This window comes from Burkholderia sp. AU38729, assembly GCF_020419725.1.
GTDB lineage: Bacteria > Pseudomonadota > Gammaproteobacteria > Burkholderiales > Burkholderiaceae > Burkholderia.
The window spans coordinates 456,459-501,640 of the sequence record NZ_JAIZQO010000006.1; the positions used below are offsets into that span (position 1 = coordinate 456,459).

Below are 45,182 nucleotides of genomic sequence, written 5' to 3' on the forward strand. Positions count from 1 at the left end.
TCGACGGCGCGGGTACGAACGGCGGCTCCAGCATCCGCGCCGGCAGCAGCCGGCCAGCGTTGACGATCCGCTCGTTGTGCGAACTGCTCCACAACGCATAGTTCCAGTCGACGATATGGCCACTCGCGTCGAGCGATGCGCTGACCTCCGTCACCATCGCCGGCGTGAAGTGATCCCACGTGTGTTCCTGTTCGCGCATCCATTGCACGCGAATCGGCTTGCTCGGCATCGCGGCGGCGATCAGCGCCGCGTGCGCGGCGGCGTCGTCGGCCCCGTTGTGTCCGTAGCAGCCCGATCCTTCGGTGTGAATGCAGCGCACGCTCGCCTTCGGCATCGACAGCATCTCGGCCAGCGCGTCACGAAGCGGGTAGACGCCTTGCGAATGGGTCCACACCGTCATCGTCCCGTTATCGAGGTGCGCGACCGCACACGACGGCCCGATCGAGCCGTGCAGCAGGTAGTTCTTCAGGAACGTCGCGTTCAGCGTTTTCACGGCCGGCGCGGTGGCCGTGTGCGTGTTGGCGATCTCGATGCGCTGCGTCGAGATCCGCTTCAGGTCGGCGTGCACGGTGGCGCGATCGGGCAGCGTGCGGCCAGGCGACCAGCGGCACGCGGCGGCCAGCGCGCGTTGCGCGACCACCGCCTGCCATTCGCCGTGCGCAACCACCGCGAGCATGCTGCCGTTGCGCACGATCCGCACGACGCCCGGCAGCTTCAGGATCGCCGCTTCGTCGAACGACAGCAGCTTCGCTTCGTACACCGGCGGCATCACGACACGGGCATGCAGCATGCCGGGCAACTGCATGTCCTGCACGTAGCTGACGCCGCCCGTCACCTTGTTCGGGATGTCGACGCGCGGCAGCGACGTGCCGATCACCGTGAACGTCGCCGGGCTCTTCAGCGGCGAAGTGGGCGCGGCGTTGCGATGCAGGTCGACGGTGCGGATCGCGTCGCCGTAGGTCATCGTGCGGCCGTCGGGCGCCTGGATGACTGCGTCGGCGGTCGTCAGCGTGCGCGCGTCGACGCCGAAGCGCTTCGCCGCGCCTTCCACCAGCAGCGCACGCACTTGCGCGGCCGCGTTCAGCAGCGCGGAACCGCTGTCGGCCATCGTGTGGCTGCCGGCAGTCAACCCTTCGTCGGGCGAGGCGCCGGTGTCGGCCGTCAGGAACGTGATCAGCGACGGCTTCATGTCGAGCTCCTCGGCAGCCACCTGCAGCAGCGCGGTGCGCACGCCGGTGCCGAGCTCGACCTTGCCGGTGAATACGGTGACCTTGCCGTCCGGCGCGATCTTGATCCACGCGTCGAGCAGCGGATTGGTCTTCAGGCTGCCGGCGAGTACCTGCGTGGCTTTCGCCACGTGCACGGCGGCGCCTTCGTCGGCGATCACCAACTGCGCGGCCGCACGCGACGCGGGCGCGAGACTGAACGCGACGAACAGCGCGCCGGAGACGATGAAATGCCGGCGGCCTTCGTCGATGTCGTCGTGAGCATTCATTAGAGTCCCTTGCTGATCGTAACGGGGGCGGAGGCGGGTTCCGGGGGCGGCAGCCCGGCGACCGAGCGCACGGCCGCGAGGATCCGCATATGCGTGCCGCAGCGGCACAGGTTCGGCTCCATGTGCGTACGCAGTTCCTGTTCGGTCGGCTTCGGGTTGCGCTCGAGCAGGGCCTGCGCGCGCATGATCATCCCCGCGATGCAGTAGCCGCACTGCGCGGCCTGATGCTCGACGAACGCGCGCTGCAGCGGGCCCGGATGCTCGGCGGTGCCGAGGCTCTCGATGGTGCGCACGCTGCGCGCGCCGACCGCGGCCACCGGCATCAGGCACGAGAACGTCGGCTTGCCGTCGACGATCACCGTGCAGGCGCCGCATTGGCCGAGGCCGCAGCCGAACTTCGCGCCATGCAGGTGCAGGTCGTTGCGCAGCGCATACAGCAGCGGCGTGGACGGATCGATGTCCAGCGTGTGCCGCACGCCGTTGACGGTGAGGGTAATCATCGGGCGGTGTCCTCTTTTCTGAGCGTCGCGGCCATCGCGTCGACGCCGGACCATGCGGGGCGATCGGTGTAGGTCGCGCGCACGTACGCGGCGAGATCGGCGATCTGCGCGTCGTCGTACTGGTCGATGAACGACGGCATGTAGTTCAATGTGTCCTCGCCGTGCCAGCCGATGCCGTTGAACATCATCTGGATCGCATTGCGCGGCGTATCGGCGTTCACGGCCGTGCTGAACGCGAGCGTCGGCCGCTCACCGATCGACTGCATCGGCGCGGCCGGCCCGTGGCACTGCGCGCACGATGCCTGGAACAGCACCGCGCCGCGCTGCGCGGCGGGTGTCGTCGCGGCACGTTCGGCCGGTGCGGCGGCCGTGGTTGCATGCCCGTTCGCCGGCTTCTGGATCGACAGGAGGTACGCGGCGATCGCTTCGACGTCTTCCACCGGCACCGTCGCGAGATCGCGCGTGACCGGCAACATCGGCCCGGCCGCCGCGCCGTGCTCGCTCGCGCGGCCGGTGCGCAGGTACGTGACGAGCTGCGCCTGCGTCCACGGCCGCACGGCCTGGCCGAGCGTATTGAGCGGCGGCGCTTCCCAGCCGTCGACGATGCCGCCGTCGAACGCACGGCCGCTTTGCTCGCCGCCGATCGCGTTCAGCGGCGAATGGCACGACGCGCAATGGCCGAGCCCGTCGACGAGCATCCTGCCGCGGTTCCATTGCGCGGACTGCGCAGGGTCGGGTCGATACGCGCCTTCGCGCAGGAACAGCACGTTCCAGAATGCGACCAGCGGCCGGAAGTTCAGCGGAAATATCAGGTCGTTGGCGGGCGCCGTCGCATGTACCGGCTCACGCGTCATCAGGTACGCATACGCGGCGGCGATGTCGTCGTCCGACATCTTCGTGAAATGGATGTACGGAAACGCCGGGTACAGCGGCTGGCCGTTGCGCCCGATGCCGGTGCGCAGCGCACGGGCGAACGCGTCGCGCGACCAGCGGCCGATGCCGGTTTCCGGATCCGGCGTGATGTTGGTCGCATAGATCGTGCCGAACGGCGTCGCGAGCGGCAGGCCGCCGGCGAACGGCTTGCCGTCCTTCGCGGTATGGCACACGACGCAGTCGCCCAGCGCGACGACGCGCGCGCCGGCGCGCACCAGCTGCGGATCGAACGAAGCGGGGGCGGGCGGATCGATCGGCGCGATCGACGGCCGCACCATGATGCCGATCGCGACGGCGCAGGCCGCGATCGCGATGCCGGCCGCGCCGATCCAGAGTCGTTTGTGCTTCATGCGCGCTCCAGGCGAAGTGGTGCGGCGCGACGCACGTGCGGCACGTGGTGCGTCGGCCGGTGCGGCCGCGAGCGCATTGCCGCGCGGCGGTGATGGGCAACAGGGGCCACGTTGTCACTCCGGAGGTCGAAAAGGTGCGCAGGCTCGCCTGCGCGGTCGCTCATGCAGTCAGTCTACTGAGGCGCCCGCTTCATTTCCTGAAGGGGGGCTGAAACGTTCTGAACGCGCCGGCACGCCATGCTTCGCGCCACCCGGTTCGACCCGAGCGCTCCGGCGGTGTCCAGCCGCCGCCCAACGCGCGCACGAGACTCACCGTCGCGACGGCTAGCGCCTGCCGGCTGTGAATCGACTGGCGCCGCGCATTCAATGCATCGCGATCCGCATCGATGACTTCGAGATAGCTGACGTAGCCATGCGCATAGCGGCTCAGTGACAGCCGTGCGGCGGCGTCCGTCGCGCGTACCGCGTTGTCGTAGCGCGCGATCCGCGCCTTCTGCGCGGCGATATCGTTGAGCGCGTCCTGTACGTCGCGCAGCGCGCCGATCGCGGTGGCGCGATAGTTCGCGTCGGCTGCGTCCATGCCGGCACGCGCGGCGGCCACCGTGGCGTCGCGCTTGCCGCCGTCGAACAGTGTCAGCGCGACGTTCGCGCCGAGACTCCACAGCGAGCTGTTGCGGTCGAGAAACGTGCGTAGATCGCGGGTGGCGAAGCCACCGTCGGCGGTCAGCGTCAGTGTCGGCAGCCACGCGGTGCGCGCGATGCCCAGTGCGAGCGACGCCGCATCGGCGCGCCGTGCCGCCGCGAATACGTCCGGGCGTTGGGCGAGCAGCGCGGACGGCAGCCCGGCCGGCACGTCGGGCACTTGCACGGGCACGGGGCGCGCGTCGACGTCGAACGCGGTCGGCGACACGCCGGTCAGCACCGCGATGGCGTCGACGAGGTTCTCGCGCAGCCGGCGGCTCTCCGCGAGATCGGCGTGCGCGGTATCGAGATCGGCCGACGCGCGCAGCCCGTCGAGATCGCTCGCCGCGCCGGCCCGCACGCGGGCGGCGATCACGTCGAGCGCGGTGCGCCGCAGCCCGATCGCACGCGTGAGCGTCTCGAGATCGTCGTCGACGTAACGCAGCGTCAGGTAGTCGCCGGCCACTTCGGTCGCCACCCGCAGACGCACCGCATCGCGGTCGGCCGCCGCCTGCAGCACGTTCTGTTCGCCGATGTCGGCATCGCCGCGCAAGCGGCCCCATAGATCGACTTCGTAGCTCGCGGCGATGGGAACCGACCAGTTGTGCATCGTGCGCTTCGGCAGCGCGTTGTCGACCGTACCGGATACGCGCGTGCGGCTGAACGACGGATCGACGCGCACGGTCGGCGCGAGTGCGGCATCGCGCACGCCGAGCAGCGCCTGCGCCTGGTCGACGCGTGCGGCCGCCGCGCGGATATCGAGGTTGTGCGCGAGCGCGGCGTCGACGAGGGTGCCGAGTTGCGGATCGCCGAACCACGCGGGCCACGCGGCGAGCGACGGCGTGCGCGTAGCGGGCGACGTATCGGTCGACGTATTGGTCGACGGATCGGCATGGCGGAACCCGTCGTGTCCGACCGGCACGGGCGCGAGCGGCTGCGGCGCGATCGAGCACGCGGCGAGCAGGCTGGCGGCGAGTACGGCGGCGGCGCGCTTCATCGCGATTCGCCGCCGGGTTGCAGCGTGACGACGACCGACAGCCCGGGCCGGATGCGCGGCTCCGTCGCGGCCGGGCCGTCGAGCAGGATCTTCACGGGCACGCGCTGCGTGACCTTCGTGAAATTGCCGGTCGCATTGTCGGGCGGCAGCAATGCGAACTGGGCGCCCGTCGCGGGCGACAGGCTGTCGATGCGGCCGGTGAACGCACGCTGCGGCAGCGCATCGAAGTGCAATTGCACGGCATCGCCGGCGCGCACGCGCCGAAGCTGCGTCTCGCGGAAATTCGCGACGATCCAGGGGTGCGGCTCGACCAGCGTGAGCAGCGCCTGGCCGGGCGCGACGTGCTCGCCGGTCTCGACGGTCTTCTTGCCGACGTAGCCGTCCGACGGCGCGACGACCGCCGTGTAGCCGAGCTGCAGCAGCGCGTCGCGCAATTCGGCATCGTTCTGGCTCGCCGCGGCATCGGCTGCCTCGGCGGCGGCGACGGCGCTGCGCCGTTGCGCATCGGCCGCCGCGACGCGCGCGCGGGCCGACTTGCGCGCGGCATCGGCCGCATCGAACTCCTGCTTAGACAGGCCGCGCGGCGTCTCGCGGGTGAGTTCGCGTGCACGCGCGTAATCGAGTTCGGCCTTTTCCGCATCGGCGTGTGCGGACACGAGCGCCGCGTCCGCCTGTTCGATCAGCGCGTGTGCGCGGCTCGCATCGGCATGTGCCTGGGCGACGCGTGCGCGCTGCGCGGCGACCCGCACGTCGAAATCGCGCCGGTCGATCTGCACGAGCGCGTCGCCCGCGTGCACGAACTGGTTGTCGTCGACGAGCACGCGTTCGACGGTGCCGGCGACGCGCGGCGAGATCACGTGCAGGTGGCCGGTCACGTATGCGTCGTCGGTGCCGCGATCGCGCGCGTCGAACTCGTACACGAGCAATGCGACGAGCAGCAGCGCGAGCGTCGCGATCGCCGCGATGGCGGGCCGGCGCGAGCGAACGGGCGCGGCGGGCGGCGGCGCCGAAGCGGCCGGCGTATCGGCGGAAGACGAGGTCATGGTCGGCAAACTCCATCGTACGGACACGGTTCGACGCATCGCGTTATGCTTGCGCCAGCTTGACAGCGGGGAGCCGCCTGACGATGAACACCACGTTTGCGACCGGTCGTGCCGCGCCGGCGGCGGCCTCCGACATACCGACATACCGACGTTCCGCTCGATCGCCGCGATCGCGGCCGTATTGCTCGGCGCGGTCATCGCGACGCTGACCTCGCGCATCACGTCGCTCGGGCTCGCCGACGTGCGCGGCGCGCTCGGCGTCGGCTTCGACGAAGGCGCGTGGATCAACACCGCGTTTACCGCGTCGCAGATGTTCGTCGGGCCGCTGGCGATCGCCGCGGCATTCATGTTCGGCACGCGCCGCGTGCTGGTCGCGGGCGCGGTCGTGTTTCTCGGCGCCGAAACCGTGCTGCCGCTCTGCACGCAGTTCGGCGCGTTCGTCGTGTTCCAGGCGATCGCGGGGCTCGCGTCCGGCGTGTTCGTCCCGCTGACGGTCGGCTTCGTCGTCCGGACGCTGCCGCCGCGCCTCATTGCGTTCGGCATCGCCGCGTATGCGATGAATCTCGAGATGTCGCTGAACCTGTCGGCGACGCTCGAGGGCTGGTACAGCGAACACCTGAGCTGGCGCTGGCTGTTCTGGCAGAACGCGGTGCTGACGGTGCCGTTCATCGCGTGCCTGCTGCTGTCGCTGGCGGACGAGCCGGTCAAGCGCTTCGCGTCCGGCCTCGATGCGCGGGGGATGCTGCTCGGCGCCGGCGGCTTCGCGTGCCTGTGCGTCGCGCTCGACCAGGGCGAACGGCTGTTCTGGCTGCAGTCGCCGCTGATCGTCGTGCTGCTCGCGCTCGGCACCCTGATGGTCGCCGCGTTCCTGATTCATGAGCTCGCGTCGCCGCGCGCGGGCCTCGATCTCGGCTATCTCGCGCGGCCGAACATCGCGCTGCTGATCGTGCTCGTCGGCCTCGTGCGCTTCACCGTGCTCAATACGAGCTTCATCCCGTCGCTGTTCCTCGCCAGCACCTACGGGCTGCGGCCGTTGCAGATCGGCGATACGCTGCGCTGGATCGCGATCCCGCAGTTGCTGTTCGCGCCGTGCGTCGCGCTGCTGCTGCGGCGCGTCGATCCGCGCCGGTCGATCGTGGCCGGCTTCGTGACGGTGGCGATCGCCTTCTCGCTCGGCGCGCGCCTCACGTCCGCGTGGGCCGAACCCGACTTCATTCCGTCGCAACTGCTGCAGGCGCTCGGGCAGACGATGGCGCTGACGTCGGTGATCTTCTTCTTCGGCAAGCACGTGACGGCCGAACATGCGTTGACGTTCGGCGCGGTCGTGCAGACGACGCGCCTGCTGAGCGGGCAGCTCGGCACGACGTCGATCGCGGTGATTCAGCGGATCAGGGAGGGTACCCATTCGAATCTCGTCGGTCTGCATGTGTCGCTGTCGGATCCCGAGACGCTCGAGCGGCTGCGCGCCGGTGCAACCTCGCTGGTGACGCACGGCGCCACGGTCGCGACCGGCAACCAGGCCACGTACGCGCTCGTCGATCGGGCGGTGCGCGTGCAGGCGACCACGCTCGCGCTGGCCGACAATTTCCGCGTGGCGATGGTGTGCGCGCTCGCCGGTGCGCTGATCGGCCTCATGTTGAGGCCGGTGCGGGCGCAGTGAGCGCGGCGCGGATGAATTGTTCTGAAAATTCCTGAACGGCACGTCTGCCGAAGCGGCATGCGCGCCGCGACGGCAGACGATGCGCTTACGCCTGCAGGAACGCGAGCAACTCGGCGTTGATGCGATCGGCGTTCACGACGCACATGCCGTGCGAGCCGCCTTCGATCACCTTCAACTGCGCGTGCTTGACGATCTTCGACGACAGCCGGGCCGAATCGTCGATCGGCACGATCTGGTCGTCATCGCCGTGCAGCACGAGCGTCGGCACGTCGATCTTCTTGAGATCGTCCGTGTAGTCGACTTCGGAAAACTCCTTCACGCACAGATACTGGCCGTGAATGCCGCCCATCATGCCCTGCGACCAGAACGCGTCGATCGTGCCCTGCGACGGCTTGGCGTTCGGGCGGTTGAACCCGAAGAACGGCACCGCGAGATCCTTGTAGAACTGCGAACGGTTCTCGGCGACGTTCTTGCGGATGCCGTCGAATACGTCCATCGGCAGGCCGCCGGGATTGGTCGGCGACTTCACCATCTGCGGCGGCACCGCGCCGATCAGCACGGCCTTCGACACGCGCTTCGTGCCGTGGCGGCCGATGTAGCGCGCCACTTCGCCGCCGCCCGTCGAGTGGCCGACGAGCGTGGCTTCGCGCACGTCCAGTGCGTCGAGCAGGGCGGCCAGATCGTCCGCGTACGTGTTCATGTCGTTGCCGCGCGACGGCTGGCTCGACCGGCCGTGGCCACGGCGGTCGTGCGCGATCACGCGATAGCCGTGCTGCACGAGGAACAGCATCTGCGCGTCCCACGCGTCCGCACACAGCGGCCAGCCGTGCGAGAACACGACCGGGCGGCCGGTGCCCCAGTCCTTGAAGTAGATCTGCGTGCCGTCCTGGGTGGTGATCGTGTTCATCGAATGGGCTCCTGGGTGGGCTGAAGCGGCGCTGCGGGCGGGGGTGCCGGCCGCGGCCGCGATCGCGGGCAGCGCGGCGGCCGCGACGGCCGTCGCGCCGGCAAGCAGCATGTCGCGGCGGCGCGCCGACGAAACGGCGTCGGTCTGTTCGGGGTGCATCTGGACTCCTGAAATATGCGGCGCAACGATGCCGCGCGGGATGGTGGATCGGTGACGACCGGCCGCGGCCATCCCGCCGGCAGCCGGTCCGCTTGCGTCGTCGCACGTCGGTTCGTGCCGCGTGGACGAACGAAAGCCGTCGGGAGCGTATCGCGGCGCGCCGCGCGCCGTACTGAAATCAGGCTGAATTTTCTTGAACGCGCCGCGTCGCGGACGGAAATTCGCCGGGCTGCAGAAAAATTAAGCGCGCGACCGGGACTCTTCAGCGCGCGGCGACTATCGTCGACATCGGATCATCCGCGCACCGTTCGCGCCGCGCGCACGGATCCGACCGCCCGCACCGCCCGTCACTCGCCTGGATATGCCGCCATGGATGCCTTCAATCGCTGGGAGCACATGATCACGTCGCTCGGGCCGCCTTCCCTGGCGGGCGTCCGATCGATGCCGATGCCGCGCGCGCGACAGGCGGACGGCCCGCGCCGCGGCCATCGCGGCGACGCGCCGACGCCGTCGAGCGGCGACATACGCCGCCGCAGCGCGATCGTCACCGCCGAGCGGCAGACCGATTCGTCGATGCTGGTGTCGTGGAGCGACCCGACGCACTGCCGCTACGACGAGCAGCGCTGGATCAGCGCGAAGGCGCGCGGGCTCGGGCGGTGCGCGCTCACCGGCGGGCCGATCCGGGTCGGCGATGCCATCTACAAGCCCCAGTGGCGCGGCGCGAAACGGCCGGCGAACTGCCGCGAGATGATTCTGGCGTCGGCGCTCGACGCGTTCGCCGCGCGACAGTCCCGGCCATGACGCCGGCAGCGCAGCGCTGCGCCGGTAGCGACCGGCGCGATACATCGTGAAGCCGCCAGCCGCGGAACGGGAGTGACCGCGACACGCTCGCCGATACCGCGACGAAGGGCCGCTGTTTGCACCGGCCCGATCGCACGGCTGCTCGAAGCGGGACTCGTTCCGCTATCGGTGCGGAGCGATGCTCGACCGGCGCAACATGCGGAGCCCGCGCTGATTCGATCGACCGGCCGAATCAAAAGAAAAATACGCCGAATTTTTCAGAACCGGCAATCATATCGTCTGATATATGGAAATCACATTTACAAACGAATCGGCCATTCGCACATGAATCGTGCGCTGCCGTGCCGAGCCTGCCGCATTGCAGTGCAGATGGCCACGCGCGTGCCGCACATCGTCACGGCGTTTTTCGTCATTTCAAAAAATTCGATCGCTTCATTCTGATAATTTGAATCATTCTGCTACGTAAATACCGTAGCATTGACGCGAAACCGGCGCGCGGTTTAAACCGTGCGCCGTTGAATGTCACCATCAAGAAATTGCGATGATCCGAATTGGAACACTTCACGTTTTTCTCGACAGACGTGAAATTCGTTCGAACGGCAAGCTGTTGCGCATCGGTAGCCGCGCATTCGAGATTCTCGAGCTGTTGATTCGGGCGAACGGCGCACTGGTATCGAAAGACGAAATCATGCAGCGCGTGTGGCCGCACACCGTGGTGGAAGAAAACAACCTGCAGGTGCACATCGCGTCGCTGCGCAAGGCGTTGGCCGACGACCGGAACCTGATCGTGACGGTGCCGGGCCGCGGCTACCGGCTCGTCATCGAGCAACATGACGACGGCGGCGCGCCCGTGCGCCCCGCGATGTCGCGGCCGTCCGCCGCGCCCGGCGCGCTGTTCGGCCGCGAACGCATGGTCGGCGAGGTGCTGGCCGCGTTGCAGGACGCCCGCATCGTGACGCTGGTCGGCGCGGGCGGCATCGGCAAGACGCGCATCGCGATCGAAGCGGCCGCGCGCGCGGACGCGCGTTTTCCCGAGGGCACCGTGTTCGTGTCGCTCGCGACGGTCGCGTGCCCGCGCTTCGTGCCGGATGCGCTCGCGGGCGCGTTCGGCATCGCGCAGCCGACCGGCGCGCTGACCCTCGAAGCGGTGCTCGCCGCGGTCGCACGCCGCCGGATGCTGCTAGTGCTCGACAATTGCGAACACCTGCTCGATGCCGCGGCGCGGATCGCGAGCGCGCTGACCGATGCGGACGACGGGCTGTGCGTGCTCGCGACGAGCCGGGAATCGCTGCGCATCCACGGCGAGCGCGTGTGCCCGGTGTTGCCGCTCGACGTGCCGGACGAAGGCGCGGCCGAACACGATGCGATGCGCGCGAGCGCCGTGCAGTTGTTCGCGGCGCGCGCCCGCGCGGCCGATCCGCGTTTTCCGCTCGATGCGCGCAGCCTGTCGCTGATGGCGTCGGTCTGCCGCCGGCTCGACGGTCTGCCGCTCGCGATCGAACTGGCCGCGGCGCGTGCCGCCGTGCTCGGCATCGACGTGCTGGCCGCCCATCTCGACGATCATTTCCGGCTGCTGACGGGCGGTTTCCGCACCGCGCTCCCGCGCCATCAGACATTGCAGGCGATGTACGACTGGAGCGACCGGCTGCTGGGCGATGCCGAGCGCCTGCTGTTGCGATGGCTCGGCGTGTTCCGCGACGGTTTCTCGATCGAGGCCGTGCGCGCGGTGGTCGGCACGAACGGGCTGGCCGGTGCCGACCTGCTCGATACGATCGCGGGCCTCGTGTCGAAATCGCTGCTGATCCTCGAGACCGCCCACGGCGCGCCGCGCTACCGGTTGCTGACGACCACGCGCGCGTACGCGCAGCAGCAGCTCGACGCGCACGGCGACGGCGCGGCGGCCGCGCGTGCGCACGCTGGCTATTTCCTCGAGTTGTTCCGGCAAGCGGCGCATGGCGGTGGCGCGCGGGGCGGCGATCAAGGCGGCTCCACGCGGCTCGAGGCGGTGCGGCGTGAGCTCGGCAACCTGCGTGCCGCGCTCGACTGGGCATTCTCGGCGAACGGCGATGCGGCGCTCGGCGTCGCGCTCGCGGCGGTCGCGGTGCCTTGCCTGTTCGACCTGTCGCTCGTCGACGAATGCCGCGAACGGGCGCGCGTGGCGCTCGATGCGATGCGCGACGCCGACACCACGGCAGAGGCCGCCGATGCGCGCGTGCGCTTGCTCGCCGCGTATGCGGCCGCGCTTGCGCATACCGCCGGATCGACGCAGGCGGTGCACGACGCGTGGTCGGAAGTGCACGCGCTCGGCTTCGATGCGGCCGAGGCGGAGCTGCCGGCGCGCGACGGCTGACGGCGGACGGGCGGGGTGCCTGCCGCGCTTCAGAACGTTTCAGCGCGGCTCAAGGACACGGGCACGCGGCATGCGTAGAGTGCGAGCGTAAGGCGCGGCCATCCCGGCACGCTTGCGTGGCGATCCCGTGCGCGCGCCGAGATATCGCGACGCCATCCGCCAAGCGGGCGTCGCGACACGTGCGGCGCCCCCTGCGCCGCCGCGTGCCCGCCCAACCGGACGAACCGCCGCATGAAACTTCCCGAATCCGACCTTTCCCGCCACGCGGCCGACCTCGGCCTGCTGTTCCTGCGCGTCACCGCCAGCGTGCTGCTGCTCGTGGTTCACGGCTTGCCCAAAGTGCTTCACTACACGTCGGAAGCCGCCGCCATCGAGGATCCGTTTCATCTCGGCCGCACGCTGTCGATCCTGTTCGCGATCTTCGCGGAAGTCGTGTGCCCGGTCTTCATGATCGTCGGCGTATGGCCGCGGCTGGCCGCGTTGCCGGTGATGATCATCACGCTCGTCGCGCTGGTGTTCGTCCATCCCGACTGGTCGCTGCGCGATGCGCAGTTCGCGTGGATGCTGCTGATCCTGTTCGGCACGATCGCGATCGCGGGGGCCGGCCGCTATGCGTTGCCGGGCGTGGTGCGCCGGCGCGCGTAGCGCGGCCGCGGGCGCGCCCGCGCCCAGCATCTCGTCGCAGCGGCGACGGACCGACCGTCACGCTGCCGTCGCCATCGTTCCGTTCCGTTTCGTTTCGTTTCGTTTCGTTTCGATATGCTGAATCTTTCCGACACGGCGCTCTACGGTGCGCCGATCGTGCTGGCCGATCTCGTCGCGTGGCGCCTGTTCGGGCGCGGCCGCGGCGCGACGCGGGCGGTGTGGCGCTGCGCGGCCTTCGCCGCACTGACTGCCGTGCTGTTCGCGCACGGCGTGAGCCCGCTCGCCGTTCCCGCGTCGGCCACCGGCCTCGACCGCATCGCGCTCCAGGCCATCTGCATCGCGTGGTGGCTGCAATGCGCGATCGTCTTCAGCCTGCTGCTCGATCATCTGCTGTTGCCGCCCGCGTGGCGCAGCCAGCGGCTCTTTCACGACATCGCCGCGGGCGTCGTGTTCGGCGCGGCCGTGGTCGCCGCGCTGGGCTACGTGCTCGGCCTGCCGTTGAGCGGCGTCGTCGCGACGTCCGGCGCGGTGGCGGTGATCCTCGGTCTCGCGCTGCAGAACACGCTGAACGACGTATTCTCCGGGCTCGTGCTGAACACCACGCAGCCGTTTCGTCTGAACGACACCGTGTCGATCGGCGAAATCGAAGGGCGGATCGTCGAGAGCAACTGGCGGGCGACGAAGCTGATCGACAGCCTCGGCAACCTGGTCGTCGTGCCGAACAGCGCCGCGGCCCGCGCCACCATCGTGAACCTCAGCGAACCGTCCGGCCTGCACGGCGTGACGCTCACGCTCGACGTCGATCCCGCGGTGCGGCCGGCGGTCGTGGTCGGCGCGCTCGAGCGCGCGGCGGCCAGTTCGCTCGACGTGCTCGCGCGCCCCGCGCCGGTTGCCGTCGTGAAGGCGTTCGGCACCAACGCGATCCGCTACGAGCTGCTCGGCTACGTCGACGCGCTGCAGAAGACGACGGCCGTGCGCAACGCGCTGTACGATCTCGCGCACCGGCATCTGGCCGCGGCAGGCACCGCATGGCGGCCGCTCGCGAGCGCCGCGCCGGCAGCGGCGCAGGACGGGCGCGACGGGCACGATCGGCGTGACGTATCGCGCCGGTTGCTGCTGTTGCGTGCGGTGGACCTGTTCGCGCGCGTCGACGGCGACGATCTCGCCGCGCTGGCCGATGCGCTGGTCTCGCGTTCGTTCGGCCAGGGCGACGTGATCTATGCGTCGAATTCGGATACGCGCGTGCTGACGATCGTCGAATCCGGCGTCGCGGCCGTATTCGTGCCGGGCCCGGCGGGCGACGTCGAGGTGCGGCGCATGGCGCCTGGAGACGCGATCGGACAATCGGTCGTGCTGGCCGGCACGCGCCTGCATGCGACCGTGCATGCGGTGACCGCGATGACCGTCCTGCAACTGCGCAGCGACGACCTGTCGGCGCTGATCCGCAGGAAGCCGGAGCTCGGCAGGCTGATGTGCGAATCGGTGACCGAGCACATCGCGGCCGAGGAAAGGATGATGATCCCGCCGGTCGAGAAGGCGCACGCGTCATTCAGCCTGATCGCGTGGCTCGAGAAGGAAATGAAGCGCGTGCACGACTCGATCGTCTGACGCGGGGGGGTGACCTTCGCTGGCGCCGAACGCGATCAGGCGAGCTGCAAGAGGCGATCGACGAGGTCGGGGCGATCGAGTTGCTCGACCCACCACAGGAGTGCACGGCCGGCCTCGTCGCTGCGCCACGCGAGATAGCAATGCGTGGTGTCGCGCATGCCGGTCACGCGGCGGGCGACGAGCTTGCCGTCGGCGATCGCACGGGCGGCGATGCATTCCGGCAGCGTGCCCACCGCCAGCCCTTCGCATTGCGCATCGAGCTTGGCCGCGAGCGTCGGCACCGCGAGCGTCGGCTGGCCCGCGTCGATCGCAACCGATTGCGGCGGCAACTCGCGCGACGTATCGCTGATCACCGCGCCGCGATACTGGACGACCGTTGCCATCGACAGCGGCTCGGGAAGCGCGGCGAGCGGGTGGGTCGGCGCAATGGCGAACACGTGTTTCAGCGCGCCGATCGGGCGCGCGATGATGTTCGGCAGTTCTGGCGGCGCGCCGGCGGCGCCGACGACGAGATCCGCGCGGCGCGAGATCAGCGCGTCCCAGGCACCGCCGAGCACTTCGGTCGACAGCCGCAGCCGCGTGTCCATCTCGAGCGCATAGAACCGGTGCACGAACGGCCACATCGCATCGAACGGCAGGATCTCGTCGACACAGATGCGGACCTCGGTTTCCCAGCCTTCCTGCGCGCGCTGCGCCTTCATCTCCAGCTGTTCGGCCGCATGCAGGAGCCGCCGGCCTTCCTCGACGACGATGCGGCCCGCGTGCGTGAGCTTCGCGCGTCGCCCGCTGCGGTCGAACAGCATGACGCCGAGATCGCTCTCGAGTTTTTGTACCAGGTAGGTCAGGGCGGACGGCACGCGATGCAGCAGTTCCGCGGCTTCGGCGAACGTGCCGGTACGGTCGATCGCATCCAGTGCTTCGAGCGCTTCGAATGACAGCTTCATCGCGAGTTCCGGGTGGAGGAGGCTGGCGCATCATACCAGCGCGTGCCGCGCGGAGGGCCGCGCGCGTCATGGTGGTTTGCTAGACTGATGCTCCTCGTCATTCACCTGCTTGTCTCCACTCATGACTGCGCGTCAGCCGGACAACGCTTCTTCCGATTTCATCCCGGCCGACGTCCGGCAGACCGTCGTCGCGCAGGCGCTCCCGAAGGGACAGGTCAGCATCGTCCGGCTGAAGTCGCCGCGCCGCAACAGCGGGCTCACCGCGCCCTATCAACTGGAGAATTCGGATCTCATCGTGTTGCAGTTGCGCCCGTTCGGCGAGCAAGATCTGTGGCTCGACGGCCGCCGCGCGCCGTTCGTGCCGTACGGCGCGGGCACGGTCACGGTTTACGATCTCGATCGCGAGTGGGTAGCCGATCTGAAGGGCGCGTTCGACTGCCTGCATTTCCACATGCCGCGCCCGCTGCTCGAGGAAACGGTGGACGACCTCGGCGGCCGGCAGCGGCCGCGGCTTTACCTGCCGCCTCATCTGAGCGCGCACGACCCGATCATCCACTCGCTCGGCCAGTCGCTGCTGCCCGCGCTCGCGCGGCCGGGCGAGGCGTCGCAGATCTTCATCGATCACGTCGGGCTCGCGTTTCAGGCGCACGTGGCCCACCGTTATGGCGGCGTCAGCGAGCGACGGGAAAAGACGTACGGGAAACTCACGCCGTCGCAGGCGCGCCGTGCGAAGGAATTGCTGCTCGAGCATCTCGACGGCAACCTCGGGCTGGCCGACGTGGCGAGTGCATGCGGCCTGTCTCGCAGCTATTTCGTGAAAGCGTTTCATCAGACGACCGGGCTGCCGCCGCATCGCTGGCTCATCGTGCAGCGTGTCGAACGGGCGAAGGAGTGGATGCGCAATCCGAGCCTGCCGTTGAGCATGATCGCCGACGCGTGCGGTTTTGCCGATCAGAGCCACTTCTCGCGGACCTTCACGCGCCTGACCGGCGTCAGCCCTCGCCGCTGGCGAGCGGACCATACCTGAGCGTCGTGATGCGGGGCCGGGCAGGTTTCCGTGATGGCGGGTGGGCAGTTGCCCGGGGAAATTGAACCCGCCAGGCGCGCGCCCATTCGAATGCGCAGCAGACGCTGAGCGCAGCGTGCTTATGCGTAGAAGCCGATCAGCATGTCGAGATTGCGTTGCGCGTGCTGCTCGAGCGGCGCGAATTCCGCCGATCGAAACAACGGGGCCTGCGCGCGCAGATGTTCGAGCGCCTGCCTGCGGCCGGCGCGGAAGGCTGCCGACGGCGCATCGGGATCCTGCGCCCACTCGCGCGCGATCGCGCGGTCGTATTCACGGAGCCGGTCGGGTGCGGCCGCGAGGATCGCGAGATCGGCGTCGAGAAAAATTTGCGCGGCGCGCTGCAATTCCGGATCGACGGCGAACCTGTCAGGCAGCCGGTGCGACTTCGTCGCCAGCACCAGGTCGCGGGCCACGGACACGTGCGATGCATGCGCATGCAACCACGCTGCGTCGCAATGCGCGTGCGTGACCTGCGCGAGCCATTGCGCGCTGAGCGCTTCGTTGTCCGCATACGCCGGCAGTGTCGTCGCGTAGACGATGTCGTGTGCCCACACGGCCAGCTCGATGGCCGGCCACAGCGGGTCCGCGCGATACGGCGCGAGGTGCGCGAACAGTTCCGCCAGATGGGCGAGCGTGTGGTAGAAGCGCTGCGGCTCGCCGTACGCGCGTTCGACGAGCGGCCATACGGCCGTCGTGCCGAAGCAGGCGTCGCAGGCCGCGCGCAGCGTGCGCGCGATATCGGGATCGAGGGCGTTCATGGTGGCGATCGGCTCGGGCAGGCGGTGCGCGGAGCATAGCAAACGTGGCCGCGAGCAGGCATGCCGCTTGCGCACGCGCACGCATTGCACCGTATCGGAGGTTGCCATGAAACGCATCTGGCCGCGCTGCCCGCTGCTCGCGATCTGGGCGGTCGGGGCGCTCGCGCTGTCCGCAGACCTCGCATCGGCGGCGCCCGACGTCTCGATCAGCCGCGCGGATGAAGGAACGACCGCGGCCGGGCAGCCGGTGAGCGAGTACACGCTGGCGAACCAGCGCGGCGTGACGCTGAAAGTCATCACGTACGGCGCTATCGTGACCTCGCTCGACGTGCCGGACCGCGCCGGCCACGTCGCCGACATCGTGCTCGGCTTCGATTCGCTGCACGACTACGAAGCGCACAACGGCAACCTCCATTTCGGCGCACTGATCGGCCGGTATGCGAACCGCATTGCCGGCGGGCGGTTCCCGCTCGATGGCCGGACGTGGGCGCTGCCGGTCAACGACGGGCCGAACACGCTGCATGGCGGCCCCGGCAGTTTCGACGCGAAGGTATGGACGGTCACCGGTACGCACAGCGACGCGAGCGGTTCGAGCGTCATGCTGCGCTACGTGAGCCCCGACGGCGAGAACGGCTTTCCCGGCACATTGACGACCGACGTGACCTACACGCTGACACGTGACAACCAGATCCGGATCGACTATCGCGCGACGACCGACAAGGACACGGTCGTCAACCTCACTAACCACAGCTACTTCAATCTGGCCGGGCACGCCGGCGGCAGCGTCGAGCGGCAACTGATCGAGATCGCCGCCTCGCGCTTCACGCCGACCGACGAGACGTCGATTCCGACCGGGCAACTGGCGAGCGTCGCGGGTACGCCGATGGATCTGCGCCAGTTGACGCCGATCGGTGCGCATTTGCGCGACGCCTATCCGCAGCTCGTCATGGCGCATGGGTACGACCAGAACTGGGTGCTCGACCAGGGCGGCCAGCCGGCGCCGGCGTTTGCCGCGCGCGCCTATGATCCGGCGTCGGGGCGTTTTCTCGAGCTGTACACGACGCAGCCGGGGCTGCAGTTCTATACGGCCAACGGATTGAACGGCAGCGTCGCGGGCAAGGGCGGGACGGTCTATCGGCAAACCGATGCGTTCGCGCTGGAGGCCGAGCATTTTCCCGATTCGCCGAATCATCCGGCATTCCCGACGACGGTACTCAAGCCCGGCGAGACGCTGCACGAAGCGACGGTGTGGCGGGTGGGGGCGCGATGAGCCGGGGCGCGGCCCGGATCGTCTCCGCTACAGGTTGACCACGCCGCGCCCGAGTTCGATCACGCGGCCGCCCACGCCGATCTCGCCGCTCGCACTGACGGACAACCGCAACCGGCAAGGCCGGCCGATAGCGTCCCCCTGTTCGACCTGAAACACGGCCGGCAGGTCACGCTGCATCGCAAGCAGCCACCCGCCCAGGTTTGCGCAGGCCGACCCGGTGCCCGGGTCTTCCGAGACGCTGCCTTGCTTCACGAAGAAGTAGCGCGACACCACCGTCCCCGGGCGCTCGGCATCGAACGCGAAGACGTAGGCGGTCTTGCGGCCGAGGCTGCTGGTCGGCCAGATATCGAGGCAGGCGCTGTCGGGCCGCGCGCGGCGCACGGCGGCGGGATCCTTGAGCGCGACCAGCAACTGGTCGGCGCCGGTGTCGACCCAGATCGGCGGCGCGAGCAGATCGTCTTCCGCGAGCCCCAGCAAGGTCGCCGTCCGGGCGTCGGACAATTCGCACGGCGCCGTCTTCGGCATGCCTGCGTGCGGCGCGGTGAACGTCCACACGTCGTCATGCGCGCTCACGTCGACCACGCCTGCCTTGAACTCGAGCGCGAGCGCGTGGCCCGCACCCTGCAGGTCGCGCACGACATGCGCGGTGCCGAGCGTCGGATGGCCGGCAAAGGCCATCTCATGGCCCGGCGTGAAAATGCGAACCCGCGCATGGGCGCGCTCGGACGGCAGCACGAAGGTCGTTTCGGACAGGTTGAACTGCACCGCGAGCGCCCGCATGGTCGCGTCGTCCATGCCGCGCGCATCGTCGAATACGCAAAGCGGGTTGCCGCCGAAAGTCGATTCGGCGAATACGTTCAGCAGGCGGAAGGCGTAGGAAGGCATTTGAATCTCGTGTGGGTTCGGCAGTCGACGGACCGAGGGGGCACGTTTGTCGCCGGCTTGCGGCAGAGCGGCGGCGGCATGCCGTCGTGATGCAATGCGTCATTGTGCCCGCAAGATGCGATGAAGGGGCGGCATACGGGCTGTCCGCAATTCATGCATGATCGGGGTTCTCCGGTTGGCCGACGGAGATTCGATTTGATCGTTCAACTATCCGCAACGTGCAGGTTCAAGCGTGGAAGGGGAAGACATGGGATCTGACGAAAGCGCTTCGAATACTGGTGGCGCTCAGGTGAATACCGGCTCGCCCCAACCGTTCCTGGACGCGATCGTCCGTGGCGTCGAAGGCCACGGCATCCCTGCCGACACCGATTGGCCGACCGCGAAGCAACTCCTCGCGGACAACGAGGGGCAGTGGAAATTCTCGGCGGTGCTGGTCGCGATCGTCGCGCGGCGCGAGCCGACCATCCTGCTGACCCGACGCGCGTCGGACCTCAGCGAATACTCGTCGCATGTGAGTTTTCCGGGCGGACGCCCGGCCGAGTCCGACCGCGATATCGGCGCGACCGCTTTGCGCGAGGCATTCGAGGAAATCCGCCTCGCGCCTGATGTGGTCCGCGTGGCCGGCAGCTTGCCGATCCACAAAACCAGAAAACGCAATCACGCGATCTTTCCCGTGGTCGGCATCGTGCCGGACACGGCGATATGGGAGGCGGCGCCCGCGGAAGTCGCGGAGATCTTCGAGTTTCCGTTCGCCGTGCTGCTGAATCCGGAGCTGCTGCGGCAATACACGGACGGCGAGCGCACGGGCGCATGGTACTGGGCGGAGCAGACGCAGGACATCTGGGGCGTGACGGCGCTCATCCTGAGGTCGCTCGCCGGTCTGGTGCGCGATGCCATGCGATGACGGCATGCGTTGACGGTCGCATGCCGACGCACGTCAATGCGACGACACGAACACAGCATCCTCGAAGGCTTCCGGAATCGCGAAGCTGTCGCGCATGCGCTGCGTTTCCTTCGCCGGCGTCAGGCCGAACAGGCGCTTGAATTCGCGGCTGAACTGCGACGGGCTCGCATAGCCGACCGCGTAGCCGGCCGCCTCCGCCGTCAGGTCCTCGCGCACCATCAGCAGGCGCGCCTGATGCAGCCGCGTCGACTTCAGGTACTGCATCGGCGACACCTGCGTGATCGCCTTGAAGTGGCTGTGAAAGCTCGGCACGCTCATGCCGGCTGCGTCGGCCAGTTGCGGCACGTCGAGCGGTTGCGCGTAATCGGCATGGATCACGCGCAGTGACCGGCCGATCCGGCCGAACTGCCCGCGCATCGCCAGCGCGCTGCGCAACGCGCTGCCCTGCGCGCCGGTGAGCACGCGGAAATACAGCTCCCGCAGCAGGGCCGGGCCGAGCACCGCGGCGTCGAGCGGCCGGTGCATCGCCTCGACGAAACGCAGCACCGACGCATGCATCGTCGCGTCCATCGGCGTCGACATCATGCTCCTGGGCGCCTGCACGGGCTCCGCCGTCCCTTCGCGGTCGATCTGCGCCGCGAGTTCGGCGGCCAATGTGAAATCGAGGTGCAGGTACAGCGCGAGCAGCGGGCGCTCGGGCGTGGCGTCGGTTTCCATGCTGAACGGCACGGGGACGGACACCGCCAGGTAGTGATGTTCGTCGTACAGATAGCGCTCGCCGCCGAAGTAGCCGCGCTTGCAGCCCTGGCACACGATCACGATGCCCGGGTCGTACAGCACCGGCGTGCGCGTCAGCGCGCGGTTCGAACGCAGGATGCGCACGCTCGGCAGCGCCGTCAGGTTGTAGCCTTCGTCGGGTGCCAGCGTGCGCAGCAGCGCCACCAGGCGCTTCCGGTCGCGCGGCGGCAGCGTCGGGGATCGGGCGGGGATGGGATCGGCGCTCATAGTTTTGTGCAAGAAAATCAACGGAATCGGGCTTATTCGACGGGGTTCGTCAGACTAGTATGCACGCTCCAATCGACATTCGGGAGAAGCTCACATGGCATCCGGCAAGCTCATGCTCATTACCGGCGTCAGCAGCGGCTTTGGCCGCGCGCTCGCGCAGGAGGCCCTCGCGGCGGGTTACACGGTGGTCGGCACCGTGCGAAGCGCGCAGGCGGCGCAGGATTTCGACGCACTGTCCGCGCAGGCGTTCGCGCGGGTGCTCGACGTGACCGACTTCGACCGCATCGACGGCGTCGTGGCGGAAATCGAGGCGAACGTCGGGCCCGTCGACGTCCTGGTGAACAACGCCGGCTACGGGCACGAAGGGATCATGGAAGAGGCGCCGCTCGCGGAGATGCGCCGGCAGTTCGACGTGAACGTGTTCGGCGCGGTCGCGATGATGAAGGCGGTCATCCCTTACATGCGCGAACGGCGGCGTGGCCATATCCTGAACATCACGTCGATGGGCGGCCACATCACGATGCCGGGCATCGCTTACTACTGCGGCAGCAAGTTCGCGCTGGAGGGCGTGACCGAAACCGTCGGCAAGGAGCTGGCGCCGTTCGGCATCGCTGTGACGGCCGTGGCGCCGGGGTCGTTCCGCACCGACTGGGCCGGCCGCTCGATGGCGCGCACGCCGCGCTCGATCGCGGATTACGACGCGCTGTTCGATCCGATCCGCCAGGCGCGCGAAGAGAAGAGCGGCAAGCAGCTGGGCGATCCCGCGAAGGCCGCGCGGGCGATGCTCGCGGCGATCGCGGCGGACCATCCGCCCGCGCACCTGCTGCTCGGCAGCGATGCGCTGCGGCTGGTACGCGGCAAGCTGGCGGCGCTGGACGCGGAAATCCGCGCGTGGGAGGCCGTGACGGTGTCGACGGATGGTTGAAGTGCGGCGCTGGACGATCGTTCGCCCGTAGCGGGATCGACCACGTCGTCGACATCGTCGACGGTCATTCGCAACTTGGCATCCTCGTTTAACAAACCTGTCCGATAATGGCTGCCGGCCAGTGCGCCGTTCATCCACCTCACAGGAGTCATCGCGATGCCATACGTCACCACGAAGGATCACGTCGAGATCTTTTACAAGGACTGGGGCCCGAAGGACGCGCAGCCCATCGTCTTCCATCATGGCTGGCCGTTGTCCGCGGACGACTGGGATGCGCAGCTGCTCTTCTTCGTCCAGAAGGGCTATCGCGTGGTGGCGCACGACCGGCGCGGCCACGGCCGGTCGGCGCAGGTGTCGGACGGGCACGACATGGATCATTACGCGGCGGACGCTTTCGCGGTCGTCGAGGCGCTCGACCTGCGCAATGCGGTGCACATCGGCCACTCGACCGGCGGCGGCGAAGTGGCGCGCTACGTCGCGAAGCACGGCGAGCCGGCCGGCCGCGTCGCGAAGGCGGTGCTGGTCAGCGCGGTGCCGCCGCTGATGGTGAAAACCGCATCGAACCCGGAAGGCTTGCCGATCGAGGTGTTCGACGGCTTCCGCAAGGCGCTCGCCGACAATCGCGCGCAGTTCTTCCTCGATGTGCCGAGCGGTCCGTTCTACGGGTTCAACCGCGAAGGTGCAACCGTGCATCAGGGTGTGATCCGCAACTGGTGGCGACAGGGGATGGAAGGCAGCGCGAAGGCGCATTACGAAGGCATCAAGGCGTTTTCGGAAACCGACCAGACGGAAGACCTGAAGTCGATCTCCGTCCCGACGCTCGTGCTGCATGGCGAAGACGACCAGATCGTGCCGATCGCGGATGCCGCGCTGAAGTCGATCAAGCTGCTGAAGAACGGCACGCTGAAGACGTACCCGGGCTACTCGCACGGGATGCTGACGATCAACGCGGACGTCCTCAACGCCGACCTGCTGGCTTTCGTGCAGGCGTAACAGTGTTGGCGCGGGCCCGCTTCGGCGGGCTGCGCCGCCATTGCGGGCCGGCGGCGCGCGGTCGCGCTGCCGGCCACGCGGCCGGATCACCGGCCGCTGTGGTTTAGCCCGGGCCGTTGAAGCGGATGCCCGGAAACGTCAGACGCGGGAGCCGGCTTTCCAGAAACGCGAGCAGTTCGCGCACCGGCGCGGCCTTGGCTGAATCGTCCGGCCACACGAGGTAGTACGCGTCCCCCGTATTGACGGCGGTCTTGAACGGCAGCACGAGCTGCTTCTCGTCGATGGCCGTCGCGCACAGCGCGAGATCGCCGATCGAAATGCCGTGGCCGGCAATCGCCGCCGCGATCCCCTGTTCGAGCATGTCGAACACCTGCCCGCGCGTGATGTCCACCTCGAGATCATGGCCGCTGCCCTTGAGCCAACGGCGCCAGTCGCGCCGGTCGGGCGACGGGTGGATCAGCTCGCACGCCGCCGGATTCGTGCGTGCGACCGTCGCGGTCGCCCGCGAGCACACCGGAATCAACCATTCGTCGAACAGCTTCACGCACTGCGTGGCCTCGCCGAACTTGCCCGCGCCGAGCAGGATCGCGCAATCGTAGGATTCGCTGAAGAAATCGACGGTATCGACGTCCATCCACACGCTCGCGATCTGCACCTCGAACGCGGGCCGCGTGGCGCGAAATGCGGCCAGGGCGTCGAGCAGCCAGCGCATCGTGAGCGTGGACGGCGCCTTGAGCCGCAGCACGTCGCGTTGCGACTGGAACAGCACGCACGCTTCCTCGATCTGCCGGAAGCCGCGCCGCAGGCCCGACGCGAAGATGTGCGCTTCCGCCGTCACGGTCATTCTGGGGCCGTGCCGGACGAACAGCTTCCGGCCGAAGTACGCCTCGAGCGTCCGCACGTGCTTGCTCACCGCGCTTTGGGTGAGGCTCAGTTCTTCTGCGGCCAGCGTAAACGAGCCGGTACGCGCGGCGCTTTCGAACGCGCGCAGCGCGTAGACAGGCGGGAGCGGTTTGGCCTTCACGGGTTTTGAACAGGAATAAAACTCATGTCATCCGGCAGGATTTTCCGTTTTTCAACGGCAGGCCGGGTACGCAATACTTCAGAAAACCGTGCAATCCGGTGCGCTGAAGCACGATGATGCCACCGTGGCGGGCACGCGCGTCAATTCACCCCACAACTTTTTGTCATGACACTTCATTACCCGCTGCTGTTCGCCTATCTCGCCGCGATCGTGCTGCTCATCGCGACGCCCGGCCCGGTCGTCATGCTCGTGGTCGGCACCGTCGCGCGGCGCGGCTTCCGCCAGGGGATGCTGACCGCGGTGGGCGCCAATGCCGCGAGTCTCGTGATGATCGCGGGGGCGATGCTGATGGTGTTCGGCGTCGTGCTCGTCAGCGAGCGCCTGTTGACCGGGTTGCATGTGGCCGGTTGCGTGTTCATCGCGGTGCTGGCCGTCCGGACGCTGCTCGGCGAATGGCGTGCCGGCCGCACGCGTAACGGCAACGACGCGCGGGAAGGAGAAACGGCATCGCAGGCGCGCGGCTTGCCGGGCGTCGTGCGCGGCTTTCTCGTCGGCATCGCGAATCCGAAGGACCTGCTGTTCTTCGTCGCGTTCTTTCCGCAGTTCGTCGGCATCACGCCGGATTCGCGCGTGAGCCTGGCCATCCTGGCCGCACTGTGGATCGCGGTCGATTTCACGATCCTGACCAGCTACATGGCCGCGATCAACCATCCGCTGATTCATCGCAAGCAGCGCTGGATCACGGCGTCGTCGGCGGGCGCGCTACTCGTGATTGCGCTCGCCGGGCTCGGCAGCACGATCGCGGGTGCCGCGTAAGCGGTCCCGATTGACCGCGCGAGTCATATCAGCCGTTGCGCAGGAACACGACGTAGCCGCGGAACCACGGATTCGTCGCGAGGTACGGCGGCGCGTCCCATTCGCCGCCCTGGATGATGCCGATGCGAAACGGCAACTGCAGCCGCGCGACGCGCGGCAGGTAGTCCGCATAGTCGGGGATCGTGCGGCGGCCCTGGTAGGTCTGCACGACCACTTCGTCGACGATCCCCCTGAGCTGGTTGACCTGGTCGGTGTCGATGCGGCTGCTCCAGTCGAGCAGCCCGGTGATGCTGAGCCGATAGTCGGCGGGCAGCGTGTCGCGCAGCGACTGCAGGAATGCGAGGTAATCCTGCAGGTGGCGCGTGCGCGCATCGAAGTCGATCTGGATGCCGGTGATCGTGCGGCCCGACGCGCGCCAGCGCGTGAGCTGCGCGAGCATGATCTGCGTGACGCGCGGCGTCCAGCGCAGCGTATGCGCGCGATAGACGAGCCACACGCGCGCCTGCGGCGCGGGTGGCAGCGCGACGCCCTGCGCGATCACGCGGACCTGCGACTCGTCCCGCGGCGACGCCTCGATCTGCCCTTGCAGCACGTAGACGGTGCGCGCGCCGTGCACGACCGCCTGCGGCTTCACGCCTGCCCACAGCCAGAACGCGTCGTACCGCGCGGCATCGACGGTGCCGGCCAGTGCGACGTGTCCGGCCAGCAGCAGTGCGAGGCACGCCAGGCATGCGATGCGCGTCACGCGGCGCTTACCAGTAGTAGCGAAGCTTCTGCGCCCACGGGCTGCCCGCGTAGCTCGCCTTCAGCGTATCGAACCAGCGCTTGCGCACGTTCTTCGGCACGTCCTTGCCGCCGCATTCGTTGGAGCCGCCCGGTGCATAGCACTTGATCGCGCGGTAGTACGCGTAGGCGCGGTCGTTCGGGTTCGCCTGCGCATCGGCCATCACCGTCAGGTAGCTCGACATCCGCTCGTACGGTTTGCCGTCGAACTGCGACGGCCCCGCGCCGAGCGTCGGCGGAATGCGCGCGGCGGCCGTCGTCGATGCGTTGCGGATCCACAGCGGCACCGGATCGCTTTCGAGGCCGGGTGCGGGCGGGTGCAGGCGCACGAAATCGGCGAGGCAGTTCAGCCCTTTCGCATCGGTGGGATTCTGCTGGAGCGCCGTGGCGATGTCGTGGGCGGACGGGCACGTATATCCGTCATCGTTCCTCGCGCCGGCCGCGATGAACGGCTTCAGCGGATCGGCCGGCTTACCGGACACCAGAGCGGCGTCGGCGATGAACTCGGCGTAATGCGAGCGGGTGAGTTCCTTGTACAGCAGCGTGGTCAGCGCGGTGTCGCGCAGCGCGCCGCCGGTCGCCTGGTTTTGCGCCTGGGCGCGCAGCAGGTCCGCATTGGCCGAGCGTTGCAGCAGCACGGCGCGGATCGCGGCGTTCTGCACGGGCGAATCGTCGGCGAACGCGTCGTTGACGAGCCCGGCCTGCTCCAGGTTGATCGCGAGCGCGAGTTCCAGCGCTTCGCGCTGGAAGCGGAATGTCGCGAGCGGGATCAGGTCGCGCCACAGCTGGCGTGCCTTGTCGGACTGTCCGCTATCCTCCAGCGCGAACCCGCGCAGCGCCTGCTGGCTCAGGCCGAAGTAGTCGAGCGGCTCCGCGGGCGTCTGCGGCAGTAACGCGAGCGCGGCGTCCGGCTTGTGCCCGATCTGGACGTACCAGGTCGCGAGCAGGTAGTCGTAGAGCGCGGGCGCGTTCGCGAAGCGCGGCTTCTGCGCCTGCAGGTCGTCCAGCGTCAGCGGCTTGCGGTTCGAATCGCTGCTGTCCGACGTGCGCATGCGCAGCAGGTCGACGGTCGCGAGCACGGTCGGCGACTGGATCTGGCTCGCGTCGAATTCCGACCCGAACAGCAGCTTGCTGTCGAGTTCGTTCGCCAGCTGGATCAGCGGCACGTTCGACGTCGCCGGCGACCAGCGCGCGAGCGCGTGGCCGTACAGGTCGGCCTGCTGCGTCACGTTGCCGCCGAGCCATGCGACCCGCCGCAACAGCCCGTTTGCGGAGGTCGCATAGCGCCCCTGCGGGTACACCTTCAAGTAAGTGCGAAACACCGTGTTCGCGGCGTCGAGCGACACCTTCGTCACGCGGCCGCGCGTCGGCGTGGGGCTGTCGTGGTCGAACACGTTGGCCTGCGCGGCGTTCAGCTGCGCGCGCCCGGCCATGTAGAGCCCGGTTTCCTTCAGCCACGGGTTCGCGCTGTGCGAAGCGCTCGCGAAGGCCCGGGTCGCGGTGAGGAAGTCGGCGCGGTAGAACGCGTTCGTGCCGTCGAGGTACGCGGCGAACTGCTGGCCGAGTGGCGACTTGGCCGGCGGTTTGGTCCAGGCGGCACTCGCGCCGGCGGCGGCGCAGGTCTTCTGCGCGATGTCGGCACGCGCCGCGCGCAGCCGTGAGGCTTCGTCGGCGGGGAGACCGGCACCGCCCAGTGCGTCGTTGAATGCGTCGGCGCCCGAAGTCATGCTGCGGCAGATGCTGCCTTCGCCGTCGGCGTACTGGTTCGACGGCGCTTCGGCATCCGTTGCGCTGCCGGTCTTGTCGGGCTCCTTCTGCCCGATATAGATCCATCCGGAGAAGTCCATCTGGAACGGCACGATGATCTGGTGGACCCGGTCTTTCGCCGGGATGGTCTTCGGATCCGGAAACGCCTGCGCGACCTTGGCGCTGTCGACCATCATCAGCATCGCGTTGATGCGCGTGTCGTTGGCGGGGCTCAGCATCGGCACGTTGGCGCAGGAGTAGGTGGTCTGCCGGAGCGTGGTCGGCGCATAGCAGCCGTCGTCGCCGCTGGCATGGGCCGCCGGAATCCAGAACAGGCCGACCGCCAGCGCGGCGAACAGGTGGCGGTGCAGCAATGGGGTGTTGGGCATTTTTTTCTTGTGCCGGGTAGGGGGCCGCAGCGGCCGGGTCTCTCAGGTGAGGCGTTTCGCCCCGGCGCGTATCGTACCGCACCGATCGCTTCGGCCGCGAGTGCGCGCAGGCCGGCCGATCGCCGCATCGAATGCGGGCCGGCGAAATGGAAGTCCACTTACTGTAGACGCAACGCCACCTTGAATCCGGATCGTCTGAATTAAGATGCAGCCGGCGGTGATGGACATCCGACGATAGACGACTTGTCGTCGTCGCTGCCCGACGGGGGGCTGCCGGAAGCGGCGTTCGCATCGATCCGCACGACGGAGTCGATCATGATTGAGGGGGAGCGGACGCCGGTTTCCATGCCTGTTCAATAGTATTGCTTATCAATAGGCCGATCGATGTGAGGCATCGTGAGGCGAACGGCAGACGAGAGTGCGCCGGCACACGAAAAGAAGAGGATTCCGATGAAACCCATTACATGGATGGTCATGGCAGTCGCGCTCGCGCTGTCCGCCTGCGGCGGCGACGACGTCGCCACGAACGGCGGCGCGTCGTCGTCGCCGAACACGCCCGGTTTGCCTTCCGGCCCGACGTCGCCCGGTGGCGGCTCGAACGGCGGCTCGAACGGTGGGCCGACGGGCGGCGGCGGGACGACGCAACCGCAGGCCGGCTGGTCGAAGGCTGCCGCCGTGGACGGCAAGGGGCCGGAGGGCCAGCCCAGCGTGACCATCGACGCGAGCGGCAACGCGCTCGCCACCTGGATGACCAATGGCCCGGCCGGCACGAACGGCAACGAAATGTGGGGCGCGCGCCGTGTGGCGGGCTCGGGCTGGGGCAGCGCGACGCGGCTCGACACGGGCGACGGTTCGCATGCGATGAACACGCTGACCGGCGTGCAGCCGAAACTGGTCGGCAACGCGAGCGGGCAGGCGGTCGCGTTCTGGACCGAATGGACGCCGGGCGCCAACACGTACGCGTTGTGGGCGCGCCCGTACAGCCCGGGTAGCGGCTGGGGCACGCCGGTCACGCTGGCGCCGGACATGGCCGGGTCGTCCTATTCGGCCGGCATGGACAGCCAGGGCAACGCGCTCGTCACGTGGACGCAGTCGATCAGCCTGCTCGATACGCGCATCGCGTGGACCCGCTATACGCAGGCCGGGCAGTGGTCACCGACGGCGCTGGTCCAGATGCCGGTGCAGAGCGGCCCGGACGCCGTGACCGGCGACACCGACAACGTGAGGCCGATGCTGTCGGTGCTGTCATCCGGCCGGGCGGTGCTCGCGTGGCGGCAGACCAACCATACGAAGTCGGCGCTGTGGACGGCCACGTACGACGCGACCAACGGCTGGACCAACGTCAACCCGGTCGTCTCGAACTCGAGCCTGTTCACGACGATCATCTCGCCGGTCGCCGGCATGGACGCGAAGGGCAACATCACGCTGGTTTGGGGGCAACTCGACGTGACGGGCGGCAAGCTCTACAACGCCACGATGTCGCAGCGCTATGTGTCCGGAACCGGATGGCAGCCGGCCCAGCCGGTCGCCCCGGCGATCGTGGTGCCCACGGGCTTCATCGCGACGCCGATGCTGACCGTCAACGAAAACGGCGTGGCCGCCGCGATGTGGGCGGAAGGCGGCGCGGTGCTGCAGGCGAGCGTGTCGGATGCCAGCGGAAACTGGGGGCCGCTGCAGAAGCTGACGGAACACCTGAACGGGGCGGCGCTTCAGTACCCGCCGCTGGTGATCGACCCGGCCGGCAACGTGACGGTCGCCTGGGAGGACACGGGCACGCCGAACGCGTCGGTCCTCCTCGTGGGCGGCTACCGCAACGGCGCATGGAGCACGTCGACCGCGGATCCGCAGGATGGAACGTGGCCGGCGCTGGCCGTCAACGCGGCGGGGGCGATGGCGCTCGTCTGGCAGGGGTTCGCCGCGAACATCGGCAGCCAGATCCAGTCCAGTTTTTATACCCCGGGCTCGTAATCGTGTCGCGTCGGGCATTCGAAGGAGAAGCCATGAAGCAAGTCTTGCAATGCACCGTTGTTACCTTGCGGACCGCGCTGGGCGCGGCGGCCGCCGGCCTCGTGTTGTCCGCGTGCGGTTCGACGCAGATGAACATGGTCGACGTGCAGACGTCGACCGCGAAGACGCTCGGCCTCGCGTCGTCGGACGAGATCACGATTGCCAACGTGCAGTACGGGAAGAAGGACGGGCTGGGTGGCCAGAAGGTGGGTTACGACGCGACGACCGGCAAGGGGCGGCGTTTCGGCTGTACGGTGTTCATGATTCCGGGGCTCACGCCGATCGATCGGCCGACGTACAACAACTGGGAATGCCATCCGCAACGCTGATGGCCGCGAGATCGACGGCGCCCGTCGCAGGGCGCCGGTCGGCCGCTTCTGTGGACGACATGCCGCGCCGGCCTTGCGCCGACGCAATTTGGTCCGATAATCGACGAACCGATCTATCCTCTCGTGTCGGCTCGATAAAAAAACTGTCATGGATCAAGCGGCATTCGTCCCTGTTTTCAAGTTTCGCACGATCGACTACCCCGAACAGGACCGGTTCCACGTCTGGGTCAAGGACATGCTGTGCGACTACCGTCTCGATGACGACGGCGGCCACGGCGTGTTCGACGCGGAAGCGAGCGGCGCGGCGCTCGGCCCGCTGATCCTGTCGGGCCGGCAATGGCGGTCGCGCGCACCGGCCTATCGGGTCAATCGCACGACGCGGCGAATCCGGCTCGACGGCCAGGACTCGATCCGCTTCACGCTGCTGCTCGGCGGGCGGCTGGCCAGCCACACCGGCGGGCCCGAACTGGTCAAGCGCGCCGGCGACGTGTTCGTCTACGACGTCGCGCAGGTCAACGACTGCCGGGTCGAGGCCGGCGACGTGATCAGCCTGGTCGTGCCGAGGTACCTGCTGCCGAGCCATGCCGCACAGGCGCACGGCCAGACGCTGACGAGCGGCGTGGGGCGGCTGCTCGGCGACCACATGCTGTCGCTGTTCCGCAACCTGCCGACTCTGCGCACGCACGAGATCCCGAGCATCGTGCAATCGACGTTGCTGCTGCTGGCCGCGGCCATTTCACCCACCACGCAGGCGCTGAACGACGCACGCGGCCCGATCGACGGGGCGCTGGCCGAGCGGGTCCGGCGCTACATCGACGTGCATCTGCTGGAGCCCGACCTCGATCCCGACCGGATCTGCCGTGACATCGGCGTGTCGAGAGCGCGGCTCTACCAGCTGTTCAAGGAAGACGGCGGCGTGATGCGGCAGATCACGCGCCGGCGGCTGCGCCATGCATACCACGTGCTGGGCGACCCGCAGCGCCGGCATCGGCGCATCGCGGAAATCGCGTGGGCGCACGGCTTTCCCGACGAGAAGTATTTCCACCGGCTGTTCAAGGCGGAGTTCGGCCACACGCCGAAGGAAACGCTCGAATGCGCGACCGCGCCGGTGCTGCTGCCATGCGATGCGGCCGAGGATCGATGGGCGGACGGCGGCCGCCTGACAGGATGGACGTTGCCGTTCGGCGTGCTCACCAACTGAGCGGGCGGGGCACGCCGGCCGCCGCACGGCGGTTCGTGTCGTGCGTCACGCGTACGCGCTGCTCGCCACACCGCCTTCATCGACATCGTCGATCGCGGCCCGCAAGTCGTCGATCGCCACCATCAGCTCGCGCACCTGCCGCAACGACGGGTACTGGTGCAGCACCGCGTGCCATTGCGGCAGCGTCAGCAGCGCGTGCCAGACCACACCGAGGCCGCCCGGATCGGCATCCGGCCGCTGCGCGAGCGCGCTCGCGTATTCGAGGCTGGCCTGCGCGGACAGCAACTGCATCCGGCTGGCGGCGGCCAGCAGGCGCGGCGTCGTGTCGGCGGATGCATCGCAGCAATAGAGCACTTCGCGCGGCAGCGTCGCTTCGTCGGTCGTCAGCGCGCGCAGCGACGCGCCGTGCACGCGCACCGTGCCCTGGTGCGTCTCGAACGCATAGAGCGTGTCCGGGTCGGCCTGCGCGAGCAGGTTCAGGCCGCGCAGCAGCCGCGGCAGATCGGTCGTCGCGGCATCCGCGGATGCTTTCGCTTCGACGAGGAAGCGCACGTTCCAGGCGGGCGCCGGGTCATCGCCGCGCGGGCGTTCGAGCAGGATCGCGTCCCATTCGGTTTTCGCGCGATCGTGGCGGCCCGGAATCGATGACGGCACGCGCATCGACGTCACCACCCGGTACGTGCGGCGTGCGTCGACGGCGTCGAGCCGGCGCGCCAGCGCGTCGAGCGCCTGCGCGGCCAGCGCTTCGACGGCCGCGCCGCGCTGCTGCGACGCGACGCCTTGCGCGACGGCGACGGTGCTGCCTTCGAGCGGGCCCTGGCGTACCCAGAGCGCCCGGTAGCGACGCACGTGCTCGTCCGATGCCAGTGCGTCGACGCGCAGCAGGCGTTCGAGCGCGGCGCTGTCTTTCAGCTTGACGATGTCCTGCTCGAACGCGGCGTCGGTCGCCATGTCGGGCAGCGCGAGCAGGTGCAGCAGCGTGTCGTGCAGGTCGGCCCACGACGCGGCGGTGGCGGCCGCATGCAGCCGCGCGAGCCCGTCGCGTTGCCAGGGGCGGGCGCTGCGCTCGAGCTTGGCCGGGTGCGCGATCGCGTTGACGGCCGAGTGCAGCGCGCGACGGTCCTGCTCGGCGTGCGCGGACAACGACGCGTATTCGCGCACGCTCGGCGCATCGTGCCGCAGCACCGCGGCCTGAAAGGCGGGATCGCCGGCGTGCGTGTCCATTGCATCGCGGATCATCCGCGCGAGGGCGTCGATGAAGCGCTGCCGCAGTGCCGCGTCGGGCGTCTGTCCGTCGCTTTGCATCCGGCGCGCTGCCTCGATCACGATTGCGAGCGTGGCGGCCGGGTTCGCGGCATCGGCCGGCGACAGCGTGCTGTCGAGCGGCGGCAGCCGGTAGCGGCGTGCGACGATGCGCAGGGTTTCGTCGAGCAGGGCGGGAAGCGGTGTCAGCGACATGGTCGGTATCGGCTTGAAGGCGATGCGCGTGCCCGGGGTTGGGGGAGTGAAGTGGTGGACGCGATGATGTGCAACGTTATCACGCCGGGTCGGTCGGCACGACGGCGCAGGCGTCCCTGCGCGTCAGCGATCAGCGCAACCGCTCCCGCCCACCCCACGCATCACGCCGTCAACGTCACCGACAGGCTGCCGAGTTCGCCGAAGCGCACCGTCAGCGCATCGCCGAGCGGCACGTCGATCGCGCCGGCGTACGAACCGGTCGTCACGATCTGTCCGGCGCGCACGGCGTCGCCGCGCGACGCGAGGAAATTGACGAGCCACACCAGCGGCTTCAGCGGATCGCCGTCCGGATGGCGGCCGTCGATCGCGCGGTTCAGTGCGCCTTCGAACGACAGCGCGAGCGTCTCGAGCGGCACGTTCAGCCCGTCGGGCACGACCGGGCCGACGCACAGCCCCTGGTTGAATTGCCCGTCGGCCAGCAGCTCGAACTTCGACGCGCGCGTGGGCTCCGCATAGCGGCAACCGAGCACTTCGAGCACGATGCGCACTTCGCGGATCGCGTCGCGCACGTGCTGTTCGTCGTAAGGCTGTTCGCGCGCAGGCAGGTCGCGATCGAGCACGAATGCGATTTCCGGTTCGATCCGCACGATCGGGCCGCCGACGACGCGGTACGGCGCATCGGCCTCGCGGATCGTCGATGCGAAGATCGGCGCGAGGATCACGCGGTCGGGCGGCGGCAGCGCGCATTTCCAGCCGCCGACGGGTTCGCCGAGCAGGTCGGCCACGCGCTGCTGGATCGCGAGGGCGGTCTCGACGTTCTCGGGGCGTAGCGCATCGGGCAGCAGCGGGCCGGGCGAGCCGGCATGGCGGGCGGCGACGAGATGCTGGGCGGCGCCGTCCACGCGTTCGGTAGTCGTTGTCATGTCGGTTGAGCGAGTTGAAAGTGGGCCGGCAAATAAGGGCCGGACGAAAGTCGCACATTCGATGATAGCGCTTTCGGCACGATGACCGCTCGATCGCACCGCTTCGGCTGTTGTGTCAGCCGGGTTCGCGACCTGGCCGCAAGCGAGCGGTATCGGCATCACGTCGCGACGCTTTGCCGCACAGCCGGCCGCCGGTGGACCTTGATCGCCATCAACATTCGAACCCGCCATCCGCCGATGATGGTGACAAGGCCGCGCGATCGGAAGCGTGGCCACTCACCCCAGCGAGGTTCGCATGTACGAGAAGATCATGGTGGCCGTCGACGGCAGCGCTTCGTCGAAGCAGGCGCTTGCCGAGGCAGTGAAGGTCGCGCTGGCAGGCGACGCACACGTCAGCGTCGTGTATGTGGTGGACAAGTCGGTGCTGTTCACTTACGCGGGCCGTTTCGATCCGCACGCACTGGTCGAGGAGATCCGCGACGACGGGCGCAAGGTGCTGCGCGAAGCCGAGCAGATCATCGCGCTGGCCGGCGCGAAGGGCGAGGCCGAACTCGTCGAGACCGAAAGCATCGGCGAGGACATCGCGGAGCGCCTGCAGCGCTACGTGAAGGAAGGCGGTTTCGATCTCGCGGTGGTCGGCACGCATGGGCGGCGCGGAATCCGGCGCGTGCTGCTCGGCAGCGTCGCGGAGCGCTTCGTGCGCGGCTCGAAGTGCCCGGTGCTGCTGATTCGCGGCGACGATCACGACGTAGCGGCCGCCGCCGCGGCTGCCTGACGCGGCGCGCGATGATCCGCCGCCAGTCCCGCATCGTCGTCGCGGCGATCGCCGTGTTCGTGTCGCTCGCGGGGATGATGGCCGTCGTGTCGGGGCTGCTGTTCGACAACGCGATGGCGCTGCGCGGCGGCGCGATCGCGCTGGTGGTCGGCGTGGCCGGCTTCGTCGTGATGCTCAATCCGGGCGCGAAGGGCGAGGAGTGACGGAAGCGCGCGTGGCCGGCCTCGTCCGGTGAAGGTGCCGGACACGGCCGGCCGCCGCGCTCCACGCGCCCCGCGACAGCCGCTGCAGCGCCAGGCATCCGCTTGCGTGTCCGCTCGCGTCGCCGGCTATTCGCTTGCCGTACCCGGCGCCTTCGCGCCATCCTGCCCGAGCGGGATCGCCAGCCGTTTCAACGTCTCCGCCAGATCGGCGTTCTCCGGCTGAACCTGCCGCGCCTGCGCGAACGCCTCGCGCGCTTCATCCCGGCGCGCCAGCTTCCACAGCACTTCACCCTTGTGCGTCAGCCCGCTTGCATAGGCTTCGCGCGCATCCTTGTCGATGTCGCCGTCCTTCGCGAAGATCGCGATCGAGCGGTCGAACCACGTCAGCGCGTCGTCGTTGCGACCAAGGCGATACAGTGCCCAGCCCTTGCTGTCGAGCGCATACGCGTCGTCCGGCGATTTCGCCAGGCGCGCATCGATCATCGCCATCGCACGATCGATCTTCAGGCCGGCATTGACGAGGTCGTAACCGACCGTGTTCAACATGCGATCCGTGAAATTGCCCACATCGAGCGCGGTGTCGATGCGGCCTTCGTCCCGTTCGGCAATCGCCAGCGCGACCATCTTGGCCGCGATCTGTTGCCGGAGTGCTCGGCCGAGATGCTGGCCGTCGGCGACCAGGCTGCCGAGGTACTGCGTGTAGAGATCGGGCGCGCCCGGATTGCCGGCACTGTTGGCGATGTTCGTGGCGGACCCTGCGCACCAGTCGGTGTCCGCGGGCACGCGCAATACCGTGGGGTGCAACCAGAGCTTGCGGTCCTCGTGCGATTGCGCGAAGACGGTATAGCCGTTGGCGTCGATCTGTCCGCAGGCCAGATACGCGCCCGTCACGTCGAGTACGTACGAGTAATGGCCGTAGGGTCGCCCCGTATCGATGTCGATCACGCGGAACGTTCCGCCCATGTCGCCTTCGCCGACGATGGGCTGAAGCGCCCACTCACGCTCGGGATGACGGGCGGGCAGGCGGATCCGCGCCGTGCGTCCGGCGGCGTCGGTCGTGCCGAACACGACGCTTTCGCCGCCTTTTTCATGAGGCGGCAGCCCCGCGATCACCTGCCCGGGCAGCAGCAGCCGGTAGCGCGCATTCGGCAGCGGCTGGTGCGTGACGGGGTCGCGCAGCACGAACCGGTGAACGTAAGCCCCGGTTCCGAGCGACGCGGTCGGTGCGACGTAGGTGCGTGCGTAGGCGGCGGGCAGGGCGGCGCAGCTCAAGGCCGCGGCAACGAGCGCGGCGAGAAGGCGGGGTGTCATGGAATGGCGGTTCTTGTTGGTAGAGGTGTGATTGACCGACGGCCGGAATTGCATTGGACGATCCACGCAGCCTTTGATATCCGGCTGCGCATTCCGATTCGGATGGCCGGATCGTCCAGCGCAGTTCAACGCGGAACCCGCCCGTCGCAACGTGATGCGAAGAAGCGGCAGACGGATGACGTGGGAATGCAGTGCGGAGCATAGCAGGCCGTGTCGAGCGTCACGCTCGTGAACGCGCCTCACGCCCGACACGCCGCGTACGACGTATCCGGCCGCGCGCGCTTCTGTCAAACTCGCGGTCATGAAACCGCGCCTCGCCTCACCGCCTTCCTCCGATTCCACACCTGCGCCCGCAGGCTTTCCCGATGCCGACGAACTGGCCGCGCTGCGTGCGTGGTACGCGGGCATGACCGTGCGCCAGGCCGTCGAGCGCTACCTGCCCGATCGGCTCGGCGAAGGGCGCTCGGCGCGCGGCGTGATCGGCGGCATTCGCCGCCGCCTCGTGCGCGTCGCGCGGCAGGTGGGCCGGCCCGATCTCGCGGAGCGGCTCGGTCATCCCGACGGGGAGCGTATGCGGGAAGCGAAGGCGGCCGCCGAAGCGATCGGCCTGCTGCGTCATGCGCGTGCGCCGGTCCCGCAGATCAGCGACGACGTCGGCCTGTGGCTGCCCGCGCGTGCGGTCGGCGCGCTACGTGCGCACGGGATCGCGACGCTCGCCGATCTCACGGTGCGGATTCCGCGCCGGCGCCAGTGGTGGCGTGCGATCGCGGGCCTCGGCATGGCCGGTGCGCGGCACATCGAGGCGTTTTTCGCCGCGCATCCGGCGCTGACCGAACGGGCGCGCGCGCTGATCGCGGCGACGCCGCGCGGCGCCATCGTGCCGTGGGAGCAGCTGAAGCTGCCGCACGAGGTCGACGGATCGGCCGGCACCTTCCGCGCGCCGCGCGCGACCAGCACGCTCGATGCGGACAACGATTACGCGGCCGTGCATGCGTGGCTGTCGCTGCACGAATCGGCCGCGACGCGGCGGGCGTACCGGAAGGAGGCCGAGCGGCTGATCCTGTGGGCGATCGTCGAGCGCGGCCGCGCGCTGTCGTCGCTGACGACCGAGGATGCGGTCGCGTATCGCGCGTTCGTGCGGCGCCCGACGCCGCACGAGCGCTGGGTCGGGCCCGTGCGGCCGCGCAGTGCGTCCGACTGGCGGCCGTTCTCGGGTGCGCTGTCCGCGCGCTCGGCCGCCTACACGCTGTCGGTGCTCGGCGCGCTGTTCCGCTGGCTGATCGAACAGCGCTACCTGCTCGCGAATCCGTTCGCGGGCGTCAAGGTGCGCGACACGCGCGGCCCGAACGCACTCGACACGTCGCATGCGTTCACCGAAGGCGAGTGGCTGCTCGTGCGCACGATCGCCGACGGGCTCGAGTTCCGCAAGGGCACGCAGGCCGCGCCGCAGTCGGGCTGGACGCCGGCCGCCGCGCAACGGCTGCGCTTCATTCTCGATTTCGGCTATGCGACCGGGCTGCGCGCGAGCGAGCTGGTCGGCGCGACGCTCGGCGACATCGAGACCGATGCGCACGGCGACGCGTGGCTGAAGGTGATCGGCAAGGGCAGCAAGGCGGCGCGCGTCGCGCTGCCGCCGCTTGCACGCACGGGGCTCGACCGTTTCCTGGTCGCACGCCGGCTGCCGGTCACGCCGTCGCGCTGGCGGCCCGACACGCCGCTGATCCCGAGCCTCGCGGAAGACGGCGCGGCCGCGATCACGAGCGTGCGGCTGTGGAAGGTGATGCAGCGCTTCTTCGCGCAGACGGCCGATCAGGTCGATGCCGACAACCCGGCGCTCGCGCAGAAGTTGCGGCAGGCCAGCCCGCACTGGATGCGTCATACCCATGCGACGCACGCATTGGCGCGCGGCGCGGAGTTGACGACCGTGCGCGACAACCTGCGCCATGCGTCGATTTCCACGACGTCGATTTACCTGCATGGCGACGACGTGAAGCGGGCGCGGCAGATGTCGAGCGCGTTCGCGGCCGAGAAGTAACGGCGTCTTGCGGATCGGGCAGGGGCTGCCTGTGCGTCGTCAAGACGCCCGTCGGCCTGCGTCCGGTTGCGCAAGATGCTGCGCCGCGCCGTCGACGCTGCGTTCGTAGGCGGGCGCCGGCGCGCGACATGTCGCGCCGCTTTCACCCGCGGCTCAATCACCGGCCGGATCGTCACGCTCCGCCGCCACGCGGGCGAGCCATTCCGCAAAACTCGATGCGATCCGTTCGCGCTGCTCGTCGTCATGCCAGACCCGGATCACCTGCCCGACCGTGCCGCCTTCCGCGGGATCGAGGTCGACGCACAGATGATTGCCGCTGCCGTCGTGCGTGAACGGAATCCACCTGAGGTTGTACCAGTCGTCGCGGATGCCGGCGGCGGGGTCGGACGTCATGTCGTCGAAGTCGCCGCCGGAAACGAGCTTGTTCCAGATCGACCATTGCGCGCCGATCTCGTGTGCGCTCAGCATGGCATCGCCTTCGGCGAAGACGGCGTCCGGATCGGCTTGTCCGTCGTGCAGCCGGAGGCTTTCCAGCAGGTCGTCCGGCAGCGTCGTGCCCAGCGCGGCATGCAATGCGGCGATCGCGTGCCCCGGGGCCGGTCCGTTGAGTCCGCCGGGCAGGCGTGCCGGATCGGCGGCGATCCAGCCTTCGATCCGTTTCCACGATTCGCGAACGGCGGGGACGGTTGCGCCGGCAATGGATGTGTAGGGTACGTTCATCGGGTTCCTTGCAGAGATGCTTCGGGGCGCACCGCGATTCGGTGGGCTGGCCCGTGCCGCTCTCCCGGCACGTCGGCGAAGCACATTTTTTGTGAAGCGCTATTGGACGATTCACCGCGCGGTAATGCAACTGTCAGGGATATCAGGAGGGGACGGGCGATTGCGATGGGACGTGCGTGACCGGAATGCTCACGCCGCTTTCCAACGGATGATGCCCCGCAGCGCATCTGCCAATCAGGCGGAACGGTCGGCCACCCGCTGCGGTCATAAACTTTTTCAAAGGAACAGCGATGGCATCGAGCCAAGGCACAGTCGATTTCATCGTCGAGCAGATGGCGGCGGCCGGCACGGTATCGGCGCGCAAGATGTTCGGCGAATACGGCATTTATTGCGACGGCAAGATGGTCGCGCTCGTCTGCGACGATCGGCTGTTCGTCAAGCCGACGGCCGAAGGCCGCGCGTTTCTCGGCACGTGCGAAGAAGGTTCGCCGTATCCGGCCGCGAAGCCGCACCTCGTCATCGCCGGCGAGCGCTGGGACGATCGCGAATGGCTGTCGGCGCTGATCCGGATCACGGCCGCGCAGTTGCCGGTGCCGGTGAAGCGGAGCCGATAACGGCGCGTTCGCACGCGATGTTGCGCTGCGGCCAGGCGTATTCTGTGACACATGTGCGCGACCATCGCGCATCCGGTGGGAGCACAAGAATGAAGACATCCGGACATCCGCGCGGCACGCGGCTTGCTCGCCGCGCCCGGCACGCGCTCGTCGCGGCCCTGTGCGCGGGCTGGAGCGCGCTGTCGTTCGGCGCGGACGACGCGGCGACACTGCTCGAGCGGTACCGCAGCCTCGGCCCGCAACTGAAGGACAACGCGTTTCACCGGCCGCTGGTGCTCGAATCGGCGGAAGCGTCGTCGTCGCTGAAGGGCGACATCTACGCGGTGGTCGACTATCCGTATGCGGTGGTGAGCGGCCAGCTCGACGATCCCGCCCAGGGCCCCGCGAACTGGTGCGCGGTGCTGATCCTGCACCTGAACACGAAGTATTGCCACGCGTCGACCGGCAGCAACGGCCCGGTGCTCGACGTGAACCTCGGCCGCAAGATCCAGCAGAAGCTGCCGGACACCTACCGCGTGCAATTTCGCTATCGCGCGGCGGCCGCGACGCCCGACTATTTCCAGGTCGACCTGACCGCCGACAGCGGGCCGATGGGCACGAAGGATTACCGGATCGCGCTGGAGGCCGTGCCGGTCGGCGCGTCGCGCACGTTCCTGCATCTGACGTATTCGTATGGCTTCGGCACGGTGGGCCGGATGGCGATGAAGACCTACCTCGCGACCGTCGGCAGCGAGAAGGTCGGCTTCACGACCGTCAGCGGCGGATCGGCCGCGCAGCCGCAGTATGTGGGCGGCGTGCGCGGGCTGCTGGAGCGCAACACGATGCGCTACTACCTCGCGATCGACACGTATCTCGCGACGCTCGACAAGCCGCTCGACCAGCGCCTCGCGCGCTGGTTCGACGCGACCGAGCAGTATCCGCAGCAATTGCACGAGGTCGAGCGCGGCGCCTATCTGCAGATGAAAGCGCAGGAGGTGCAGCGGCAGCAGGCGGCGCGGTAGGCGGTGCATGCCGCCGCATCGCCGCCTCAGTCGAGCAACCCCGCGACCACATCGACGATCCGCTGCAGCAGCGCTTCGTCATAAGGCAGCCACGGCACCGCGCGCAGCGGCGACGGCGGCGGTTCGATCGAAGGTTCGACGGGTTCGCCGTCGCGCATCACGCGCCCGGTCGCGCAATGCACCGACCACGCGCCGACGCGCACATGGCGATCGTCGAGCGTCACCCGGCCTTGCGCGATCGGTTCCGCGAACACGAGCGCGAGCACCTGCTTGCGATGCTGCGCCATCGCGCCGAGCGGCAGGTCGGACAGCCGGTGCAGGCGCTGCGCGCGCGCGTTTCGCGCGGCGCGCTGGCGCACCGGGTCCGCCGGCGTGTCGGCCGCGCGCGTCGCTTCATCGTCGAGCGCGAAGGCGGCGACGCTGACGAGCAGGTCGACCGCGCGCGCCACTTCCGAGAACACGACGGGATCGATTTCGCCGATCGGCGCGGCCATCCAGCGCCGCTCGTGCCTGCGTTCGACGTGCAGCCGGCCCGACGTGCCCTGGCCGTCCGTGCCCGGAAAGAGCCGCGCGGCGACGCTGAAGGTCGCGCGCACGTCGCCGAACTCGCGTGCGAGGCCGTCGTCGTACGCGCGGATCGACCAGCCTTCGCGGCGTGCGACGCCGAGCAGCGGGCGACTCGCGAGGACATGACCTTCGAACATCGCGGAATGACTGGTCGCGGTGTCTTCGTCGGCCGGCACGTAGAACTCGCGGAACGCCTGCCGAACGGGCTGCCGGATCGAACGGCCGACGATCGCGCGCTGCCACGCGAGCCGCTCGTCCGCATCGGCCAAGAGCGGATGCCAGAGCCGGATCTCGCTGTCGGCATCGAGTTCGCACGCCGCGCCGGCGGCGTTGCGCAGCACGACCTTGCCCTTCGCGATATCGGGCATGAACGAAACGGTCGCGCCGTCGCGCGCGCGTGCCTGCCAGATCGTGCGGGTCGAGAACGCGGCGCCGGCCGGCGCATCGACGAGGCGCTCGCGCCATTCGGCATGGCCGAGCGTCATCGACTGCCAGAAACCCGCTTCCATGCAGGTGGCGAGCATCGTGAGCTGCTTCTTGTCGGGCTTCGCGTCGAGTGTCATGCGCAGCGCGGTGTGCGGCCGTTCGCCGAGCGCGCGTTCGGCGGGCTTCAGGTTACGCGCGAGCTTCTTCTGCACGCCCGCGTGACGCACGGTGGCCAGCGCATCGCGCAGCGCACGCACGCTCTCGGGTGTCGGGATCGTCTCGACCGCATGGCCGAGCGCGATCGCAAGCGATTGCGACGGCGCGGTTTTCGCGGCGGTCGGCGCGACGCACACGCCGGTCAGCAGCGGCCCGATCAGCGGGGGGAGCCACGGCGCGTCGCGATAGGCCGCGACGCGCGCCGCGCGCGCGACGACCTGCGCGTCGTCGGTCGTGAACGCGCGATCGGCCTGATAGGGGACTTCGCCCACGTGAATCGCGGCGACGTGCCGCGCGGCTTCGGTCAGCGTGTCGCGCGCGAAGTCGACGTAAGCGGGCTCCTCCGCGAGCGTGGCGGCCGGATCGTCGGCGTTGAACCACAGCCGTTTCGGCGCGAAATAACCGTCGTTCGTCGCGGCCAGCGCGAGCAGCGCCGCCGGCCCGAGTTCGGGCAGCACGTCGAGCTCGCGCACGCGAAACGGGGAATCGGCATTCGACTGCGCATACGCATCGCGCAAGGCCGTGATGTCGCGCCGGCCGGCGAACGAATGGAGCGCATATTCGCCGTACACGGAGAGTCGTTGCAGGCCGTCGTTCTGCGGTTCGCCGAGGATGCGCGCGAGTTCGGCCTGCAGTGCGGGCGCGGGCAGCGCGTCGAGACACGACAGTTCCTGTATCGCGCGCTGCCACGCGCCGGCCGGAATGTCGCGGAACAGTTCGAGCGCGGCTTCGGCATCGACGAGCGGCGCGAGCTCGAGTGCGTCGATCTGGGTGCGTAGCCAGCGTGCGAATTCGGCGCGCGGATCGTCGTACGCGTAGTCGTGCTGCGCGACGTGTTCCTCGGTGCGGCGCAGCGCCGGCCACACCGCGCCGAGCGCGTGCGCGTCGAGCGTCGACAGGTCGAGCGGCGCGCCGGTGAAGCGCGGGTGGTCGGCGCTGCCGGTCAGTCGAGCGACGAGCGGGTCGACGATGGGCGGGCGGACAGATTGGGTCATGATGTTCGGCGGCCTTCGCGTGGCGGCATCGGATCGTCTTGGGCGGTGTTTGGCGTCAGCGTGGGCGCAGCCGCTCGACCATCTCGTGGATGACGATATAGCGGATCGCGCGCAGCAGGTGCATTTCGCCGCCGAGCGTCGCCGTGAGTTCGGGGCGGGCAGTCTTCATCGCGTCGTTGTCGGCGGCGATCTCGAGCAGCAGCGCGTCGGCCTGCGCCGGAATGCGCGCGAGCACTTCGTCGATGTGGCGATGCGCGGTCGCGCGCGTCAGCCCGAGCGTCGCGCCGGCCTGGTCGAGCACGTCGCGTGTGAAATCCGCATAGCGCTGCACACCCACGACGGGCCGCGTGAATTCCGTCAGGTCCGGCCAGCGGCTGCGCGCGCTATAAGTCGCGGTTTCGTAGACACCGTCGCACAGCAGGTCGTAGTGCGGTGCCAGCGCGAGCCCGCTGTCGGTGACGAGGAAGCTCAGATTCTTCAGGTGTGAATCGCCGTTGCCGACGACGATGCAGAACACGAGCCAGCGGAACAGGCGCAGGCGAACCGGTGCGGGCGCGCGGCACGCGTTGGCGAGCGTTGCGAGCGCGTCGAGCGACCAGCCCGTGTATTTCATCGTCGCGGGCAGGTTGAGCGCCTGGCAACCATCGATCGCGTGGCGTCGTTCGACGCCGGTATCCGTCTGCGCGCGGTCGAAGCGGCGGATCACGTACACGGGCGCCGGCACGTAGCGGCGCTCGACCTCGGGCACGTCGAGGCCGACGCGGCGCGCGAGCGTCATCACGAACCACTCGTTGATGACCGAATGCGGATAGTCGTGCGCGTGCGGATGATTCGGCTTCAGGATGTGCGTCGACACCGCCTGGCCGCTCGGCTCGAACAGCGCGCCGTCGCGCAGCACGACCGGCAGCTTGTGCTGCGCGCCGGCGAGCGACATCTTCTTCGGCGCGTCGTGCGTCAGCGGCACGGCAGGCAGGTGGCGGATGCGCGCGTCGAGTTCGGTATCGTCGAGCGGGCGCAGGCGCGTGTCCTCGTCGGCCGTGTCCGCCGGCAGGCGCAACGTCACCGAGCCGGCCGATTCGCGTCCGTAGTGCTCGAGCAGCGCGAACGCGTCGCCGATGTCGGGCAGGCCCGCGTCACGCGTCAGCAGCGCCCGCACCGATTCTTCCGGCAGCAGGTTGTCGAAATACCACTGGACGGGGCGGGTGGTCGCGCCGTCGCGCAGCACACCGGCCTGCAGCGGGAGATGCGGGCTCAGCGCGAAGCGGGACGCCTGCGCGAGCCACGACGGCGCGTATTCGAATGCCCACAGATTGCGGTTTTCATGCAGCGTGCCGATTGATTGGCCGTCGATGGCGGCGACGAGGGTGCGCTCAGTCATGCGACGCGTCCTCGTCGGCGGGGCGCGCGTGGTCGGGCACGGCTTCACCGGCGTCTGTCAGCACGCGGCGCGCGATCTCGATTGCACGGGCCGAGGCCTGACGGCCGGCGTCGGTCGTCCTGATCCGCGGGCGGCGCGTGTCGTCCGCCCCCACGCCGGACGCTTCGGCAGGCGACAGCACGAGACGTGCGGCCGAGAGCACGCGTGCGGCCGCGCGGGCGGGCGGCGCGGATTCGCCGGCCGGGGCCGGGTGCGCGGCGTCCGCGCGCAGCAGCAGGCGCTCGGCCGCGCGCCGTGCACGCACGCCGGCCCGATGGCTCGCGCGCGCCGACTGGCGTTCGAGCAGTTCCTCGCTGGCGTCGGGAATGTCGACGACGACCCGAACGCCGAGCCCCTGCAGGATCTGGAACACCTTGGCCCACTGGATGGTGTCCGCGCCGCGCTCGGCCTTGACCATGAACGACTCGCTGACGCCGACGCTGCCGGCCGCGTCGTCCTGGCGCAGTTGCTGCACTTTCCGCGCGGCGCGGATCACGCCGCCGATGTCGGATGCCTGTTCGATCGTGTATCGCATGGTGGGCCCTGCTACCGTTGCCGGTTCGGCAGGATGAAAACTGTGAGATCAAACAGTATTGCATCTCGATGCAAGAATTCAAGGGAAAACTGTGCGATCGACGAGTTTTGGCTCGTTGGCGACGGTATCGAACGAAAAACTGTTAGATCGAACAGTTTTTCATCTCCGAATGGCCGGCAACGTGTACCGGCCGCTCCGCGACCTCCTGGTGCATTCGCGGTTCGTTGTCGTGCCTTCCCCGAAAGCCCCGCGCACCGTCCGGCGTCGCTGCGCGCGATTCACCGCCCTCGCGGCCCATTCTTAAGACGTACAGTTTTCCTGCTGTGAGCGATGCGCGCCGAACTGTACTCTTGTTCGCGCGATCGATGTGTGTACTCGTCGCCAACTGTTCTGCTCTTAAGATTCCACCATCAAGTGCACAGTGCCGCGGATCCAGTCGCACCGGAACCCTGTCGGCGCATCTTCAAGAGAGAGCCAGTGCGATGGAAAAGGCAAAACCGGAGGGAAGGATCAGGAATCACGACGGCCCGGCCGGCGGGCGCAACACGGGCGTGTCGGACGCAAACGGCGGGGCAGCCCAGCTGCGCCGCCCGGCGGGAGGCACGCGATGAAACTCTATGAAAAACTCGCGGACGACATCGAGCGCCTGATCCGCCAGGGCGTGTACCGGCACGGCGACCGGATTCCTTCGGTGCGGCAGGCGAGCCAGCAGCACCGGATCAGCATCACGACCGTGCTGCATGCGTATCTGCTGCTGGAAAGCCGCGGGCTGCTCGAAAGCCGTCCGCAGTCGGGCTATTTCGTGAACCTGC

40 protein-coding genes (1 of these 40 only partly in view) are annotated in these 45,182 nt (G+C 68.8%); 20 read left to right on the plus strand and 20 right to left on the minus strand.

All coding sequences use genetic code 11. From position 1 onward, the window contains the following. The 5 genes from LGM56_RS18865 to LGM56_RS18885 form a co-directional block, all read right to left on the minus strand. Nucleotides 1-1,495, minus strand: partial view of a xanthine dehydrogenase family protein molybdopterin-binding subunit gene (locus LGM56_RS18865; protein WP_226206339.1) — the 5' portion only. It extends 767 nt beyond the left edge of the window; only the first 1,495 of its 2,262 coding nucleotides appear in the window; it begins with the start codon at nt 1,493-1,495; its stop codon lies beyond the left edge, outside the window. Continuing rightward, on the minus strand, nt 1,495-1,995 hold the full coding sequence (locus LGM56_RS18870) for a (2Fe-2S)-binding protein (protein WP_039362674.1): 501 nt from the start codon (nt 1,993-1,995) through the stop codon (nt 1,495-1,497). The genes LGM56_RS18865 and LGM56_RS18870 overlap by 1 nt, the downstream gene beginning before the upstream one ends. Next, nucleotides 1,992-3,278, minus strand: a complete 1,287-nt coding sequence (locus LGM56_RS18875) for a c-type cytochrome (RefSeq protein WP_226206341.1) — start codon at nt 3,276-3,278, stop codon at nt 1,992-1,994. The genes LGM56_RS18870 and LGM56_RS18875 overlap by 4 nt, the downstream gene beginning before the upstream one ends. 190 nt (nt 3,279-3,468) lie before the next feature. Beyond that, on the minus strand, nt 3,469-4,956 hold the full coding sequence (locus tag LGM56_RS18880; RefSeq protein WP_226206343.1) for an efflux transporter outer membrane subunit: 1,488 nt from the start codon (nt 4,954-4,956) through the stop codon (nt 3,469-3,471). Further along, the gene (locus LGM56_RS18885) at nt 4,953-5,999 is read right to left on the minus strand and encodes an HlyD family secretion protein (RefSeq protein WP_226206345.1); all 1,047 of its coding nucleotides are present in this window, start codon (nt 5,997-5,999) and stop codon (nt 4,953-4,955) included. The genes LGM56_RS18880 and LGM56_RS18885 overlap by 4 nt, the downstream gene beginning before the upstream one ends. A gap of 49 nt (nt 6,000-6,048) precedes the next feature. Between LGM56_RS18885 and LGM56_RS18890 the strand changes: the two genes are divergently transcribed. After that, a complete protein-coding gene (locus tag LGM56_RS18890) occupies nt 6,049-7,659 on the plus strand; it encodes an MFS transporter (RefSeq protein WP_226206347.1) in 1,611 nt (536 codons plus the stop codon). Between the two features lie 85 nt (nt 7,660-7,744). Here LGM56_RS18890 and LGM56_RS18895 read toward each other — a convergent pair whose 3' ends face one another. Continuing rightward, nucleotides 7,745-8,725, minus strand: coding sequence for an alpha/beta fold hydrolase (locus LGM56_RS18895; protein WP_089498554.1), 981 nt, complete (start codon nt 8,723-8,725; stop codon nt 7,745-7,747). Between the two features lie 369 nt (nt 8,726-9,094). On the opposite strand from LGM56_RS18895, the gene LGM56_RS18900 reads away from it, so the two are divergent. The 4 genes from LGM56_RS18900 to LGM56_RS18915 all read left to right on the plus strand — a co-directional run bounded on the left by LGM56_RS18900 (nt 9,095) and on the right by LGM56_RS18915 (nt 14,129). After that, nucleotides 9,095-9,526 (plus strand): DUF3331 domain-containing protein, encoded by a 432-nt coding sequence (locus LGM56_RS18900; RefSeq protein WP_089498555.1) that lies wholly within the window; start codon nt 9,095-9,097, stop codon nt 9,524-9,526. Between the two features lie 541 nt (nt 9,527-10,067). Further along, nucleotides 10,068-11,876, plus strand: coding sequence for a winged helix-turn-helix domain-containing protein (locus LGM56_RS18905; protein WP_226206348.1), 1,809 nt, complete (start codon nt 10,068-10,070; stop codon nt 11,874-11,876). 231 nt (nt 11,877-12,107) lie between these two features. After that, nucleotides 12,108-12,521: a DoxX family protein gene (locus LGM56_RS18910; RefSeq protein WP_226206349.1), complete on the plus strand. Its 414-nt coding sequence runs from the start codon at nt 12,108-12,110 to the stop codon at nt 12,519-12,521. A gap of 114 nt (nt 12,522-12,635) precedes the next feature. Next, complete coding sequence (locus LGM56_RS18915; protein WP_089498557.1) at nt 12,636-14,129, plus strand: mechanosensitive ion channel family protein; 1,494 nt, start codon at nt 12,636-12,638, stop codon at nt 14,127-14,129. A gap of 35 nt (nt 14,130-14,164) precedes the next feature. Here the strand turns inward: LGM56_RS18915 and LGM56_RS18920 are convergent, their stop codons facing one another. Then, entirely contained in the window at nt 14,165-15,073 is a 909-nt protein-coding gene (locus LGM56_RS18920; RefSeq protein ID WP_089498558.1) for a LysR family transcriptional regulator, read from the minus strand. Nucleotides 15,074-15,194: 121 nt separating this feature from the next. Between LGM56_RS18920 and LGM56_RS18925 the strand changes: the two genes are divergently transcribed. Next, a complete protein-coding gene (locus LGM56_RS18925; RefSeq protein ID WP_226206350.1) occupies nt 15,195-16,100 on the plus strand; it encodes a helix-turn-helix domain-containing protein in 906 nt (301 codons plus the stop codon). Nucleotides 16,101-16,219: 119 nt separating this feature from the next. On the opposite strand, the gene LGM56_RS18930 is transcribed toward LGM56_RS18925, so the two are convergent. After that, nucleotides 16,220-16,897, minus strand: a complete 678-nt coding sequence (locus tag LGM56_RS18930) for a hypothetical protein (RefSeq protein ID WP_089498560.1) — start codon at nt 16,895-16,897, stop codon at nt 16,220-16,222. A 106-nt stretch (nt 16,898-17,003) separates the two neighbouring features. Between LGM56_RS18930 and LGM56_RS18935 the strand changes: the two genes are divergently transcribed. After that, nucleotides 17,004-18,167: an aldose epimerase family protein gene (locus LGM56_RS18935; RefSeq protein ID WP_226206351.1), complete on the plus strand. Its 1,164-nt coding sequence runs from the start codon at nt 17,004-17,006 to the stop codon at nt 18,165-18,167. Between the two features lie 27 nt (nt 18,168-18,194). On the opposite strand, the gene LGM56_RS18940 is transcribed toward LGM56_RS18935, so the two are convergent. Continuing rightward, a complete protein-coding gene (locus tag LGM56_RS18940; protein WP_226206352.1) occupies nt 18,195-19,052 on the minus strand; it encodes a PhzF family phenazine biosynthesis protein in 858 nt (285 codons plus the stop codon). Nucleotides 19,053-19,299: 247 nt separating this feature from the next. Here LGM56_RS18940 and LGM56_RS18945 point away from each other — a divergent pair, with 247 nt between their 5' ends. Beyond that, a complete protein-coding gene (locus tag LGM56_RS18945) occupies nt 19,300-19,956 on the plus strand; it encodes an NUDIX hydrolase (RefSeq protein ID WP_226206354.1) in 657 nt (218 codons plus the stop codon). A 33-nt stretch (nt 19,957-19,989) separates the two neighbouring features. Here the strand turns inward: LGM56_RS18945 and LGM56_RS18950 are convergent, their stop codons facing one another. Further along, nucleotides 19,990-20,961 (minus strand): AraC family transcriptional regulator, encoded by a 972-nt coding sequence (locus tag LGM56_RS18950; RefSeq protein WP_226206356.1) that lies wholly within the window; start codon nt 20,959-20,961, stop codon nt 19,990-19,992. Between the two features lie 94 nt (nt 20,962-21,055). Between LGM56_RS18950 and LGM56_RS18955 the strand changes: the two genes are divergently transcribed. Further along, on the plus strand, nt 21,056-21,886 hold the full coding sequence (locus LGM56_RS18955) for an oxidoreductase (RefSeq protein WP_089463890.1): 831 nt from the start codon (nt 21,056-21,058) through the stop codon (nt 21,884-21,886). Between the two features lie 156 nt (nt 21,887-22,042). After that, complete coding sequence (locus LGM56_RS18960; protein WP_226206358.1) at nt 22,043-22,879, plus strand: alpha/beta fold hydrolase; 837 nt, start codon at nt 22,043-22,045, stop codon at nt 22,877-22,879. A 103-nt stretch (nt 22,880-22,982) separates the two neighbouring features. Here LGM56_RS18960 and LGM56_RS18965 read toward each other — a convergent pair whose 3' ends face one another. Next, complete coding sequence (locus LGM56_RS18965; protein ID WP_226206361.1) at nt 22,983-23,903, minus strand: LysR substrate-binding domain-containing protein; 921 nt, start codon at nt 23,901-23,903, stop codon at nt 22,983-22,985. Nucleotides 23,904-24,068: 165 nt separating this feature from the next. Here LGM56_RS18965 and LGM56_RS18970 point away from each other — a divergent pair, with 165 nt between their 5' ends. Then, nucleotides 24,069-24,719, plus strand: a complete 651-nt coding sequence (locus LGM56_RS18970) for a LysE family translocator (RefSeq protein ID WP_226206363.1) — start codon at nt 24,069-24,071, stop codon at nt 24,717-24,719. A gap of 28 nt (nt 24,720-24,747) precedes the next feature. Here LGM56_RS18970 and LGM56_RS18975 read toward each other — a convergent pair whose 3' ends face one another. After that, nucleotides 24,748-25,455, minus strand: a complete 708-nt coding sequence (locus LGM56_RS18975; RefSeq protein ID WP_226206411.1) for a DUF3142 domain-containing protein — start codon at nt 25,453-25,455, stop codon at nt 24,748-24,750. 16 nt (nt 25,456-25,471) lie between these two features. Next, complete coding sequence (locus LGM56_RS18980) at nt 25,472-27,637, minus strand: hypothetical protein (protein WP_226206365.1); 2,166 nt, start codon at nt 27,635-27,637, stop codon at nt 25,472-25,474. A 450-nt stretch (nt 27,638-28,087) separates the two neighbouring features. Between LGM56_RS18980 and LGM56_RS18985 the strand changes: the two genes are divergently transcribed. From LGM56_RS18985 to LGM56_RS18995, 3 genes are all read left to right on the plus strand, one after another. Then, nucleotides 28,088-29,605: a hypothetical protein gene (locus tag LGM56_RS18985; RefSeq protein WP_226206366.1), complete on the plus strand. Its 1,518-nt coding sequence runs from the start codon at nt 28,088-28,090 to the stop codon at nt 29,603-29,605. A 32-nt stretch (nt 29,606-29,637) separates the two neighbouring features. Then, the gene (locus LGM56_RS18990; protein WP_069249419.1) at nt 29,638-29,973 is read left to right on the plus strand and encodes a hypothetical protein; all 336 of its coding nucleotides are present in this window, start codon (nt 29,638-29,640) and stop codon (nt 29,971-29,973) included. A 148-nt stretch (nt 29,974-30,121) separates the two neighbouring features. Next, entirely contained in the window at nt 30,122-31,174 is a 1,053-nt protein-coding gene (locus tag LGM56_RS18995; RefSeq protein ID WP_226206368.1) for a helix-turn-helix domain-containing protein, read from the plus strand. Nucleotides 31,175-31,219: 45 nt separating this feature from the next. Here LGM56_RS18995 and LGM56_RS19000 read toward each other — a convergent pair whose 3' ends face one another. Beyond that, nucleotides 31,220-32,632 carry a 3-deoxy-D-arabino-heptulosonate 7-phosphate synthase gene (locus LGM56_RS19000; protein WP_226206370.1) on the minus strand — a complete coding sequence of 471 codons (1,413 nt, stop codon included), beginning with the start codon at nt 32,630-32,632 and terminating at the stop codon, nt 31,220-31,222. 161 nt (nt 32,633-32,793) lie between these two features. Beyond that, nucleotides 32,794-33,555, minus strand: a complete 762-nt coding sequence (locus LGM56_RS19005) for a 2-keto-4-pentenoate hydratase (protein WP_226206372.1) — start codon at nt 33,553-33,555, stop codon at nt 32,794-32,796. Between the two features lie 295 nt (nt 33,556-33,850). Between LGM56_RS19005 and LGM56_RS19010 the strand changes: the two genes are divergently transcribed. Together LGM56_RS19010 and LGM56_RS19015 are read left to right on the plus strand one after the other, a co-directional pair. After that, entirely contained in the window at nt 33,851-34,330 is a 480-nt protein-coding gene (locus tag LGM56_RS19010; RefSeq protein ID WP_089498573.1) for a universal stress protein, read from the plus strand. A gap of 11 nt (nt 34,331-34,341) precedes the next feature. After that, nucleotides 34,342-34,533: a DUF2964 family protein gene (locus LGM56_RS19015; RefSeq protein WP_089498574.1), complete on the plus strand. Its 192-nt coding sequence runs from the start codon at nt 34,342-34,344 to the stop codon at nt 34,531-34,533. 126 nt (nt 34,534-34,659) lie between these two features. Here LGM56_RS19015 and LGM56_RS19020 read toward each other — a convergent pair whose 3' ends face one another. Further along, nucleotides 34,660-36,147: a tetratricopeptide repeat protein gene (locus tag LGM56_RS19020; protein WP_226206374.1), complete on the minus strand. Its 1,488-nt coding sequence runs from the start codon at nt 36,145-36,147 to the stop codon at nt 34,660-34,662. Here LGM56_RS19020 and LGM56_RS19025 point away from each other — a divergent pair. Next, on the plus strand, nt 36,146-37,879 hold the full coding sequence (locus LGM56_RS19025) for a site-specific integrase (protein WP_226206375.1): 1,734 nt from the start codon (nt 36,146-36,148) through the stop codon (nt 37,877-37,879). The genes LGM56_RS19020 and LGM56_RS19025 overlap by 2 nt on opposite strands. 153 nt (nt 37,880-38,032) lie before the next feature. Here LGM56_RS19025 and LGM56_RS19030 read toward each other — a convergent pair whose 3' ends face one another. After that, nucleotides 38,033-38,599, minus strand: a complete 567-nt coding sequence (locus LGM56_RS19030; RefSeq protein WP_226206376.1) for an SMI1/KNR4 family protein — start codon at nt 38,597-38,599, stop codon at nt 38,033-38,035. A 290-nt stretch (nt 38,600-38,889) separates the two neighbouring features. Here LGM56_RS19030 and LGM56_RS19035 point away from each other — a divergent pair, with 290 nt between their 5' ends. After that, nucleotides 38,890-39,213: a TfoX/Sxy family protein gene (locus LGM56_RS19035; RefSeq protein WP_089498578.1), complete on the plus strand. Its 324-nt coding sequence runs from the start codon at nt 38,890-38,892 to the stop codon at nt 39,211-39,213. A gap of 89 nt (nt 39,214-39,302) precedes the next feature. After that, the gene (locus tag LGM56_RS19040) at nt 39,303-40,214 is read left to right on the plus strand and encodes a hypothetical protein (RefSeq protein WP_226206377.1); all 912 of its coding nucleotides are present in this window, start codon (nt 39,303-39,305) and stop codon (nt 40,212-40,214) included. A gap of 26 nt (nt 40,215-40,240) precedes the next feature. Here LGM56_RS19040 and LGM56_RS19045 read toward each other — a convergent pair whose 3' ends face one another. The 3 genes from LGM56_RS19045 to LGM56_RS19055 are packed head-to-tail and all read right to left on the minus strand — an operon-like array spanning nt 40,241 to nt 44,370. Next, nucleotides 40,241-42,418 (minus strand): DUF4132 domain-containing protein, encoded by a 2,178-nt coding sequence (locus LGM56_RS19045; protein WP_226206378.1) that lies wholly within the window; start codon nt 42,416-42,418, stop codon nt 40,241-40,243. A 55-nt stretch (nt 42,419-42,473) separates the two neighbouring features. After that, nucleotides 42,474-43,796, minus strand: a complete 1,323-nt coding sequence (locus LGM56_RS19050) for a HipA domain-containing protein (RefSeq protein ID WP_226206379.1) — start codon at nt 43,794-43,796, stop codon at nt 42,474-42,476. Continuing rightward, a complete protein-coding gene (locus tag LGM56_RS19055; RefSeq protein WP_089498582.1) occupies nt 43,789-44,370 on the minus strand; it encodes a helix-turn-helix domain-containing protein in 582 nt (193 codons plus the stop codon). The genes LGM56_RS19050 and LGM56_RS19055 overlap by 8 nt, the downstream gene beginning before the upstream one ends. A 607-nt stretch (nt 44,371-44,977) precedes the next feature. On the opposite strand from LGM56_RS19055, the gene LGM56_RS19060 reads away from it, so the two are divergent. Continuing rightward, the coding region (locus LGM56_RS19060) for a GntR family transcriptional regulator (protein ID WP_134319755.1) at nt 44,978-45,182 on the plus strand (205 nt) is incomplete at its 3' end.

Bases quoted from the DNA above. Each gene is read 5' to 3' on its own strand.
- LGM56_RS18870 (WP_039362674.1), bottom strand. From the start codon at position 1,995: ATGATTACCCTCACCGTCAACGGCGTGCGGCACACGCTGGACATCGAT.
- LGM56_RS18875 (WP_226206341.1), bottom strand. From the start codon at position 3,278: ATGAAGCACAAACGACTCTGGATCGGCGCGGCCGGCATCGCGATCGCG.
- LGM56_RS18880 (WP_226206343.1), bottom strand. From the start codon at position 4,956: ATGAAGCGCGCCGCCGCCGTACTCGCCGCCAGCCTGCTCGCCGCGTGC.
- LGM56_RS18885 (WP_226206345.1), bottom strand. From the start codon at position 5,999: ATGACCTCGTCTTCCGCCGATACGCCGGCCGCTTCGGCGCCGCCGCCC.
- LGM56_RS18895 (WP_089498554.1), bottom strand. From the start codon at position 8,725: ATGCACCCCGAACAGACCGACGCCGTTTCGTCGGCGCGCCGCCGCGAC.
- LGM56_RS18900 (WP_089498555.1), top strand. From the start codon at position 9,095: ATGGATGCCTTCAATCGCTGGGAGCACATGATCACGTCGCTCGGGCCG.
- LGM56_RS18905 (WP_226206348.1), top strand. From the start codon at position 10,068: ATGATCCGAATTGGAACACTTCACGTTTTTCTCGACAGACGTGAAATT.
- LGM56_RS18910 (WP_226206349.1), top strand. From the start codon at position 12,108: ATGAAACTTCCCGAATCCGACCTTTCCCGCCACGCGGCCGACCTCGGC.
- LGM56_RS18915 (WP_089498557.1), top strand. From the start codon at position 12,636: ATGCTGAATCTTTCCGACACGGCGCTCTACGGTGCGCCGATCGTGCTG.
- LGM56_RS18920 (WP_089498558.1), bottom strand. From the start codon at position 15,073: ATGAAGCTGTCATTCGAAGCGCTCGAAGCACTGGATGCGATCGACCGT.
- LGM56_RS18925 (WP_226206350.1), top strand. From the start codon at position 15,195: ATGACTGCGCGTCAGCCGGACAACGCTTCTTCCGATTTCATCCCGGCC.
- LGM56_RS18930 (WP_089498560.1), bottom strand. From the start codon at position 16,897: ATGAACGCCCTCGATCCCGATATCGCGCGCACGCTGCGCGCGGCCTGC.
- LGM56_RS18935 (WP_226206351.1), top strand. From the start codon at position 17,004: ATGAAACGCATCTGGCCGCGCTGCCCGCTGCTCGCGATCTGGGCGGTC.
- LGM56_RS18940 (WP_226206352.1), bottom strand. From the start codon at position 19,052: ATGCCTTCCTACGCCTTCCGCCTGCTGAACGTATTCGCCGAATCGACT.
- LGM56_RS18945 (WP_226206354.1), top strand. From the start codon at position 19,300: ATGGGATCTGACGAAAGCGCTTCGAATACTGGTGGCGCTCAGGTGAAT.
- LGM56_RS18950 (WP_226206356.1), bottom strand. From the start codon at position 20,961: ATGAGCGCCGATCCCATCCCCGCCCGATCCCCGACGCTGCCGCCGCGC.
- LGM56_RS18955 (WP_089463890.1), top strand. From the start codon at position 21,056: ATGGCATCCGGCAAGCTCATGCTCATTACCGGCGTCAGCAGCGGCTTT.
- LGM56_RS18960 (WP_226206358.1), top strand. From the start codon at position 22,043: ATGCCATACGTCACCACGAAGGATCACGTCGAGATCTTTTACAAGGAC.
- LGM56_RS18970 (WP_226206363.1), top strand. From the start codon at position 24,069: ATGACACTTCATTACCCGCTGCTGTTCGCCTATCTCGCCGCGATCGTG.
- LGM56_RS18980 (WP_226206365.1), bottom strand. From the start codon at position 27,637: ATGCCCAACACCCCATTGCTGCACCGCCACCTGTTCGCCGCGCTGGCG.
- LGM56_RS18985 (WP_226206366.1), top strand. From the start codon at position 28,088: ATGAAACCCATTACATGGATGGTCATGGCAGTCGCGCTCGCGCTGTCC.
- LGM56_RS18990 (WP_069249419.1), top strand. From the start codon at position 29,638: ATGAAGCAAGTCTTGCAATGCACCGTTGTTACCTTGCGGACCGCGCTG.
- LGM56_RS18995 (WP_226206368.1), top strand. From the start codon at position 30,122: ATGGATCAAGCGGCATTCGTCCCTGTTTTCAAGTTTCGCACGATCGAC.
- LGM56_RS19000 (WP_226206370.1), bottom strand. From the start codon at position 32,632: ATGTCGCTGACACCGCTTCCCGCCCTGCTCGACGAAACCCTGCGCATC.
- LGM56_RS19005 (WP_226206372.1), bottom strand. From the start codon at position 33,555: ATGACAACGACTACCGAACGCGTGGACGGCGCCGCCCAGCATCTCGTC.
- LGM56_RS19010 (WP_089498573.1), top strand. From the start codon at position 33,851: ATGTACGAGAAGATCATGGTGGCCGTCGACGGCAGCGCTTCGTCGAAG.
- LGM56_RS19015 (WP_089498574.1), top strand. From the start codon at position 34,342: ATGATCCGCCGCCAGTCCCGCATCGTCGTCGCGGCGATCGCCGTGTTC.
- LGM56_RS19025 (WP_226206375.1), top strand. From the start codon at position 36,146: ATGAAACCGCGCCTCGCCTCACCGCCTTCCTCCGATTCCACACCTGCG.
- LGM56_RS19020 (WP_226206374.1), bottom strand. From the start codon at position 36,147: ATGACCGCGAGTTTGACAGAAGCGCGCGCGGCCGGATACGTCGTACGC.
- LGM56_RS19030 (WP_226206376.1), bottom strand. From the start codon at position 38,599: ATGAACGTACCCTACACATCCATTGCCGGCGCAACCGTCCCCGCCGTT.
- LGM56_RS19035 (WP_089498578.1), top strand. From the start codon at position 38,890: ATGGCATCGAGCCAAGGCACAGTCGATTTCATCGTCGAGCAGATGGCG.
- LGM56_RS19040 (WP_226206377.1), top strand. From the start codon at position 39,303: ATGAAGACATCCGGACATCCGCGCGGCACGCGGCTTGCTCGCCGCGCC.
- LGM56_RS19045 (WP_226206378.1), bottom strand. From the start codon at position 42,418: ATGACCCAATCTGTCCGCCCGCCCATCGTCGACCCGCTCGTCGCTCGA.
- LGM56_RS19050 (WP_226206379.1), bottom strand. From the start codon at position 43,796: ATGACTGAGCGCACCCTCGTCGCCGCCATCGACGGCCAATCAATCGGC.
- LGM56_RS19055 (WP_089498582.1), bottom strand. From the start codon at position 44,370: ATGCGATACACGATCGAACAGGCATCCGACATCGGCGGCGTGATCCGC.